The sequence below is a fragment of the Nocardia africana NBRC 100379 genome, from assembly GCF_001612635.1.
GTDB classification, from domain to species: domain Bacteria; phylum Actinomycetota; class Actinomycetes; order Mycobacteriales; family Mycobacteriaceae; genus Nocardia; species Nocardia africana.
This window is the reverse complement of the sequence record NZ_BDAV01000021.1, coordinates 57,672-115,342: the sequence shown is the minus strand read 5'-3', so window position 1 is coordinate 115,342 and position 57,671 is coordinate 57,672. Positions and strand designations below refer to the sequence as shown.

45 protein-coding genes and 1 pseudogene (1 of these 46 only partly in view) are annotated in these 57,671 nt (G+C 69.2%); 17 read left to right on the top strand and 29 right to left on the bottom strand.

The genetic code is table 11. From position 1 onward, the window contains the following. Positions 1–320 carry the 5' portion of an adenylosuccinate synthase gene (locus NA3_RS31325; protein ID WP_062967814.1) on the bottom strand. Its footprint begins 970 nt before the window's first position, so only the first 320 of its 1,290 coding nucleotides appear in the window; it begins with the start codon at positions 318–320; its stop codon lies off the left edge, out of view. Positions 321–619: 299 nt separating this feature from the next. On the opposite strand from NA3_RS31325, the gene NA3_RS31320 reads away from it, so the two are divergent. Together NA3_RS31320 and NA3_RS31315 are read left to right on the top strand one after the other, a co-directional pair. Beyond that, positions 620–1,279, top strand: a complete 660-nt coding sequence (locus NA3_RS31320; RefSeq protein WP_062967812.1) for a hypothetical protein — start codon at positions 620–622, stop codon at positions 1,277–1,279. Further along, positions 1,276–2,049 carry a site-2 protease family protein gene (locus NA3_RS31315; protein WP_062967810.1) on the top strand — a complete coding sequence of 258 codons (774 nt, stop codon included), beginning with the start codon at positions 1,276–1,278 and terminating at the stop codon, positions 2,047–2,049. Before NA3_RS31320 ends, NA3_RS31315 begins: the two co-directional genes overlap by 4 nt. Positions 2,050–2,436: 387 nt before the next feature. On the opposite strand, the gene NA3_RS31310 is transcribed toward NA3_RS31315, so the two are convergent. Both NA3_RS31310 and NA3_RS31305 read right to left on the bottom strand, forming a co-directional pair. Then, positions 2,437–3,531 (bottom strand): FUSC family protein, encoded by a 1,095-nt coding sequence (locus tag NA3_RS31310; RefSeq protein WP_062967808.1) that lies wholly within the window; start codon positions 3,529–3,531, stop codon positions 2,437–2,439. A gap of 71 nt (positions 3,532–3,602) precedes the next feature. Beyond that, positions 3,603–4,061, bottom strand: coding sequence for a DUF3151 domain-containing protein (locus NA3_RS31305; protein WP_062967805.1), 459 nt, complete (start codon positions 4,059–4,061; stop codon positions 3,603–3,605). A gap of 197 nt (positions 4,062–4,258) precedes the next feature. Between NA3_RS31305 and NA3_RS31300 the strand changes: the two genes are divergently transcribed. Then, positions 4,259–6,544, top strand: a complete 2,286-nt coding sequence (locus tag NA3_RS31300; RefSeq protein ID WP_062967803.1) for an Rv0361 family membrane protein — start codon at positions 4,259–4,261, stop codon at positions 6,542–6,544. 205 nt (positions 6,545–6,749) lie between these two features. Then, the gene (locus NA3_RS31295) at positions 6,750–7,793 is read left to right on the top strand and encodes a fused (3R)-hydroxyacyl-ACP dehydratase subunits HadA/HadB (RefSeq protein ID WP_062967801.1); all 1,044 of its coding nucleotides are present in this window, start codon (positions 6,750–6,752) and stop codon (positions 7,791–7,793) included. 26 nt (positions 7,794–7,819) lie between these two features. On the opposite strand, the gene NA3_RS31290 is transcribed toward NA3_RS31295, so the two are convergent. The 3 genes from NA3_RS31290 to fbaA form a co-directional block, all read right to left on the bottom strand. Beyond that, entirely contained in the window at positions 7,820–9,307 is a 1,488-nt protein-coding gene (locus NA3_RS31290) for a glycoside hydrolase family 183 protein (RefSeq protein WP_062967877.1), read from the bottom strand. Positions 9,308–9,463: 156 nt separating this feature from the next. Then, complete coding sequence (locus NA3_RS31285) at positions 9,464–10,621, bottom strand: BTAD domain-containing putative transcriptional regulator (RefSeq protein WP_062967799.1); 1,158 nt, start codon at positions 10,619–10,621, stop codon at positions 9,464–9,466. A gap of 174 nt (positions 10,622–10,795) precedes the next feature. After that, complete coding sequence (fbaA, locus tag NA3_RS31280) at positions 10,796–11,833, bottom strand: class II fructose-bisphosphate aldolase (protein WP_030516652.1); 1,038 nt, start codon at positions 11,831–11,833, stop codon at positions 10,796–10,798. A 249-nt stretch (positions 11,834–12,082) separates the two neighbouring features. Between fbaA and NA3_RS31275 the strand changes: the two genes are divergently transcribed. Together NA3_RS31275 and NA3_RS31270 are read left to right on the top strand one after the other, a co-directional pair. Continuing rightward, positions 12,083–12,796 carry a DedA family protein gene (locus tag NA3_RS31275; protein ID WP_062967875.1) on the top strand — a complete coding sequence of 238 codons (714 nt, stop codon included), beginning with the start codon at positions 12,083–12,085 and terminating at the stop codon, positions 12,794–12,796. Positions 12,797–12,801: 5 nt separating this feature from the next. Then, positions 12,802–13,464: pseudogene (locus NA3_RS31270) on the top strand (DedA family protein); the annotation flags it as partial. 216 nt (positions 13,465–13,680) lie between these two features. Here NA3_RS31270 and NA3_RS31265 read toward each other — a convergent pair. Beyond that, on the bottom strand, positions 13,681–14,877 hold the full coding sequence (locus NA3_RS31265) for a glycoside hydrolase family 76 protein (protein WP_084492028.1): 1,197 nt from the start codon (positions 14,875–14,877) through the stop codon (positions 13,681–13,683). 100 nt (positions 14,878–14,977) lie between these two features. After that, complete coding sequence (locus tag NA3_RS31260) at positions 14,978–15,985, bottom strand: helix-turn-helix transcriptional regulator (RefSeq protein WP_062967797.1); 1,008 nt, start codon at positions 15,983–15,985, stop codon at positions 14,978–14,980. Between the two features lie 60 nt (positions 15,986–16,045). Here NA3_RS31260 and NA3_RS31255 point away from each other — a divergent pair, with 60 nt between their 5' ends. After that, positions 16,046–18,274: an ATP-binding cassette domain-containing protein gene (locus NA3_RS31255; RefSeq protein ID WP_062967794.1), complete on the top strand. Its 2,229-nt coding sequence runs from the start codon at positions 16,046–16,048 to the stop codon at positions 18,272–18,274. Here the strand turns inward: NA3_RS31255 and NA3_RS31250 are convergent, their stop codons facing one another. Further along, entirely contained in the window at positions 18,275–18,979 is a 705-nt protein-coding gene (locus NA3_RS31250; protein WP_062967792.1) for a TrmH family RNA methyltransferase, read from the bottom strand. Positions 18,980–19,086: 107 nt separating this feature from the next. Between NA3_RS31250 and NA3_RS31245 the strand changes: the two genes are divergently transcribed. The 3 genes from NA3_RS31245 to NA3_RS31235 all read left to right on the top strand — a co-directional run bounded on the left by NA3_RS31245 (position 19,087) and on the right by NA3_RS31235 (position 21,816). Further along, positions 19,087–20,490 (top strand): sensor histidine kinase, encoded by a 1,404-nt coding sequence (locus NA3_RS31245; RefSeq protein WP_227995588.1) that lies wholly within the window; start codon positions 19,087–19,089, stop codon positions 20,488–20,490. Further along, positions 20,487–21,170 (top strand): LuxR C-terminal-related transcriptional regulator, encoded by a 684-nt coding sequence (locus tag NA3_RS31240; RefSeq protein WP_174561127.1) that lies wholly within the window; start codon positions 20,487–20,489, stop codon positions 21,168–21,170. Before NA3_RS31245 ends, NA3_RS31240 begins: the two co-directional genes overlap by 4 nt. A 199-nt stretch (positions 21,171–21,369) precedes the next feature. After that, positions 21,370–21,816 carry a hypothetical protein gene (locus tag NA3_RS31235; RefSeq protein WP_062967790.1) on the top strand — a complete coding sequence of 149 codons (447 nt, stop codon included), beginning with the start codon at positions 21,370–21,372 and terminating at the stop codon, positions 21,814–21,816. A gap of 36 nt (positions 21,817–21,852) precedes the next feature. On the opposite strand, the gene NA3_RS31230 is transcribed toward NA3_RS31235, so the two are convergent. The 7 genes from NA3_RS31230 to clpB form a co-directional block, all read right to left on the bottom strand. Then, positions 21,853–22,554 (bottom strand): lysoplasmalogenase family protein, encoded by a 702-nt coding sequence (locus NA3_RS31230; RefSeq protein WP_062967788.1) that lies wholly within the window; start codon positions 22,552–22,554, stop codon positions 21,853–21,855. Between the two features lie 58 nt (positions 22,555–22,612). Next, positions 22,613–23,671 (bottom strand): beta-ketoacyl-ACP synthase III, encoded by a 1,059-nt coding sequence (locus tag NA3_RS31225; protein ID WP_062967786.1) that lies wholly within the window; start codon positions 23,669–23,671, stop codon positions 22,613–22,615. Between the two features lie 69 nt (positions 23,672–23,740). After that, on the bottom strand, positions 23,741–24,286 hold the full coding sequence (pyrE, locus tag NA3_RS31220) for an orotate phosphoribosyltransferase (protein ID WP_062967784.1): 546 nt from the start codon (positions 24,284–24,286) through the stop codon (positions 23,741–23,743). Positions 24,287–24,292: 6 nt separating this feature from the next. Continuing rightward, positions 24,293–25,114 carry an SDR family NAD(P)-dependent oxidoreductase gene (locus NA3_RS31215; RefSeq protein WP_062967782.1) on the bottom strand — a complete coding sequence of 274 codons (822 nt, stop codon included), beginning with the start codon at positions 25,112–25,114 and terminating at the stop codon, positions 24,293–24,295. Between the two features lie 69 nt (positions 25,115–25,183). Further along, entirely contained in the window at positions 25,184–26,545 is a 1,362-nt protein-coding gene (locus NA3_RS38905; protein WP_062967780.1) for a TtfA family protein, read from the bottom strand. A gap of 67 nt (positions 26,546–26,612) precedes the next feature. Next, positions 26,613–27,497: a DUF5666 domain-containing protein gene (locus NA3_RS31205; RefSeq protein WP_062967870.1), complete on the bottom strand. Its 885-nt coding sequence runs from the start codon at positions 27,495–27,497 to the stop codon at positions 26,613–26,615. A 163-nt stretch (positions 27,498–27,660) separates the two neighbouring features. After that, positions 27,661–30,228 (bottom strand): ATP-dependent chaperone ClpB, encoded by a 2,568-nt coding sequence (gene clpB, locus NA3_RS31200; RefSeq protein WP_062967868.1) that lies wholly within the window; start codon positions 30,226–30,228, stop codon positions 27,661–27,663. Positions 30,229–30,502: 274 nt separating this feature from the next. Here clpB and NA3_RS31195 point away from each other — a divergent pair, with 274 nt between their 5' ends. After that, the gene (locus NA3_RS31195) at positions 30,503–31,660 is read left to right on the top strand and encodes an FAD-binding oxidoreductase (RefSeq protein WP_062967778.1); all 1,158 of its coding nucleotides are present in this window, start codon (positions 30,503–30,505) and stop codon (positions 31,658–31,660) included. A 125-nt stretch (positions 31,661–31,785) separates the two neighbouring features. Beyond that, the gene (locus NA3_RS31190) at positions 31,786–32,571 is read left to right on the top strand and encodes an FAD-binding oxidoreductase (RefSeq protein ID WP_084492027.1); all 786 of its coding nucleotides are present in this window, start codon (positions 31,786–31,788) and stop codon (positions 32,569–32,571) included. Between the two features lie 16 nt (positions 32,572–32,587). Here NA3_RS31190 and NA3_RS31185 read toward each other — a convergent pair whose 3' ends face one another. From NA3_RS31185 to NA3_RS31150, 8 genes are all read right to left on the bottom strand, one after another. Beyond that, positions 32,588–33,757 (bottom strand): globin domain-containing protein, encoded by a 1,170-nt coding sequence (locus tag NA3_RS31185; RefSeq protein ID WP_062967776.1) that lies wholly within the window; start codon positions 33,755–33,757, stop codon positions 32,588–32,590. A gap of 382 nt (positions 33,758–34,139) precedes the next feature. Continuing rightward, positions 34,140–34,535: a heat shock protein transcriptional repressor HspR gene (locus tag NA3_RS31180; RefSeq protein WP_062967774.1), complete on the bottom strand. Its 396-nt coding sequence runs from the start codon at positions 34,533–34,535 to the stop codon at positions 34,140–34,142. After that, positions 34,535–35,707: a molecular chaperone DnaJ gene (gene dnaJ, locus NA3_RS31175; RefSeq protein ID WP_062967772.1), complete on the bottom strand. Its 1,173-nt coding sequence runs from the start codon at positions 35,705–35,707 to the stop codon at positions 34,535–34,537. The genes NA3_RS31180 and dnaJ overlap by 1 nt, the downstream gene beginning before the upstream one ends. 39 nt (positions 35,708–35,746) lie before the next feature. Further along, complete coding sequence (grpE, locus tag NA3_RS31170; protein ID WP_062967770.1) at positions 35,747–36,403, bottom strand: nucleotide exchange factor GrpE; 657 nt, start codon at positions 36,401–36,403, stop codon at positions 35,747–35,749. Continuing rightward, on the bottom strand, positions 36,400–38,241 hold the full coding sequence (gene dnaK / locus NA3_RS31165) for a molecular chaperone DnaK (RefSeq protein ID WP_062967768.1): 1,842 nt from the start codon (positions 38,239–38,241) through the stop codon (positions 36,400–36,402). The genes grpE and dnaK overlap by 4 nt, the downstream gene beginning before the upstream one ends. A 338-nt stretch (positions 38,242–38,579) precedes the next feature. Further along, complete coding sequence (locus tag NA3_RS31160) at positions 38,580–39,230, bottom strand: HhH-GDP family DNA glycosylase (protein WP_062967766.1); 651 nt, start codon at positions 39,228–39,230, stop codon at positions 38,580–38,582. 99 nt (positions 39,231–39,329) lie between these two features. Then, positions 39,330–40,151 (bottom strand): DUF1707 domain-containing protein, encoded by an 822-nt coding sequence (locus NA3_RS31155; protein WP_063917838.1) that lies wholly within the window; start codon positions 40,149–40,151, stop codon positions 39,330–39,332. Positions 40,152–40,160: 9 nt separating this feature from the next. Then, positions 40,161–41,234 carry a DUF1707 SHOCT-like domain-containing protein gene (locus NA3_RS31150; RefSeq protein WP_167355067.1) on the bottom strand — a complete coding sequence of 358 codons (1,074 nt, stop codon included), beginning with the start codon at positions 41,232–41,234 and terminating at the stop codon, positions 40,161–40,163. A gap of 149 nt (positions 41,235–41,383) precedes the next feature. Between NA3_RS31150 and NA3_RS31145 the strand changes: the two genes are divergently transcribed. Continuing rightward, entirely contained in the window at positions 41,384–41,617 is a 234-nt protein-coding gene (locus tag NA3_RS31145) for a hypothetical protein (protein WP_128145614.1), read from the top strand. 31 nt (positions 41,618–41,648) lie between these two features. Further along, the gene (locus NA3_RS31140; RefSeq protein ID WP_062967864.1) at positions 41,649–42,809 is read left to right on the top strand and encodes a zinc-binding dehydrogenase; all 1,161 of its coding nucleotides are present in this window, start codon (positions 41,649–41,651) and stop codon (positions 42,807–42,809) included. A 4-nt stretch (positions 42,810–42,813) separates the two neighbouring features. On the opposite strand, the gene NA3_RS31135 is transcribed toward NA3_RS31140, so the two are convergent. From NA3_RS31135 to NA3_RS31115, 5 genes are all read right to left on the bottom strand, one after another. Then, entirely contained in the window at positions 42,814–43,671 is an 858-nt protein-coding gene (locus NA3_RS31135; protein ID WP_062967862.1) for an RNA polymerase sigma factor, read from the bottom strand. Positions 43,672–43,715: 44 nt separating this feature from the next. Beyond that, the gene (locus NA3_RS31130) at positions 43,716–44,603 is read right to left on the bottom strand and encodes a haloalkane dehalogenase (RefSeq protein ID WP_062967758.1); all 888 of its coding nucleotides are present in this window, start codon (positions 44,601–44,603) and stop codon (positions 43,716–43,718) included. 117 nt (positions 44,604–44,720) lie between these two features. Beyond that, complete coding sequence (locus NA3_RS31125) at positions 44,721–46,316, bottom strand: dynamin family protein (RefSeq protein ID WP_227995589.1); 1,596 nt, start codon at positions 46,314–46,316, stop codon at positions 44,721–44,723. Positions 46,317–46,360: 44 nt separating this feature from the next. After that, positions 46,361–48,229 carry a dynamin family protein gene (locus NA3_RS31120; RefSeq protein ID WP_062967757.1) on the bottom strand — a complete coding sequence of 623 codons (1,869 nt, stop codon included), beginning with the start codon at positions 48,227–48,229 and terminating at the stop codon, positions 46,361–46,363. 54 nt (positions 48,230–48,283) lie between these two features. Then, positions 48,284–51,874, bottom strand: a complete 3,591-nt coding sequence (locus NA3_RS31115; RefSeq protein WP_062967756.1) for an IniB N-terminal domain-containing protein — start codon at positions 51,872–51,874, stop codon at positions 48,284–48,286. A gap of 431 nt (positions 51,875–52,305) precedes the next feature. Here NA3_RS31115 and NA3_RS31110 point away from each other — a divergent pair, with 431 nt between their 5' ends. The 3 genes from NA3_RS31110 to NA3_RS31100 are packed head-to-tail and all read left to right on the top strand — an operon-like array spanning position 52,306 to position 57,608. Continuing rightward, positions 52,306–53,910 carry an Hsp70 family protein gene (locus NA3_RS31110; RefSeq protein WP_167355066.1) on the top strand — a complete coding sequence of 535 codons (1,605 nt, stop codon included), beginning with the start codon at positions 52,306–52,308 and terminating at the stop codon, positions 53,908–53,910. A 6-nt stretch (positions 53,911–53,916) separates the two neighbouring features. After that, positions 53,917–56,430: a LuxR C-terminal-related transcriptional regulator gene (locus NA3_RS31105; protein ID WP_233427344.1), complete on the top strand. Its 2,514-nt coding sequence runs from the start codon at positions 53,917–53,919 to the stop codon at positions 56,428–56,430. Between the two features lie 35 nt (positions 56,431–56,465). Further along, positions 56,466–57,608 carry a hypothetical protein gene (locus NA3_RS31100; RefSeq protein WP_227995590.1) on the top strand — a complete coding sequence of 381 codons (1,143 nt, stop codon included), beginning with the start codon at positions 56,466–56,468 and terminating at the stop codon, positions 57,606–57,608. The last annotated feature ends 63 nt before the right edge of the window (positions 57,609–57,671 follow it).

Below are 57,671 nucleotides of genomic sequence, written 5' to 3'. Positions count from 1 at the left end.
ATGATCAGATGCGCGTCCGCCGACAGCAGCAGCCGGGAGGTGTCCACGGAGCGCTGTTCCAGTCCGGCGAGTTCGTCGAGCAGCACACCCGGATCGATGACGACACCGTTGCCGATGACGTTGGTGACGCCCGGCGTCAGGATGCCGGACGGGATCAGGTGCAGTGCGAAATTGTCGCCGTTCGGCAGGACCACGGTGTGACCTGCGTTGTTGCCACCCTGGTAGCGGACCACCCACTGGACGCGGCCACCGAGCAGATCGGTAGCTTTGCCCTTACCCTCGTCGCCCCACTGGGCGCCGATCAGCACGATTGCCGGCATGGGAGTCTCCTACGGTTTCGACACGCAGCATCGGCGACGCTGCAGCTACCTGCCGTTGCAGAGCCCGATGACGGCGCTCCCGAGGCCCGTCGCTCGCGCCAAGTGGCGGTGGCCGGAGGGACAGTCTAGTGGACCCGATTCGTGCCGTAGCCGGCCACCTGCTCCCCCGCGTGGCGCAGCGGAGAGCGCGCCGACCGCCCGAGCCGATTACAGTGGCCTGCGGAGGCGTCCCGGCAGGGGTGCGCCCGGTAGGCAGCGAGGGCGATGGCGTTGGCAGGTCCGAGGAGGGTGTTCGGCAGTTGAGTACTCATGTTCTCCGCTGCAACGGCGCTCCCGTGCCCATCGCGCTCGCGTCGCTGCCCACCACCCAGACCACGGCGATTCCCGACACCGCCGAACTGGACGAACTGCTTCCGGTCCTGGCTGCCGACAACCAGCCACGGCTGATCGTGCTGGGTGAGGACGCCGGTCTGGCCGCGGTGCTCACCCATCTGCTGCGCACCGAACGGCTGACCGTCGAAATCGGCTACGTGCCGGTGGATCGCACCTACGGTTCCCGGGCGTATCAGACCGGGACGGGCTCGCACGCGGCCAAACGCGCGCTGGAGGGCCGCCCCGAACCGACCCCCCTGATCCGCGACGAGACCGGCACCGTCCTGGTCGGCCGGGCCACGGTCACCGGCCGCGACGGCGGCAAACTCGAGGGCGAGGCCTACGTCGACGAAGTCCGGTTGTTCACCGGAAAGGTTGCGGCGCTGCATGTTTCGCCGACTCTGGAGATGCCGGGCGTCCGCGCCACAGTGCAGCGCGGCTGGGGTAAGAAGCGCTGGGTGGCCGGGCGCGCCGTACAGCTGGGTTCACCGGGGGCCGCGGTGACTCGCGATGGCATCGCCGCCGATCGCACGGTGCCGCGGTCGAGTTTCTACCGTCATCACGAGCCGTGGCTGCTGGTGCGATGACCTATTCCTTCCCGGCTCGGCGGGTGGTGCGCCCGAGCCCCATCTTCTTGCTGATCGTCGTGATCACGGCTCTGGGCGGAGCGCTGGCCTGGGATGCCGATCCGCTGTCCACCCGGGCCAAGGCCGGCGTGTTCGTCTTCGTGGTGGCGGGCTGGATTCTCAGCGTGTGCCTGCACGAATTCGGCCATGCCTACACGGCGTATCGAGCCGGGGACCGCGAAGTGCAGATGCGCGGTTACCTCACGCTGAATCCGGTGAAGTACAGCCATCCGCTGCTGTCGATCGCGCTGCCGATCTTCTTCATCGCGCTGGGCGGGTTCGCACTGCCCGGTGGCGCGGTGTATCTGAATACGCGGAACTTCTCGACGCGCACCCAGCGCGCGATCAGCGCGGCCGGCCCGGCGGTCAACGCGTTGTGCGCGGTGGTGCTGCTGGTGATCGTCCGCTTCGCCGGCTCCACCCACGACCACGCCGCCTTCTGGTTCGGCCTGAGTTTCCTGGCGTTCCTGCAGATCACCGCGACGATTCTGAATCTGCTGCCGATTCCGGGAACCGACGGCTACGCGATCGTGGAGCCGTCGCTGAGTTATCAGACGCGGCGGTCGCTGGATCAGGTGAAGCCGTTCGGACTGCTGCTGTTGCTGGCGATCCTGTGGGTGCCGGAGCTCAATCGCGTGTTCTTCGATGCCGTCTACTGGGTGTTCGAGCTGTCCGGCGTGCCGTCGGAATGGGCGGCCATCGGTAGTTATCTGACCCGCTTCTGGACCTGACGCGCGCTGTCGGCGGGCGCGCCCGATTCCGGTTCGATTCGCCGGCGAACAGGAACCGGGCGGCCCTCTTCGCGACGGAGCGCCCGCCCCCTACGCGGTCGGCCGCACACCATCGGCCGCACGTCGCATCCGTCGCGAAGTTTTCCGACCGCGCCACCCCTCGTCGACGCGGTCGAGACAAACGTACGATCCACGCCGGTACGCGACACGAGTAGTCGACTACCCGATTCGTCGGCGGTGGCCGTGCGCAGCCGGACCCGGTGACCTCGCGGACCGCTCGATGACTACTGGTACCGGCCCGGGCGCACACCCGGGAATCCTCGGGTCCCGGAGACGCTACCGAACACACCCTGGCGCAAGGCTTCCCACGGGTGGCGGCACGTCCGGTCAATCCTCGGGCGCCACATAGGGGTTCTGCACGGTGGGCGGCAGCAGCGCGATCGCCGACAGGCGTTTGATCCCGCACACCTGCATCAGATCGACCACGATGGAACGCAATTGGGCGAAGACCACGTGGGAGGACAGACCGGCGCCCTCGACCAGATCCTTGGTCGCGCCCTTCGCCACCCGCCGCAGGACGCGCGTCGCCTCGGCGGCATCGGGCTGTTCGCCGGGTTCGGCAACCATGTAGCGGCGCACCACTTCCACCGCCTGCCCCAGCTCTTCGACCTCGGCGATCATTCGGGGATCGAGGATTTCGTCGTCGCGCACCAGAGTCAGGGCGCGCCGCAACAGCACTCGGGTGTTGCGCACGGCATTGTCGAGCGGGTCGACCGCCGCGCGGATCGCCTCGAGACGCGGCCGGGAATTCCAGTACAGCGGCGAGATCCGGCTGACCTCGCGGCCGCCTTCGACCGCATTGCGCAGACCGTCGATCTGCGGTTGCGTGCCGCGCACGGAATGCAATGCGGCGCGGACCTTCTCCGCATCCTGCTCGTGCAGGCCGTCGGCGCATTCGGTCAGCGCCGCGCCCAGGACGGCGAGGATGTCGGCGGCCTGCTGCCGCGCCCGGCGCACAGGATGCAGCGGAATCGCTGCCACCACCACGACGCCGACCAACCCACCGACCAGCGCGTCGACCATGCGATTGAGACCCCCGCCGGTATGCGGCGGCATCAGTGTGGCGACCAGGACCGCCGAACTGGCGGCCTGCATCGGGATGACCGCACCCCGGTCGAGAAATACCGCGATCGCCATCGCCACCCCGACGACGAGCGCGATCTGCCACGCGCCGGTTCCGACCTGTCCGATGAAGAAGTCGCCGATCCCGATCCCGACGGCCACACCGCCGACGAGTTCCACCGATCGGCGCAGCCGCGCACCGAACGAGACCCCGATCGAGATGACCGCGGCCATCGGCGCGAAGAAGGGTTGTGGATGCCCCACCAACCGGTGGGCGACGAACCAGGACAGGGCCGCGCCCACCGCACACTGGAAGATCGGAAGCGCGGATCGGCGCAGGCGCACCCACCCGTTACGCATGCGTTGCTTACCGCTGTCGCGAACCGCATCGACGGTGATGGTGGTCGCGAACCGTTCCGTGCCGGCCAGTCTCAGTCCAATCCGAGTTCGGCGGCGGCGCGGGGATCGCAATCCTCGAGCAGATCCAGGCAGCGGGCATATTCGTCGCTCTCGCCGATGGCCTGGGCGGCGCGGGCGAGGGCGCCGACCGCACGGAGGAAGCCCTGGTTGGGCTCGTGGCTCCACGGCACCGGGCCGAAGCCCTTCCACCCGTTGCGACGCAACAGGTCCAGGCCGCGGTGGTAACCCGTGCGGGCGAAGGCGTAGGCCGCCACCACATCGAGGCTCACCTCGGCCCGGCCCTCGGGTGCGCCCACGACGCCGGCGCGCTCGAGCGCGTCCTCGGCCAGCTGCGCCCAGGCCACGGAGGCCGTCGGATGCGCGGCGGCGACCTGGACCGGGTCCTGGTTGTCCAGCAGAGCCTGTTCGGCTTCCGTGTTTTCGGGAAGCAATACCGGCTGCGGTCCGAGCAGATCACCGAAGGAGGTCATGGGCTTCATTGTGCACCGCCACCGCACCGGCTCGCCGGGCAGCGGGTGCGTGGGTCCCGATGCCGAGGCCCCCTCCTGATGGCGAGGCCTTATATGGTTGCGCGTCTGCCGCGTCCTACGCGCCCCGACCCCATTAGGCTGGCCGTCTGAGACCGACAGTCGACGACCGACAGCCGATATCGAGCAAGGGGTAGCGCGTGTCCGACCCGAACGACGACCAGAAGCCGCACCAGGGCGCCTCCGGCGACCGCCCGCGTCAGGCTGCATCCGGTGCGGGTCCGGACGGACCGGCGAAATCCGGTGCCCAGGGCGGGCCCACCTCCGGTCGCGAACCGGACACCGGCGCCCCGGACCGCACCCAGCGCATCTCCCGGGATCAACTTCCCGGCGCCGACCCGACCGCTCCCATGCCGTCACCCTCGGCGCAAACCCAGGTCATTCGCACCCCGGGCGCGAAAGGGGCATCGGCACAGGCGAACTCCGGTGCGGGCGGCAAGTCCGGCGGCTCCGGCGCTACCGGCTCCGGCGCGTCGCCCGCCGGAGCGCCCGGCTCGAAGCCGAGCGGCGGTGGCGCGGCGGCCGGCGAACCCGCCGCGGCGGCCGGCGCCGAGAAGGGCGCCACCGAAAAGGAGGGCACCGCACCCGGCGGCGGGGCGGCGGGGGAAGCGGAGACCGTCGCCATCCCCAGACGCGAGGAATCCGGCAAGCAGCCCTCGGCTCCCGGCAAGGCTGCCACCTCCCAGAATTCCGGCGAATCCGACGCCGCGGGCGGCGCTGCCGGATCCGCCGCCGCGAGCGGCCCGGCGAAGACGAACGGCCCCGACGCCGACGGCGCGCAGGCCGTGAAGGGTGCGAAGGCCGCCGGCGCCGGGAATGCCGCGGCCGCTCAGGGCTCCGCCGATTCCGCACCTGCCGCCGCGCCGGACTCGAAGGGACCGGGCTCGAATGCGCAGGGTGCCGCCGACGCGAAGGAGAACGGGACCGTCGGCGGCTCCGACGAAACGAAAACCGTTGCCCTCCCCAAGGTCTCGTCCGGAAAGGGCGGCGAGAAGACCGCGAAGTCCGGTCCGGCGCGGCAGTCCGGCGGCGCGGAGGCCGGAAGAGGCGCCACGCCGCCGGACGCGAAAGACACAGCGGCGCAAGATGTTCCCGCGGTGTCGAACCCGTCGGATGATGCCACGACGATCCTGCCGATCCAGAAACCCGATCCGGCCGCCACCGAGAAACTTCGGGCCACGCCGCCCGGAGCCGGACAGGGCGGCCCGAAACGCCCTGGGACACAAGGCGCCCCGGGTGGCGAGCAGGGACAAGGCACGCCCGGCGCTCCGGGATCGCGTGGGCCCGGCGGCCCCGCGGCCGGCGGACCGGGACCGAAGGGCCGCATCGGTGGCCCGGCCGCGGCCGCCGGTGCCGCGGGGCTCGGCGCGGCCGCCGCCGGTTCCCAGCGCGGCCCGGCGGGCGGCACACCGGGACAGGGCCCGGCGGGAGGGCCCGGGGGGCCAGGGCAGCAGGGTCCTGGCACGCAGGGTCGGGGACAGAATCCCCCACGTCTCGGTGGGCAGAGCCCCCAGGGACCGGGTACGCAGGGACCGGGTACGCAGGGACCCGGACGCCCCGGTCCGCAAGGCCCGGGCTCGCAGGGTCCGAAGGGTCCGGGTACACAGGGTCCGCAAGGCCCGGGTGGACCGGGGCGGGGGGCGCAAGGCCCGGGTGGACAGGGGCCGAATGCTCCGGGTGCACAAGGCCAGGGCCCGCACGGACCGCAGGGGCAGGGTGCACCCGGACGTCCGGGTGGGCCCGGGCTGCCCGCAGCAGCCGCAGCGCTCGGCGCCCAGGGACCGAAAGGCCCTGGCGCGCAAGGTGATCAAGGCCCGCGCCCCGGTGGCGCGCCGTCGCCGGCCGATACCAAGATGACCGCGCCGACGCTGTCCGCACAACCGAACGGGCCGGGTGGACCGAACCAGCCGGGCGGCCCGCGCCCGGTGGCACAGCCGCAGCGGGTACCAGCGGCGGAACCGGATGGGGCGCCGGGGCAGCCCGCGCGCAGTAAGCGCTGGCTGCTGCTGGCCGGCGGGGCGGTCGTGGTGGTGATCGTCGCGATCGTGGCGGTGGTCGCGCTGGCCACCGGCAGTTCCGACAATTCGCCGGAGGCGAAGGTCAAGGGCGCGGTCAACACCTACACCAATGCGCTCGCGTCCGGGAATCTCAGCCAGCTGCAATCCGCGACGTGCGGCAAACTGCACGACTTCTACCAGAACATCGCGCCCGATCAGTACGCCGGCGTGCACAAGCTCGCGGTGGATCAGAAGAAGATCCCGAAGGTCGCGGGTGTGGACGGCGTGCAGATCACCGGGGACAAGGCCGTCGCTCAGGTCGACATCTACACCGATGCCGATCCGAGCCGCTCGACCTCCCGCACCTTCGATCTGCAGCAGACCGACGGCGGCTGGAAGGTGTGCGATCCCGCCGGCGCCGCGCAGTAGCCGCGCCGGAGTCGATGACGTGCGTCACCTTGGTGTCACATCGCGCCGCTTCCCGGCGATGCACGTCACAGACACCTGGTCAGCGGTCCGGTACGCCGATAGCATGGCTCGGATTGTCACGCCGCCGACCCTCCGCTGATCCGTTCCGAAGCGGTCGGCCGGTGCTGTCGTTTACGCAGTAAGAATCGAGCAGGGAGCAAGGGACATGCCGGAGCTGGCACCCGACGCGCCGGCATCCACGGCACTAGCCGGTCGGCACTACCGGATTCGGGACCGCTACGAGGTGGGCAGGGAGAAGGTCCGCGAATTCGCGCGGGCCGTGCAGAACCATCACCCCGCCCACCACTTCGAGGCCGATGCCGCCAAGCTCGGATGGGATGCCGTCGTGGCGCCACCGACCTTCGCCTCGGTGCTCGGCATGGCGACCACGCAAGCCCTGCTCGACAGCGTGCTCAGCGAATACGACCTGTCCCAGGTTCTGCAGACCGACCAGGTTTTCCGCATCCACCGCCCGATCCTGGCCGGCGACGTCCTGCGCAGCGAGGCGGAGATCGAATCGATTCGCCACCTGCGCGGAAACGATTTCATCACCGTGAAGGCCACCGTCCTCGACGCCGAGGACACCGTCGTCCAGGTGGGCATCACCACCATCGTGGCGCGGCTGGGCGCCGAGGTCGACGCCGATATCGTGCGACTGGTGGAAGGTGTGGTCATGCATCGCCGGGAGGTCGGCGCGACCACCCCCGAGGTGCTGATCCCGATCGACGCCGAGGAGGCCACCCCCGAACCCTCGCGGGCCGAATCGCGCAAGGACGTCACCGTCGAGACCCAGCCGATTTTCGATGATCTCGCGGTGGGTGACCAACTGACCCCGGCCACGATGCGGCTCACCCGCGGCGATCTGGTCAACTACGCCGGTGTGGCGGGCGACCCCAACCCCATCCACTTCAGCGACCGCGCCGCCGAACTGGCCGGCCTGCCCACCGTGGTCGCGCACGGCATGCTCACCATGGGTCTGGGTGCGCAGTATCTGACCTCGTGGCTCGGGGATCCGGGCGCGATCGAAAGCTACAGCGTGCGCTTCTCGGGATACGTTCCGGTGGAACGCTGTGCGCCGGCGCAGATCGAATTCTCCGCCAGGATCAAGTCGCTGGACCCGGAGCGCCGGGTCGCGACGATTCTGCTGAGCGCCACCTCCGCGGGGAAGAAGCTGTTCGGCCGCGCGCTGGCCGAGGTCCAGTTGTCCTGAGCCTGTCCTGAGCCGACGGAGCGGGCTCAATCCAGCCGGGCGTGCATCAGGTAGACGTTGTAGTCGCTCCAGGTGCTGATGGTGAAGTAGAGATCCGAGGACGTCGACCACGGGTGGATGAATCCGCCGTACAGTTCCGGATAGTCGGCCGAGACGTGCACCAGCGGCGAACTCGGCGACCATCCACCCTGCGGCGCATTCGATTCGCGCACCACGACCGCCGCCTTCGCGGTGTCGAGATAACTCATCTGCCAGACACCGCGGGCGCTGTCGTAGCGCACCGACAGTTCGCCGGCCGGTCCGTCGACGATCGGTGTGGCGGAAGCGGCTCCGCCGACCGGAGTCCAGGTGCCGTCGCGCCAGTACTGGTAGGCGGAGGTGTCGAGTACCTGCTCCTTGGGCACCCGGGCGAGGCCGACCGAGCCGAGCCGCGTATTCGGTGTCCCGAACAGGTAGACGTAGTCGCCCTGCGGAACCATCGCCGACACTTGGAAATTCGCGAGGCCGAAGATGTTGTCCCAGTGCGCGTGCGGGTCCTTGGTCCAGGTCTGTCCGTGGTCGTCGGAGTACGCGATACCGCCGTAGTTGGTGTAGAAGGTGCCCGGCAGGCTGTTCCAGGTCCGAACCGACATGTAGCTCATGAACTGCCGGATGCCGTCGGCCGAACCCTGGTGCGGCAGAGCGAAACCGGAGGTCGGGATCGTGGTGATCTCGATATTGTCCTTCTTGCGACTGGCGAGCACCTCGGCGGCGTGACAGCGATCGTCGGTGACCATGCGGTCGATGATCATGCCCTTGCCGAGGTCGCGATTCGTGCTGAAGGCGAGCAGATTGCTGCGCCAATCCTCGCCCATCCCGCCCGGTGGGTGGAAGCCGTGCCCGACGGTGTCGCCGAAGGCCGTCGCGATCTCCCCCGGCGCGCTCTCCCACATGATGCCCAGGTCGGTCCCCTCGACCTGCCAGCGCTTGTCGGTGCGGTTCACCGAATTCGCGCCGGTCTCCTTGGCCACCTCGCGGACCTGACTCACTGCCGGCGCCGGCCGCGCGGCCACCGCCGGCCCCGGTTCGGTCGGCGGTTGGGCTCGCGGCGGCGGAGGCGGATCGGGTTCGGGCGAGGGCCCGGGCGGCAGCGCGAAGAAGAACGGCTTCGGCTTCAGCAGCAGCTCCGGCACGCCGAGCCGGTTCAGCAGGCCGGGCGGGGGCGGCGGACCGTCGGTGAGATCCGGGCACGGGCTGACGCACGGATCGGCCGGCAGGGGCACGCTCGTGCGCTGCGGCATCGCGGGCGGCGGTGGTTGATCGACGGTCACCACCGGATAAGGAATCGGCACCTCGAGCGTCTTCGGCACCACCGGCTCGTGCACGGGAACGGGGTCGGTGGCGCACGGCCCCGCGCCGGGAACCGTTGCCGCCGAACCTGTCCCGGGTTCGGCGACGGCAGATCCGGGCAGCCCGACCAGCAGTCCGGCGCCCAGCAGCACCACTGCGGCCGAAGCCGGTACGCGCACACGCATCAGCAACCCCTCGGAAAACCCTCGGAAAACCCTCGGACCGATCGAATTCCCTTACCCGCGTGATCCTCACGCGGACAGAACCCGCGCCGACCGACCCTACCGGGCGACGCCGCGCAGCGGCGGTTATCGCGCAGACACGGGTGTGTCCGGTGCGGCCTACTCGCTGTCCGCCTCGAAACTCAGCACCGTCGAGCCGATCCGGATGAGTTCCCCGCCGAGCAACATGGTGCCGCTGTCGACGACCTCGTCGTCGACGTAGATGCCGTTGGCGGAGGCCAGATCCTTGATCAGCATCCCGGCCCGGCTGGGCAGGACGTGCGCGTGATAGCGGCTGACCTTCGGATCGTCGAGGATCAGGTCGTTGTCGGTCATGCGGCCGATCTTCAAGCCGCCCTTGGCGATCGGTATCACCCGGCCGTCCGCCAACCGCAGCCGTCCGGCGCGGGCGCTGCGCGGGGTTTCGGTGACGGTTTCGGTCATCGCCTTGGCCATTCGCTCGACCTGGGCGATGGCCATCGTATTGAGCGGTTCCTGCCGCAGGACGCGCTTCTCCAGTTCGGCCAGCGCCGGCCCGGGATCGATGCCGAGTTCGTCGGCGAGGACCGCTCGGACCCGGCGGCATGCCTCCAGCGCATCGGCCTGGCGGCCGGACAGGTACAGCGCGGTGATGAGCTGCACCCACAGCGGCTCCCGCATCGGATGCTCGTTCGTCATCGCCATCAGTTCACCGACCACCGAAGAGGCACGGCCGCAGGCGATTTCGGCGTCGATGCGGGCGGAGGCGACGAGCAGGCGTTCCTCGTCCATCGCGGTGGCGAAGGTGTCGGCGAAGCGAGTGCCGGACAGATCGTCGAGGGCTTTACCGCTCCACTGTTCCAATGCCGCACCGTACAACCGCGACGCGCTCTCGTGGTCGCCCGCCGCGGCGGCCTCGATCGCGGCCTTGTGGGTGGCCTCGAAGCGGCCCAGATCGCATTCGTCGTCGGTGATTTCGAGCCGATAGCCCGAGGACTCGGTCCGCAGTACCGCGGCCGGATCGACGCCCGAATTGCGCAGCGCCTTACGAATATTGGAGACGAACACCTGCAGGCTCGCCTGATAGGAATCCGGCGGCTCCTCGTTCCAGACGATATCGGCCAGTGCCTGCGACGAGACGGCCCGCCGACGGTTGACCGCCAGCGCGGCCAGCAGCGTCCGCGGCTTGGGTCCGCCCACGGGAACAACCGTGCCGCCGACCGAGAGTTGCACGGGCCCGAGCACGCGGACGTCGAGGCCGGTGGGCGGAATGGATTGGGGGCCGGTCGGATTGCTCACCGGTCTCGCGCCTCGTGTCGTCCGGATTCTCGGCACAGTGTCCCTCTGCTCACGCTGATGATCATCTCGTGCCCTTCCGGCTGGGACAACCCACCGTCACGATGGCGGCCGCGAACGCCGAGGGTGCGCCACCCACGGGCGACGCACCCTCGATTCGTTCCGCTGCGGGAACTACTACTTCGCGCTGACCGACTTACCGGCCGAACGCAGGTCGTTGCAGGCCTCGATGACCCGCTCGGCCATGGAGGTCTCGGCCTTCTTGAGGTAGCTGCGCGGGTCGTAGGTCTTCTTGTTGCCGACCTCGCCGTCGATCTTCAGCACACCGTCGTAGTTGGTGAACATGTGCGCCGCGATCGGACGGGTGAAGGCGTACTGGGTGTCGGTGTCGACGTTCATCTTCACCACGCCGTACTTCAGCGAGTCGTCGATCTCCGACTTCAGCGAGCCGGAGCCGCCGTGGAAGACGAAGTCGAACGGCTTGGCGCCGTCGCCCAGGCCGAGCTTGGCCGCGGCCACGCGCTGCCCCTCGGCCAGCACCTCGGGCTTGAGGACCACGTTGCCCGGCTTGTAGACGCCGTGCACGTTGCCGAAGGTGGCGGCGAGCAGATACTTGCCGTTCTCACCGGCGCCGAGGGCGTCGATGGTCTTGGCGAAGTCCTCGGACGAGGTGTAGAGCTTCTCGTTGATCTCGGCCTCGACGCCGTCCTCTTCACCGCCGACGACGCCGATCTCGACCTCGAGAATGATGTTCGCCGCCGCGGCCTGCTTCAGCAGTTCCTTGGCGATCTCGAGGTTCTCGTCGATCGGGATGGCCGAGCCGTCCCACATGTGGGACTGGAACAGCGGGTTCTGTCCGGCCTTGACCCGCTCCTGCGAGATGGCCAGCAGCGGCCGGACGAATCCGTCCAGCTTGTCCTTGGGGCAGTGGTCGGTGTGCAGCGCGATCGTCACGTCGTACTTGGCTGCCACCACATGAGCGAACTCCGCCAGCGCGACCGCACCGGTGACCATGTCCTTCACACCCTGGCCGGAACCGAATTCGGCGCCGCCGGTGGAGAACTGGATGATGCCGTCACTGCCGGCCTCGGCGAACCCGCGGATGGCCGCGTTGATGGTCTCCGAGGAGGTGCAGTTGATCGCGGGGAAGGCGAAGGAGTTCTCTTTGGCCCGACCGAGCATCTCGGCGTAGACCTCCGGAGTCGCGATGGGCACTGAGTGACCTCCGTATGTGTGCTGCGAACAACAATTCTGTCAGCCCATACCCTAAGTTCATCGCCCGTTGTCGCGAAAGGCGGGCCGGGATCGGAACAGCTTGCGGCGGACTTGCCGGGCCGGGCGCGCACCCGCGTCGACCGCCGGGAGCGGTCCGAAACTCGGTTGACCGAAATTCGCCAACGCCTGAGAGGTTCCCGTGAGGTTCGGTGAGATCGCACGGTGACCGGTACTGTGGGGCCCGTGACCATGCTGGCCATCACGAACACCCTCGCCGACGGATTCTCCGTCCACAAGCTGCTCGACCCCATGTATCTGCTGACCGATACGTGGATGTCGAATGCGGTGCTGCCGGCCATTCTGGTCATCGTCTTCATCGAGACAGGGTTGTTGTTCCCGATCCTGCCGGGCGATTCGCTGCTGTTCACGGGCGGTCTGCTCGCGGCGGTCGAACATCCCCCGGTGTCCATCTGGGTGCTCGTCCCGGCGGTGGCGGTGACCGCGATCGCCGGCGATCAATGCGCCTATTGGATCGGCCGGGCCATCGGGCCCGCGCTGTTCCACAAGGAGGACGGGCGCTTCTTCAAACAGCGCTACATCACCGAGACACACGCCTTCTTCGAGAAGTACGGCCCGAAGACCATCATCCTGGCGCGATTCGTGCCGGTGGTGCGGACCTTCATGCCGGTGCTCGCGGGCGTGTCGAAAATGGATTACCGCAAATTCCTCACGTTCGACATCATCGGTGGCATTCTGTGGGCCGGCGGCATCACGGTCCTCGGGTACTTCCTGGGGAACGTCGGGTTCATTCGCGATCACGTCGAGGCCATCTTCCTGCTGATCGTGTTCGTCTCGATCCTGCCCGCCATCATCTCCGTGGCGAAGAAGCTGCGTAACCACGAGCCGGTGCTCGAGATCGAGGAGCCCACGATGTCCGTATCGACGAACGAACCCACGCACTGACACCATTGCCTGCTACGCCGTTACCCCTTGCACTGGGCGGATTCGATCCGCTGCAGTCCGCCGGGCCGGCACTCGTCTGGACCGTCGTCCTGGTCTTCGTCTTCCTCGAGTGCGCGGTGATCATCGGTCTGTTCCTGCCCGGCGATTCGATGCTGCTGACCGCCGGCATCATCTTCGCCTCGCACGAGACCGGGCACACGCAGGTGTGGGCGCTGGTGGTGGCGACCATGGTGGCGGCGATCGCCGGTAACCAGGTGGGGTATGTGATCGGCACGCGCACCGGCCATCGCCTGATCGCCCGCAAGAACGGTAAATACGTCAACGCCGAGAATCTGGCCCGGGTATCGGATCTGCTGCACCGGCACGGGTTCGCGGCGGTCCTTATCGCGCGCTGGATTCCGTGGGTGCGCACGCTGTGCCCGCTGGTCGCCGGGGCGGCCGGGATGAACCATCGCCGCTACACCGTCGCCAGTTCGATCGGCGCGGTGATCTGGGCGCCGATTCTGCTGCTGCTCGGCTACTACACCGGCGGATATCTGAACAAGGTGTCCTGGCTGATGCCGGCGGTGAGCGGCTCGCTGGTCGTGGTGCTGATCATCGGCACGATCATCGGTCTGCGGCAGTATCGCGCGGAGATGTCACGTCCGGCCGAGGACTTCGATGTCGAACTCGAGTCCGACGGCCACACCTTCGACTCCCCGGGCTTCGACCGGCAGGCTTTCGATTCGGAGGCCCTCGACACGCTGCCCCTCGAGATCCGGACCGCCGACTATCCGGACACCGTGCCGCTGCGCACCGTCCGCCCAGAGCGCACGGCCGCCGCAGGGCCCGCGCGCATCGTCTGGACCGATCCCCGGCACTGATCGGCCGGTTGCCGGCGCAGGCTAGAGTCCGGCCGCGGTCACCATCTGGGCAGCCTCCATCAACATCCAGCCCGACAGCTGCACCGACAGATCTCGTTCCGGAGTCCGGGACGAGATGACCGAACCACCCGAGGTCGCCCGTCCGGCCCCGGCGGTGCCGCCCGGCAGCCGTGCCGGTTCGTTCCAGTCGTGGCCGAACAACGGGTCGCCCTCGACCTCGAGCCGGTGGTCCCAGGCAGCCCGGGCCGAGGCCTTCACGATCGCGGCGGCCGAGCGGCGGGCCGCCCGGTGCGCTACCTCGTCTCCGGGCAGCATGATCGCCACCAGCGCGAGATAGCGGGCCAGGATCCCGTTGAACAGACCACCGTCCCCGCCGCCCCCGCCGGTGACGACGTTGCGTTCCGTCATATGGTCCTCGACCGCCCGGAGCAATCGCTGGACGCGGTCGAGGTGACGATCGTCTCCGGTCCGGACGGCCAGTTCGGTTTCCAGACTCAGGACCACACCCTGGCAGTAGCTGAACGTCGGCCGCTCGATCCGGCCGGAGGGCAGATGGATGCCGTCGAGGATCAGACCCGTTTCCGGATCGCGCAGGGTGGCATCGATCCAGTCGGCGATCTGCGCGGCGCGCTCGTGATGCCCCAGGCGCGCGAGTGCGATGGCGACCGGGCCGTTGGCGGGAGCGTTGAAGTAGTCGGAGCCCTTACGCCACGGCACCGCGCCGATCTCCGGCTGCCATCCCGCCATGAGCTGCTGCTCCAGCGCGATCAGGCCGCCGCGCACCTCCGTGATCCCCCGAGTGCGCTCGGCCCGTTCCAGAGCGATGGCGAGCCACGCCATGTCGTCGTAGTAGTTGTTGGTCCAGCCGGTGATGTTGCGCAGGCGGTGACCACGCGCGAGGGCGGCGATGCGTCCGGTCCGGGCCGGAGTGGCCTCCCGGTTGGCGGCATCGATCGCGCAGTCGACGAGATGGGCCTGCCACCAGTAGTTCCAGCTGAAGAACAACCGCTCCGCCCGGGTAGCGGGCCAGCCCACCACACCCAGCTCGGCCCCCGGCAGCAGCCACAGCCGCCGCAGATGCCGGGACACGATGGCCGATTCGGCCGCGTCGGCTCGCTGTGCCCAGATATCGGCGCCCGGCTCGGCAGCGGATTCGACTCGTGCGCGCCCCCGCCGCAGATGCGGACGCGGTTGCACGTCGTCGCTCCGCGAGTTCATGGGTACATCGTGCCAGTCCCAGCCCCGATTTCGCGCCCGATTTGTTACGCGATCGACTCGTGTCCGCGACGTGCCGAACCGGCCCGGCGCGCGCGGCGCGTCAGCCCGGTTCCGCGGTAGCGGCCGCGCGGTCCAGACGTGCTGCGAGAGCGCGGCAGCGGTCGCGGAACTCGGCCGGCTCCTCGATTACGAAATCGGCATCGAGGAGGGCGAGATTGAGCACCAGCCATTCGAACGAATCCACCCATGTGGTGATCCGGCAGCGCCGCGGTCCGCGCGACTCGATATCGCAGTCCTGGAATTTCAGGATGTCGGCGACCGCGGTGGCCGCGGCGGCGACGGTGACGACCGCGCGATGCCGGCCGGCGGTGAGTTCCCGCCGGAGGTAGCCCGCCGCCGTCTCGGCGGGTAGCGGACGCGGCTCGAAAAATGTTCCGGTGGCGGCGATCTCGGCGATGCGATCCAGGCGGAAGGTGCGCCAATCTCCTCGATCGCGGTCCCAGGCGAGCAGATACCAGCGCAGATGCTGATACACCTGCCGGTACGGTTCGACGCGGCGCCGCGCAAGCACGCCGGCGCGGATGCGGTAGTCGAAGTCGAGATGTTCGTGCCCGGCCGCGGCCCTGGCCACCAGCGCCAGCACCGCCGCGTCCACCGCGGGCGCCGCCACCGCCGCCGTCTCCACCGTCGCCCGCACCGCGTTCGCCCGGCCCCGCAACCGCTTCGGCAGCAACTGGTCGATCTTGCCGAAGGCCCGCAGGGCGGCGGCGCCGATATCCGACGAGCGCTGGGTTTCCGACGACCGCTGGGCTTCCTCTCCGCCTCGAGGTTCCGACGTCGCCGCGAGCATGCCCAGGGCGACGACGGTGGCGACGGCCTCGTCGTCGTCGAAGACCAGCGGCGGCAGGATGCGGCCGGCCGTGAGTTGGTAGAAGCCGCCCGGGCCGGGCTGGGTCGCGACCGGATAGCCGTACTCGCGCAGCCGCTCCACATCGCGGCGGACCGTGCGCGGGCTGGTCTCCAGGCGGGCGGCCAGTTCGGCGCCGGTATAGCGGCGACCGGTCTGCAGATAGGCGAGCAGATCGAGCAGGCGGCGAGTGGCGCTCATGACTCCATCCTCCGCGAATTGCGGTCACAATATGTCCACATCTGTCCCTAGCGTCGAGAGATGACTTCGATCCACATTCGCGCAGCGCGTACCAACAACCTGAAAAGTGTGGATATCGATGTGCCGCGGGGCCGGCTGGTGGTGTTCGCCGGGGTCTCCGGCTCGGGCAAATCGTCGCTGGTGTTCGACACCATCGCGGCCGAGGCGGGATATCAGGTCAACGAGACCTATCCGCCGTTCGTGCGCAATCGGCTGCCGCGGTGGACACGGCCGGACGTGGACCTGATCGACGGGCTCTCGCCGGTGGTGGTGATCGATCAGAAGCGGCTCGGCGGCAACGCCCGTTCGACGGTCGGCACCATCACCGATGCGTACACCTATCTGCGCCTGTTGTTCTCGCGCATCGGGCAGCCGTACGTCGGGGAATCCAATCACTTCTCGTTCAACGATCCGGCCGGAATGTGCCCGGCCTGTTCCGGTCTCGGCGAAACCCTCGTTCCCGATATGGAACAGGTGCTCGACCCGGATCTCTCGCTGGAACAGGGCGCGATCCGGTTGCCCGGCTTCGCCGCCGGCCAGTACTGGTACCGCCGCTACGCCGAACTCGCGGCCTTCGATCCCACCGTGCCGCTGCGGGAATGGTCGCCCGCCGAACGCGACGCACTCCTGCACGGCGGGCCCGCCGCCGCTGCCCTGCGCCCGCGCCCGCCGAAGGATTACGAAGGCGTGATCGAGTTGTTCGAGCGGGTGTATCTGCACACCTCCGACCACCTGTCCGAACGCAAACAGGCTGTGCTGCAGCGGTTCACTCGCTCGGGACCGTGTCCGGAATGTGACGGGCAACGGTTGAATCCGGCGGCTCGCTCGGCGCGGGTACTCGACCGCACCATCGTCGAGATGAGCCGGATGGAGATCGGCGAACTCGCCGAGCTGATCACCGAGGTGCGCGCTCCCGAGATGGCGTCGGTGGTGTCCGCGCTGCACGAGCGGCTCCGGGCCCTGACGCACATCGGCCTCGGCTACCTCTCGCTGTCGCGTCCGACGACGACGCTGTCCGGCGGAGAATCACAGCGCATCAAGACCGTTCGCCATCTCGGCAGCAGCCTGACCGAAATGCTGTACGTCTTCGACGAACCCACCGTCGGATTACATCCGCACGATGTGCGGCCGATGACCGAATTGCTGAAATCGTTGCGGGACAAGGGCAACAGCGTTCTGGTGGTCGAACACGATCCGGATGTGATGCGGGTCGCCGACCATATCGTCGAGGTCGGCCCGGGAGCCGGGGCGGAGGGCGGGCGGATCGTGTTCACCGGCGGCTTCGAGCGGTTGACGACGGCGGACACCCCTACCGGTCAGGCATTGCGCATCCGGCGGACCGGCCGCACCCCGCGGGTGCCGACCGGAAAACTGCGCATCGACAACGCGACTCGCAACAATCTGCGCGATATCTCGGTCGACATCGCGACCGGTGTGCTGACCGTCCTCACCGGCGTCGCCGGTTCGGGCAAGTCGAGTCTGGCCGCGGAACTGGTGCAGCGGCATCCGGCCACCGTGGTCGATCAGCGCGCGGTCGGCACCAACCGGCGGTCCACGCCGCTCACCTACGCCGGGATCGCCGGCGCGGTACGCACCATGTTCGCCGAGCGCAACGGGGTCGGTGCCGCCCTGTTCAGCGCGAACTCCGAGGGCGCCTGCCCGGTGTGCGAGGGCGCCGGCGTGATCTACACCGACCTCGCGTTCATGGACGGTCAGGAAACGGTGTGTTCGGCATGCGACGGACGCCGGTTCGCCGATCGGGTGCTCGGTTACACCGTCGACGGGCTGAGCATCGCCGATATCGACGATCTCACCGTCGCCGAGGCCATCCGGCGACTGCCCGCGCTCGCTCGCGGCCTCCGGCGTCTCGACGAGGTCGGACTCGGTTATCTGCGGCTCGGACAGTCGCTGACCACGCTGTCCGGCGGGGAATGTCAGCGGCTGAAGATCGCCAAGGAACTCGCGCGCGGTGACCGGCACACCCTCTACGTCCTGGACGAGCCGACGACCGGACTGCATCTGCGCGATATCGATACGCTGATCCAGCTGTTCGACCATCTGATCGACCGGGGCAACACCGTGGTGGTCATCGAACACAATCTCGATGTGATCCGCGCGGCCGACCGGGTGATCGACCTCGGGCCGGGGCCCGGCCGGCACGGCGGCCGGATCGTCTTCGAGGGAACTCCGGGGGAACTGCTGCGCTGCCGCGAATCCGCGACGGCCGCGGCACTGCGTGATGCGCGGTGATCACCAGGAACGTTCGAGGTCGGCGTGCTGGGTTATCCACGCGTGCATGGCGATTCCGGCGGCGACACCGGCGTTGATACTGCGGGTGGAGCCGAACTGCGCGATCGACACCGTCATGACCGCGGCCCGTTTGGCGGCCTCGGTGACACCCGGACCCTCCTGACCGAACAGCAGCAGGCAGTCACGCGGCAGCGCAGCGGTTTCCAGCGGCACCGATCCCGGCACGTTGTCGACGGCCACCACGGTCAGATGCTCGCGCTCGGCGAACTCCAGCAGTTCGGCGATATCGCTGTGGTGCACGATGTGCTGATAGCGGTCGGTCACCATGGCGCCGCGGCGATTCCAGCGCCGCCGTCCGACGATGTGGACCGCCGCGGCGGCGAAGGCATTCGCGGTGCGCACCACCGTGCCGATATTGGCGTCGTGCCCGAAATTCTCGATCGCGATGTGGAACGGATGCCGACGGGCATCGATATCGGCGACGATCGCCGCGCGCGACCAGTACCGGTAGGCGTCGACCACGTTGCGGCGGTCGCCGTGGGCGAGCAGTTCCGGATCGAGGCGCGGGTCGTCGGGCGGTTCGGTGCCGAATTCGTCGCGCCAGGGGCCGACGCCGTGCGGATGCTCACCCCATTCGGTCGGACCCGGCACATCGCCGTCCGATGGGTCGGGCAGCGGCTGGAGCGGGTGATTCACGCCGGTCATCGTAGCCGCGCCCGGTACCGTCGAATCCGATGGTGGTGCTGTCCACACCGTCGATCCGCCGGTCTGCTCCCTCGTTCCGCGGATCGGCTCCGACCAGCATGGAAGCTATGACCGAGACACTCGCCGAACCGACGCTCGCACTCGACCGTCCCTACTCGCGCCCGACCGCCGGGGCGGTGCTGCGGGCGATCCTGCGCGCCCCGTTCCAGGCACGCACCTGGAAAGAGCTGGCCTACCTGGTCGTCGCCGCGATTCTGGGCTGTCTGGTGCTGGCCTATCTGTTCGTCGGCTACGGCGTCGGGCTCTACAGTTCGATCCTGATCATCGGCGCTCCGCTGCTGGCCGGGGTTCTGCTGGGCGGCCGGATCTGGGGACGGGTCTACCGGGCGGTGGGTGCGGCGCTGCTGTCCGCCGATCTGCCGGCGCCGCCGGACTTCGCCGCCCGGCCGGGACTGGTGGGCTGGTTCCGCAGCGTGTTCACCGATCGCACCGCCTGGCGGGCCTTGGCCTTCCTGGTCGCCGAGGCGGTCCTCGGTGTGTTCGTCGGATACGTGGTGCTGACCGTGATCGCGGTGACGGTCTTCACCGCGATCTCCCCCGTCCCATGGGCGGTTTTCCATCCCGTCAACGTGGATCAACAAGGGCGCGAACATCATTCGCTGGCGCAATTCGGCGACTACTACATCGACACCTGGCCGCGGGTGCTCGGTCTGGCGGCACTGGGCGTCATCGGCTGCTTCCTGCTGCCGTGGCTCGTGCGCGCGGTGTGCTGGGCGCATCGCGGACTGATGCTGGTGCTGCTGACACCGACCGCACGCGATCGGCGGATGGTCGAGTTGCAGGAGAGCCGGCGGGTCGCGGTCGAGGATTCCGCGGCGACGCTGCGGCGGCTGGAACGCGATCTGCACGACGGCACCCAGGCCCGGCTGGTGAGTATCGCGATGACGCTGGGGCGTGCCGAGGAACGACTCGCCGCGGGCGCCGACCCGGCCGCGCTCATCGCCGACGCCCGGGCGAGCTCGAAGGATGCCATCGCCGAGCTGCGGGAACTGGTGCGCGGCATCCATCCGCCCGCACTCGAACTGGGGCTGGAACCGGCGCTGGAGACGCTGACCGCGCGCTGTGCGATACCGGTCGAACTGCGTGTCCACCTGCCGCAGCGGCCCAGTCCGGCGATCGAGGCGATCGCGTACTTCTCGGTCGCGGAACTGCTCACCAACGTGGTGAAACATTCGGGGGCGACCGCGGCGTGGGTGTCGGTCGCGCCGGCGGGCGCCGCGACGATGATGGTGAGCGTGCGCGACAACGGTCACGGTGGGGTGCGACAGCCCGGTCCGGTCGACGGCGCAGCCGAGGCCGGAGCCGATGCGCCGACCGAGCGCCTGGTCGGCGGGGGTCTGGCCGGTCTCGCCGCACGGGCGCGCTCGGTCGACGGCAACCTGACCGTCGACAGCCCGGCCGGCGGACCCACCAACATCACCGTCACCCTGCCGATCGCGGGGCCCCGATGAGCTCGGCCGAGGCCGCGACCGGCCGCAACGCCGACTCCCTGCGCATCGTGATCGCCGAGGACAGCGCGATCCTGCGCGACGGTCTGGCCGGACTGCTCACCGATCGCGGGCACGAGATCGTGGCCATGGTCGGCGATGCGATCCGGCTGAGCGAGATCGTGGCCGAGACCCGTCCCGATGTCGCCGTGGTCGACGTGCGGATGCCGCCCTCGTTCACCGACGAAGGTCTGCTCGCCGCCATCGAGCTGCGCCGGAAATTCCCCGGGACCGGAGTCCTGGTGTTCTCGCAATGGGTCGAAACCCGGTATGCCACCGAACTTCTCGCCGGTGGCGCGGGTGGTGTCGGCTACCTCCTCAAGGACCGGGTAGCCGACGTCCGCGAATTCGTCGACGCCCTGCAGCGCGTCGCCACCGGCGGCACCGCCCTCGACCCCGAGGTGGTGAGCCAGCTGTTCGGCGCTGCCCGGCAACAGGATTCGCTCGCCCGCCTCACCCCGCGCGAACGCGAAGTCCTGGAGCTGATGGCCCAGGGCCTCACCAACGCCTCCATCGCCACCACCCTCACCGTGACCGAACGCGCGGTGGAAAAACACATCGGCAACATCTTCCTGAAGTTGGATCTGCCCCCGTCGGACACCCACCACCGCCGGGTCATGGCCGTGCTGCGCCTGCGGGGATAGCGTGGCGGCCGAGGCTCGCCGCTGGACGAATAGACAAGATCGGCGAGGGACCGGGCGGCTGCCGTACGCGGCGAGCGCGCACGGCTGGGGACCGTCTCGGCCGGTCGGCCGAAACGTATCTGTCCGTTATGCGCTATCCGGGCGGGGTGGGAGTGGTGGGGCTTATTCTTGAGGTATCCGCGGGGTGGTGGAGGCGGTTATGGACCACGTACGCATTCTTCGGACCGTGCTCGGGGTCACGGTCGGGTATGTGATTGTGCTCGGGGTCTGGTTGGGGTGGGTGCATCAGCACACGCCGCCGGGGACCGAGCCGTATCAGATCATGGCGATGGTCGGGGCGTTCGGGTCGTGTGTGGGGATCGGGATGTTGCTGGCGCAGCGGCCGTCGCGGTCGGATCGGCGGCTGTTGCGGCACGGGCTGGAGGGGTGGGCGACCATCGAGCGGGTGCATCCGCTGCAGTACACCGATCACCACACGGAACTGACCGAGCTCGATCTGGAGCTGACCGTACCCGGATCGGAAACCTATCGGGGCACGGTCGTTTTCGACGTCGCACCGATCGACCGGCCGAGAATGCATGTGGGTGAGACGATTTCGATCCGGGTGGATCCGGCCGACCGCGATCGGATCATGCTCTGCCTCTGAGCCGCCGCCCGCTCGGCCGCGCAATGGCGATAAGACTCAGTCGAAGTGGGTCGGCGCGGTCAGCAGGTATTGGGCACCGGCATAGGTCGCGAGGATGACGGCCTCGCTCGCGCGGCGGGAGCGGGGCGTCCGCGCGAACAGGCGACGCAGCACGATCAGGCCGTCGGAGAGCGTGAACAGCAGGGCGCCCAGGGCCAGGCGGCTGCGTGGGTCGCGTCCCGGAACCACGGTTCCGGCAACCACTTTCGCGCCGGGCGCCAGAGCCGGGTCGGACGCGAGGGTCGCGGCCGTGCCCAGCGTCGCGCCGTAGGCGGTCAGCGGCGCGGCAATACGAGGCGCGCGCGCCCGCAACAGCGTGGCCGCGCCGAGCCACGCGACCACCCGGGGCGCCGCGACCGCCGGCCGCGGCCGCGCACCGCGCCGCCACCAGAGCGCCGAATATCCGCACTGCATCACCGCGAAGGCGGACGCGCCCGCGACCAGCCGGCGGTCGTCGTCGGGGTCGATCAGAAGGATGTCGCCGACGGTGGCCGCCGCCAGCGACCCGAGCAGCAGAGCCCGGTCGGACTGCGACCGCCCCCGCTCACCCGTCGCGCGGCCGGCCTGCACAGCATCGGCCGCCAAAAGGGGCATGAGCAGCGGTTTCGTCGCCCACTGCCACCGATCCCGCCCGGTTGCCGCACCGAGCACGGTGATCACCGCGGCACCGGCATACGCCGCGCGGAACGGTCGCGCCATTCGGAATCCATCCTTCTCATTCGTCGCGACCACTGGGAACCGGGTCGCGACGGCCTGCTCAGAAACTGGGTTCGATCGGCTTGGGCGGGAGGGTGACCACCTGCCCGGCGTAGCTGAGTCCGGCGCCGAAGCCGAGCAGCAGGGCCAGCTGTCCGCCCTTGGCCTTACCGGTCACCAGCATCTCCTCCATGGCCAGGGGGATGGACGCGGCGGACGTGTTGCCGGTGTTCTCGATGTCGTTGGCCATCGGGATGTCGTCGGCGAGGCCGAGGTTCTTCTTCATCAGCTCGTTGATGCGCGCGTTGGCCTGATGCGGGACGAAGACCTCGATATCCTCCTTGGCCACGCCCGACACCTCCAGCGCGGTGGACAGGGCGCGGGGCAGAGTGACCGCGGCCCAACGGAATACCCGCGGTCCCTCCATCCGCAGCGCCATCCGGCCGACCGGCTCCACCTCGGGATCGGTGCCCTGCAGTCGCTCCGCCCGGTCCATGTAGTCGAAGAAGTTGACGTCCTGGGAGATCGCCTCGGCGCTCTCCCCGTCGCTGCCCCACACCGTCGGCGAGATGCCGTTGACGTCGCTGGGACCGACCACGACCGCGCCGGCGCCGTCGCCGAAGATCATGGCGGTGCCGCGGTCGGTCGGGTCGAGGCCGACCGTCATGGTTTCCGCGCCGATCACCAGCACGTATTCGGCGGAACCGGCCCGGATCAGATCGGCCGCCACACCGAGGGCGTAGCCGAATCCGCCGCAACCGGAGGTGAGGTCGAAGGCCGGGATGCCGTTCATCCCGAGATCGAAGGCCACCGACGGTGCGCCGTGCGGGGTGAGCTTGAGCCAGCTGGAGGTAGCCAGAATCAGCGCGCTGATCTTGCCGCGATCGATACCGCTGTTGACGATCGCCCGCTCCCCGGCGGCCGCCGACATGGTGCGCAGCGTCTCGTCACCGCTGATCCAGCGACGATTGCGGATGCCGGTGCGCTCGAAGATCCACTCCGGGGTGGAATCGAGAACCTCGCAGACGTCGGCGTTGCTGACTATTCGCTTCGGCCGGTATGCCCCGATGCCGAGCATCGCAACATTCTTGCGACCCTCGTTGACTGCAATGCTCACCACAGGAGACTCACTCGACCCTTCACGCTGTCGTACATAAGACCAGCGTCCAGGCTAACCCAGGCCCAAATGTCACCCCAGAGCCAGATCCTTCAGGCCCAGAATGGAGCGGTACTCCAGTCCCTCCTCGGCAATCACCTGGTCGGCGCCGGTCTCACGATCGACCACGGTGGCGACGCCGACCACGGTCGCACCGGCCTCGCGCAGCGCCCGGACCGCGGTCAGCGGCGAATTGCCGGTGGTCGTGGTGTCCTCGACGACCAGCACGCGCTTGCCGGAGATCTCCGGTCCCTCGATCTGCCGCTGCATGCCGTGCGTCTTGGCGGCCTTGCGCACCACGAACGCGTCCAGCGGGCGTCCGGGGGCGTGCAGCATGGCCAGCGCCACCGGATCCGCGCCCATGGTGAGCCCGCCGACGGCGTCGAATTCCCAGTCCGACACCAACTCTCGCAGCAGGGTGCCGATCAGCGGCGCCGCCTGATGATGCAGGGTCGCCCGGCGCAGATCGACGTAGTAGTCGGCCTCCTTACCGGAGGACAGGGTCACCCGGCCGTGCACGACGGCGAGCTCCCGGACCAGCTCGGCCAATCTGTCGCGGTCGGTGGTGGATTCGATCATGTGGGTTTATGTCCTTCCACGTGCGTTGAACATGCCTCGGTTGAGCCGGGTCACCAGATTCCGCGGGATCAGCCCGGCGACGGTGGTGAGCGCCTTGTACTGCACCCCGGGCACGCTGATCACCCGGTCCTTCTCCAAATCCTGCAGCGAACCGGACACCACCTGTTCGACGTCGAGCCACAGGGGTTTCGGTAGCGACGACATCTCGATTCCGGCGCGCTCGTGAAATTCCGTGTGCACGAATCCCGGGCACAGCGCCTGCACCCGGACCCCGGTCCCGGCCAGTCCGCCGGCCAGACCCTCGGTCAAGGATATGACGTAGGCCTTGGAGGCCGAATAGGTCGAGCCGCGGCCCGGTACCAGCCCGGCCACACTGGCGACATTGACCACCGAACCCTTGGCGGCGGCGATCATCGGCGGCAGTGCGGCACGTGTCAATTGCAGCACCGCGGTGACATTGACATCCAGTTGGGCCTGCAATTGCTGCGGTTCCACGGTCCAGAACTCACCCGAGATACCGAATCCGGCGTTGTTGACCAGGAAGTCCACGCCCTCGCCGAGCCGGTCGGCGACGGTGGCGCGGTCCTCGGCGCGCGCCAGATCCGCGGCCAGGATCTCGCTGCGGGTAGCGAAGCGGCGCTGCAATTCCTCGGCGAGTGCGGTCAGGCGTTGCTCGTCGCGCGCCACCAGCACCAGGTCGTAGCCGAGGGAGGCCAGCCGGGTGGCGTAACCCTGGCCGATACCGGAGGTCGGTCCGGTCACCAGGGCGACCGGACGGATGGCGCCGGGGAGGCGGGCGGCCCCCGAGTCTGCGGGGCTATCGGTCATGGGTCGTCAACCACCTAGTGTCGGGCGGATAATCCCGGTGCCCGGACACCGGTTCGCGAACCGGACCGGTCACCGCGGTGCGGGGCCCTGATAGGGACGGAACCCCGGATGGAACGGGCCGCCCGGCCGCTGCGGCAGCTCGTCCTCGGCCTGCGGTTCGTCGAAATCCTCTGCGGCGGAATCGTTTTCCTCGCCCTCGAGGAATTCCTCGGCGGGCGGCCAGTTGCGGCGGACCCGGTTGCGGGGATCGGGCACCACCGCGAGCGCCGGGCGGCGCGGCGGCTGCTGCTCGGCCTCGCCCGCGAGATCGCCGACCGGCGGGGCGATCACGCCGCCCTCGCTGTCCACCGCGTCGGACGCCGGACGCTCACCGGAGTCACGAGTCTCGCCGGGCCGGGGGCCGGCCGGCGCGTCGGTGCCGCCGCGCCGGGTGTCCGCGTGGTCGATGCCGTCCACCTCGTCGTGCGCGAATCGGCCCTGGCCGCCGCGTCCTTCGCCGTCCCGGGGCCGGGGTGCGCGGTCGTCGCGGAAATCACGGTCGTCGTATCGGTCGTCACCGAACCGGTCTTCTCGGCCGTGCTCGTCCTCGAACTCTTCCTCGAATTCGTCGTCGAAGCGCTCGAACCGGTCACCGCGCGGATCGTCGTAGTCGTCGACGGGTTCGCCGCGGGCCGGGACCATCGCCTCGTCGCGGTAGCGGGCCTCGTCGCGGTAGCGGTCGCTGTAACCCCGATCGGCGTCACCGGGTTCGTCGGCGGCATTCGGGCGGGGACGGCCGGGATCGTACTGATCGGATTCCAGGCGGCCGCGGTCGCCACCGGCCACCGGCGGCAGCACATGCAACAGACCCGAGAGCCGCAGCACGGCATCGATCGCGGCCTCCCAATCCTTGGCCGCGGTGCCGACCGGCAACATGCCCAGCGTCCAGTTGCCCTCACTCCACAACTGCTGCACGGTGTGCGGCAGCGTTTCGATGAAGTGGACCATCCGCTGGTCGACGGCGTGGCGAGCGACATCCGGATTGGTCGCGAAGACCACGCGGTCGCCGATCGCGCCGAGCAGTTCCAGATCGGCGTCCTTGGGCGGGGAAGCGGTTTTGAGGCGCAGGTCGATATCGATGTCCGAGCCGATCTGGCGGCGCACGGCGACCAGTGTCGCGGCATCCTCCAGATCGAACAGAACGAACTTCTCGCCCTTGCGATTACCGGAAACCACATCGATCGCGGACAGATACCCCAGTTTGGCCATCGCGCCCCGCCGCCATGTCGATGCCAGCGACGGTTCGACCGAAACGTAGGTGTATCCCTGGGATTTGGCCCAGACCTGCCGTACGTGTCCGGTCCGCTGTCGCTGCACGCGATCGAAATACAGCAATACGATCGCACCCACCAGTGCGATCGCCGCGAGGCCGAACCAGATTGCTGCTGTCATCGCACCCGAGTCTAGTGGGTACGGGCTGTAACATGGCCTCCGCTTCGCTCCGGCGGGTTTTCGGCCCCTATCGCGGCAGTTGCGTGCTGATGATGATCTTCGCCTTGATGGATCCGTCCGGGTTCTTGTCCCCCTGCACGACCACCATGTCGCCCTGTTTCAGATCGGAGACCTTCCCGGATCCCATCGAGATCACCTGGGTCTGCGCATCCGTGTGCACGGTGACCGAGTTGCCCAGCAGCGATTGCAGCATGATGGTCGTTCCGTCGTTGCTGTTCACGGTGCCCATGGTCGCCCCGAGGCCGTCGATGTCGCCGAGGCCCGGGAGCTGCGGGAGGCTGGGTTGCGCGCCGCCGGACGGGTTGGGCGGGACGACCGGTACGCGCGTCGGCGCGGGCCGGCCGGTCGCGGCCGCATCGGAGGACGAGGAGTCGTTGCCGGCGAGCAGCAGGCCCGCGGCGATGCCGCCGAGCACGACCAGGACGAACACGGCCGCGGTCAGCGCGATCCACAGGCCGGTGCGGCGGCGGTGTGGCGGTTCGACGGGCAGTCCGGTTGGCCCGACCGCTCCCTGCGGGCTGTTGGAACCGGGTGCGCCGGAACCGTAAGGGGGGTATTCACCGGGTTCGCTGTACCCGGACTCGTAGGCGCCCCATTGGCCGTCGTAGGGCGGAAGTTCGCGGGTCGCGTTCGGCCCGGGTGATTGTTCGAAGTACTGGCCCTGATATTCCGGGTGGGACGGGAATTCGTAGGGCGCAGTGTGTTCGTAGGGCCCGGGATGTCCGTACGGGCGAGTGCTCTCGTACGGCTCGGGACCCCGACCGTAGGCTTCCGAGTATTCCGTCGTGTGGCTCGCGCCGTCGTCCGGATGCCGGTCCGATGCGCCGAGCTTCTCGGTCGGCGTATCGGGTGAATCCGGACGCTGCGCCCACGGGTCGCTCGGATTCGTCATGTTCACCAGGGTAGGTGCAGATCGGCGTTGCTTCAGCGAAGTGCGGCAACCCGGGAATCGGGGCGGGCGTAATCCGGCCGATACGCCGGGGCGCGGTGTGCGATTCATTCACACACCGCGCCCCGGAACCGAGCCCGATCATCGGATCCGGACGGCTCGGTCGTCACCGTCCGACGATCAGCCCGTCGCCGTCGGGTGCGACGTTGACCTTCACCAGGTCGCCGTCGGTGACCTCACCGGCCAGCAGTTCCTTGGCCAGCGAATCGCCGATGGCCTGCTGGATCAGCCGCCGCAGCGGCCGGGCGCCGTAGACCGGGTCGTAGCCGCGCACGGCCAGCCAGAACCGCGCCGAATCGCTGACGTCCAGCTTCAGCCGCCGCTGCGAGAGCCGCTTCTGCAGCTGCGCGAGCTGGATGTCGACGATGTTCTCGAGCTGCTCCTCGTTCAGAGTGGAGAACATCACCACGTCGTCGAGGCGGTTGAGGAATTCCGGTTTGAACGCCGAGCGCACGGCGTTCATCACGAATTCCTTCTCGCCACCGGCACCCAGGTTGGAGGTGAGGATGAGGATGGTGTTGCGGAAGTCCACCGTGCGACCTTGGCCGTCGGTGAGCCGCCCCTCGTCCAGTACCTGCAGCAGGATGTCGAAGACGTCGGGGTGCGCCTTCTCGATCTCGTCGAACAGCACCACCGTGTACGGCCGTCGCCGGACCGCCTCGGTGAGCTGGCCGCCCTGGTCGTAGCCGACGTATCCGGGCGGGGCGCCGACGAGGCGAGCCACCGCGTGCTTCTCGGAGTACTCGCTCATATCGATGCGGGTCATCGCCCGTTCGTCGTCGAACAGGAAGTCCGCCAGGGCCTTCGCCAGCTCGGTCTTACCGACACCGGTGGGTCCGACGAACATGAACGAGCCGGTGGGCCGGTTGGGGTCGGCGACCCCGGCCCGGGCGCGGCGCACGGCGTCGGAGACCGCGGTGACGGCCTCGGCCTGTCCGACCACTCGATGCCCGAGTTCCTCCTCCATCCGCAGCAGCTTCTGAGTCTCGCCCTCGAGCATGCGGCCGACCGGGATGCCGGTCCACGAGGAGACCACTTCGGCGATATCGTCCGGACCGACCTCCTCCTTGAGCATCACCTCGTCCTCGATGCTGCCGCTGCCCGCCTTGCCGGCGTTCTTCTCGGCCTCCGCGAGCTGCTTCTCCAGCTGCGGGATGCGGCCGTAGCGCAGTTCGGCGGCCTTGCCGAGATCGCCGTCGCGTTCGGCGCGCTCGGATGCGCCGCGCAGCGACTCCAACTCCTCTTTGATGGTGCGGACCGAGTCGATGGCCTGCTTCTCGTTCTGCCAGCGCGCCATCAGCTGGTTCAGCTTCTCGCGGTCGTCGGCCAGTTCCTGGCGCAACTTCTCGAGCCGCTGCTTGGACGCCTCGTCGGTTTCCTTGGCGAGGGCGACCTCCTCGATCTCGAGGCGGCGCACCGCCCGTTCGACCTCGTCGATCTCGACCGGCCGCGAGTCGATCTCCATGCGCAGCCGCGAGGCCGACTCGTCGACCAGGTCGATCGCCTTGTCGGGCAGGAACCGCGAGGTGATGTAGCGATCGCTGAGGGTCGCGGCCGCCACCAGCGCGGAGTCGGTGATCCGCACACCGTGGTGCACCTCGTAGCGCTCCTTGAGCCCGCGCAGGATGCCGATGGTGTCCTCCACCGACGGCTCGCCGACCAGCACCTGCTGGAACCGCCGCTCCAGGGCGGCGTCCTTCTCGATGTGCTGGCGGTATTCGTCGAGCGTGGTCGCACCGACCAGGCGCAGTTCACCGCGCGCCAGCATCGGCTTGATCATGTTGCCGGCGTCCATCGCCGATTCGCCGGTCGCGCCGGCGCCGACGATGGTGTGCAGCTCGTCGATGAACGTAATGATCTGCCCGGCACTGGATTTGATCTCCTCCAGCACCGCCTTGAGCCGTTCTTCGAACTCACCGCGGTACTTCGCGCCGGCCACCATCGCGCCGAGGTCGAGGGCTACCAGCGTCTTCCCGCGCAGCGATTCCGGAACGTCCCCGGCGACGATGCGCTGGGCCAGCCCCTCGACGATGGCGGTCTTGCCGACACCGGGTTCGCCGATGAGCACCGGATTGTTCTTGGTGCGCCGGCTCAGCACCTGCACCACACGCCGGATCTCGGTGTCGCGGCCGATGACCGGATCGAGCTTGCCCTCGCGCGCGGCGGCGGTCAGATCCGTGGAGTACTTCTCCAGCGCCTGATAGGTGCCCTCGGGGTCCGGGCTGGTCACGCGGGTGTTGCCGCGGACGGTGGTGAACGCCTCGCGCAGCGCGTCGGCGGTGGCCCCGTATTTGAGCAACAGCTGGGAGACGTCGGAGTCACCGTCGGCGAGCCCCACCACGACATGCTCGGTGGAGACGTACTCGTCGCCGAGTTCGGTGGCGAGTCGCTGTCCGGCGGTGAGCGCGGCGAGCGCTTCCCGGCCGAGCTGCGGCTGGGTGGTCGCGCCGGTCGCGCGGGGCAGCCGGTCGACGATGTCCTGGGCCTCGCGTCGCACCGTGGCCGGGTCGACCGCGACGGCTTTGAGCAGGGGGGCGGCGATGCCGTCGGTTTGATCCAGCAGCGCCACCAGCAAGTGAGCCGGACGAATCTCCGGATTTCCGGCGGCCGAGGCCGCCTGCAGGGCAGCCGTCAGGGCAGCCTGAGTCTTGGTGGTGGGGTTGAACGAGTCCACGATCACCTTCCTACGGTCGTCTCGCGTTGTAGTCGGTCGGGCACCGGGCGGTCCGACTCTTCTGGACATTTCAACGCGGTAGGAGTTGAGTCTGTTCCGCTCAAGTTTGACATATTTTCGGAACCTTCGGCCAATCGTTTCACCCTTGGCGGATCTGGGTAAAGTGATCCGCTCATCACCGCACGACCACGGTTTTTTCGGGGATACTGGTCCGCGGGGGCCGACGACACGGCAGCTGTGGTCGGACACATTGAAGGAAAGGAAGCTCGACGTCGTGGATGCGCGTTCGGCAGCGCTGGTCCGCGCCAACTTCCGGTCGATCGTCGAGGCGCCGCAAGGGCCCGAGCGATTGATCGGCGCGTTTTACAGGCATCTGTTCGCGGAGACTCCCGGCCTGCGCGAACTGTTCCCGCACACGATGGATATGCAGCCCAAGCGGGTGTGTACCGCCATCCAGTTCGTGCTGGATCATCTGGAGAACTGGGATCGCGCGCAGCGGTTCCTGGAACAGTTGGCCATCGACCACCGCAAATACGGTGTCGAGGCGGCACATTACGATGCCGCCGGACGCGCGTTGCTCGCCGCCTTCGTCACCTACAACGGTCCGCTCTGGACACCCGATCTGGAGGACGGCTGGCGCGATATCGCCATCCTGATCTCGGCCTCGATGGCGATCGGCGCCAATTCCGACACCTCGCGACCGTATTGGGAAGCGACGGTGGTCGGCCATCGGCGCGTCCTCGACGACCTGGCGATCGTGCGCCTGCAGTCCGACGAGCCGATCCCCTATCAGGCGGGGCAGTACGTACCGGTCTCGATCCCGCAGCGGCCGAAGATGTGGCGGTATCTGTCACCGGCCATTCCCACGAACCCGTACGGCGAGATCGAATTCCACGTCCGCAAGATTCGCACCGGCTGGGTCAGTCCCGCGATCGTCGGAGAAACCGAGGTCGGCGACACCTGGATGATCGCCGGGCCGCTGGGCGGCCTGCACATCGACACCGAATCCCAGCGCGACGTGCTGATGATCGGCTCCGGTACCGGAATCGCGCCGCTGCGCGCCCAATTGATCGAAATGGGCCGGCGCGGCGTCAATCCGCGCGTGCACTTCTTCATCGGCGGCCGCTATCCGTGCGATCTGTACGACGTGGAGAACATGTGGCAGCTGTCGCTGAGCAATCCGTGGCTGACGGTCGTGCCGGTCTGCGAGAGCGACTCGAATCCGTGGTGGCATCCGCATCCGCCCGCGGACCCGCCGTACGGCATGCATCGGCGGCTGATCGGGAATCTGGGTGCGGTCGTGGCCAGCTTCGGCTCCTGGTCGGATCGGCAGATCCAGATCGCAGGATCGGCGCGGATGATCGCCGACACCAAGCGCGCGCTGCTGGCGGTCGGCACCCCCGAACACATCATCAGCGCCGACCCGGTGTGAGCGGCAATCGGTAGGCAACCGGGCGTGCACGGCGTACCTTGGTGGGCGGACGCGAGCGCACGGGACCGCGCCCGGCACAAGACTTTTCGGGGGCGGCAGGTATCCCCCGGAGCACAGGAGGAACGGTGACGTTGGGTCCGGATGAGACCGGGGAGATTCGGCTGGATGCGCCGACGGAATGGTCGTCGACCGTCGTCGGACATCATCGGCTGCGCCACGATCTCGCGGTGGTCCGGTTGATCGGCGAATTCGTCCCGTTCGAACCGGGTCAATCGGTCGAGGTCCAGATTCCGCAGCATCCCGGCATGCGAAGGCGGTTGTCGCCCGCGCTGCCGCCCTCGCTGGACGGCAAGCTCGAATTCCACGTCCGCACCGTCCCGGGCGGATGGTGCAGCGGATCGATCGTCACCGAAACGGCCCCCGGCGACGAATGGCGGATCAGCGCCCCCGCGGGATGGCTCAGCGTCGACCCCGGCACCACGGATCTCGTGATGATCGCCGGCGGAACGGGTCTGGCGCCGATGCGCTCGCTACTGCTGGATCTGTCCCGTCGCCCGGAGCCGCCGCGCACCCATCTGTTCATCGGCGGACGCAGCCCGCGCGACCTCTACGCCTCCGATATGCTCTACCTGCTCGCCGGCGAAATGCCTTGGCTCACGGTGATTCCCGTGGTCGAGAAGGCGGAGGACCCGAACTGGGTCGACCAGTGGTACGAGAGCTGCCGCGTGGACGTCGGATTCGATGTCGACGAGATGCTGGAGGGCACGCTCGCCGATGTGGTGGGCGATATGGGCCCGCTGCTGCACCACCAGGTCCTGGTGTGCGGCTCGCCCGGAATGACCCAGGCCACGCTGGAAGTGCTGGTCAATACGGGTACGCCGCCGGAGGCGATCCGGTTCGACGGGCTGTGATCCGCGTCGGCGCTGTCTAGAACAGCGGATCGTGGCGGATGTTCTCGGTGGGCGTGCCCGCCGCCATCAACCGGAATTTGGTGGTCTGCACGGTACTCGGTGATCCGGCGATCTGGACATCGCAGTCCGACCAGTCGCCGCTGCGGGCGACGACGGCTCCGATCGGTCCCGTTTCGCGCGGCGCTATGCCCGGAAGATCGGGCTCGACCCGTTCCGGATGGTAATACCACCAGGGGTTTTCGTCGCTTTCGGTGACCGGAACGACGGTGAGCCAGCTGTTCGCGACGGCCAGTTCACTCAGCGTCGCCAGATCGTAGAGATCGCACGGATGGTGTCCGCCGACGAACAGGTGGACCTTCGGATTGGACCGGCGTTGCGACATCGCCAGCACTTGCGCCCGCAGCGGCGCGATTCCGGTGCCGCAGCCGACCATCAGCATGGTGCGACGGGTGTTGCGCGGCACCCCGAGTCCGCCCAGCGGCGCCCCCAGCAGCCACTGGTCGCCGATCGCGGTGTGGCCGACCATGGCCGGACTGACCCAGCCGCCACTGACGCTGCGGATATGGAATTCGATCTCGCCCTGGGGATTCGCCGGAATCGCCGGGGACAGATACCGCCACATCCGCGGGCGGGCCGGGATCTGCACGCTCACATATTGTCCGGCCGCATAGGTCATGGGCTGGTCGAGCTGCAGCCGGACGACGACCAGATTGCACAGCACCTCGCGGTGTTCGACAACGGTTCCGGTCCAGACCGGCGGTGTCGTCTCCTGTTCGGCGGCGCCGATCATCGTCTCGGTGATCAGTGCGAGGCCGGTGTCCCAGGCCTGTTCCACCTCATCGGTCCACAGTTCGGTTCCGGCATGTGCGCGCAGGGCGCTCTTCAGCGAATTGCCCACGGCCGCATAATGTTCGGCCACTACGCCGTATTTGCGATGGTCGCGGCCGAGCTGGGCCAGGAAGGGCAGCAGCTGTTCGGGCTCCTCCAGCCGGTCCACGGCATATCCGATGGCCTTGACCAGCCGGTCGCGCTGCACCTCGAGCGCGGCGGGGAAGAAGTCCCGGAGCTGCGGATATTCGGTGAACAGCAGGGCGTAGAAGGAGCGGGCGAGTTGTTCGGGGCCACCCTCCTCCGCGGCAACCGCCTTGAACGTCGTTCTGATCAACGCGACGGTCCGCGAATCCATCTGTCCACAACCCCATTTCGCACGTCGAACACGGGCCGGTCCGGTGAGCGCGGTGCCGCCGGACACGCGGCGCAGCCGATGGAAATCGAGTGTAGGTGAGGTTTGCCGGGCGCGGGCCGCACTGATGGAACAACAGGGAGGTAATTCGGCCGAAGCGAGGCCCCGGAGTGTGTAGCCCCGTGGAAACCGACCCAAAGACCGTGACACGCCATGAATTTCGGCGTGTACAGGAGTGGTTGTACACGACTCGATATGCGATTTTCAGATTTGCCGGGCGCACGCTGAAGGTCGGCGCGAGTCCCCGATACGCGAACAGCGCCCCATGTCGGGGGCGCTGTCGCACGGTGTGTTCGGTCGCGGAACGGCGCCGCGCCGGACCCGCCTACCGCCGTTTGTTGCGCGGCTGCCACACCACCAGTGCGGTACTGCGTTGCGGCGGAGCCATATCGGGCCGGTGCCCGGCCCGCAGGCGTTCGACCTCGGCGGTCAATTCACCCACCCGCTGCTGCAGTGCCTCGACCTGATTGGTGAGTTCGATGATCCGCTTGATCCCGGCCAGGTTGACGCCCTCGTCCTGGGACAGGCGCTGCACCTCGCGGAGCAGTTCCACGTCCCGGGACGAATACCGTCGTCCGCCGCCGGAAGTGCGTTGCGGCGTAACCAATCCCAGCCTGTCGTAGGTCCGCAGCGTCTGCGCGTGCATTCCCGCCAGCTGAGCCGCCACCGAGATCATGAAGTACTCGGTGCCGGTTGCCCGATTCTTCGGATCACCGTCCATTAAGCACCTGCCCAACCTGCGCGCGGGTCGAACCCGCCGGCCTTCTCCGCCTCCGCGTAGCGCCGCAGCGCCTCGGTGGCTTCGTCGTCCAGCTTCTGGGGTACGGCGACCTTCACCGTGACCAGCAGGTCACCGGCACCGCCGCCGCGCTTGGGCACACCGCGCCCGCGCACCCGCAGCGTCCGGCCGTCGGCGGTGCCGGGTGGCACCTTCACCCCGACTCTGCCTTCCAGTGTAGGCACGGAAACCGTTGTGCCGAGCACCAATTCGCTGTAGCTGACCGGCAGCACCAGGGTCAGATCGTCGCCGTTGCGGCCGAAGACCTTGTCCTGGCTGACGTGCACGGTGACGTACAGGTCACCCGCGGGCGCGCCACGCAGGCCCGCCTCGCCCTGACCGGCCAGCCGGATCCGCTGCCCGTCGCGCACCCCGGGCGGGATGCGCACGGTGATGGTGCGGGTCCGGTTCTGGATACCGGTGCCGTGGCAATCGGTGCAGGGGTCGTCGATGATCGAGCCGGTGCCACGGCAGTCGTCGCAGGGTTCGCTGAACCCGAACGCACCCTGGTTGCGGCTGATCACGCCGGTTCCGTTGCAGTGCGGGCACACTCGCGGGCTGGTGCCCGGCTTGGCGCCGCTGCCGTGACAGGTCGTACACGGCGACGGACTGGTCATCCGCAGCGGAACGGTCACGCCCTGGGCCGCCTCGCGGAACCCGAGAGTCGTCTCGGTCTCCACGTCGCTGCCCCGTCGCGGGCGCGACGTGGTCCGTGTGCCACCACGGTTGAACAGGCCGCCGAGGATATCTCCCAGACCGCCGTCACCCGCGCCGGCGGCCGCCCCGCCGAAGATGTCACCCAGGTTGAATTCGTTGGAGAAGCCGCCACCGCCGGTGTAGCCGCCACCCGGGGCGTAGCCGCCGCGGCCGAAACCGCCGCTGGCGAACAACCGCCGGGCCTCGTCGTACTCCTTGCGCTTCTCCGGATCGGACAGCACGGCGTGCGCCTCGCTGACCGCTTTGAAGCGCTCCTCGGCCTTGGTATCTCCCGGATTCTTGTCCGGATGCAGATCCCGGGCCAGTTTCCGGTAGGCCTTCTTGATCTCGTCCTGGGTCGCGCTGGAGGAAATACCCAGCTCTTTGTAGAAGTCCTTTTCCAGCCACTCCCGATTCACCGGGCATCTCCTCCTTCCGTCACGTTGCGCGACTGTGTGTTACTCGGCACCGTCGGCATCTCGGCCGGCATTCGCAGTGTCCGACGAGTCGGACAGATCCGCTACTCCATCGGTGACTCCGACCAGCGCATGGCGCAGGACGCGATCACCGAAGCGGTAACCCTTACGCATGACCACCCCGATCACCGGGTTGTGTCCCTCACCCTCGTGCTGCACGGCCTCGTGCAGGGTCGGGTCGAAAGGTTCACCCTCGACACCGAATTCCTCGAGGCCCTGCTTCTGCAGCGCGTCGGCGAGCTTGTCCGCGACCGACTTCAGCGGTCCGGATTCGAGATCGCCGTGGGCACGGGCACGATCCAGATCATCGAGCACACCGAGCAATTCGGTGACCACCGCGGCCTTGGCCGAATCGATGGCGGCCTTGCGGTCGCGATCGACGCGGCGGCGATAGTTCGCGTACTCCGCGGTCAGCCGCTGCAGATCGGCAGTGCGCTCCGACAATTCGGCGCTGATGCTGTCGGCGAGGGCGTCACCCTCGGCGGCGGGGGCCGCGGCGGAATTCGCCGCGGCCTCGCTCACATCACCCTGCGGAGCGGACGGTTTCCCGTCCTGGTCGATCTTGCGGTTGTCGACGATGGTGACCGGCTCCTCTTTCGGGCCGTGGTTATCGAGCGGCCCGCCGCTGTGTTCCGTCACTTCTTCTCCGGCTCTTCCACGACCTCTGCGTCGACTACGGTGTCGTCACCGGCGGACGCGTTGCCCGCACCGTCGGTGGCGGCGCCACCCTCTGCGGCCGAAGCCTCGTAGATCGCCTGGCCCAGCGCCTGCGATTCGGTGGCCAGCTTCTCCACCGCGGACTTCACCGCGGCGATGTCGCTGCCCTGCAGGGCCTGCTTGGCCTCGGCGATGGCCGCTTCGACCTTCTCCTTCGTCTCGGCCGGCACCTTGTCGGAGTTGTCCGCGATGAACTTCTCGGTCTGGTGGACCAGCGACTCCGCCTGGTTGCGGGTCTCCGCCTCCTCGCGACGCGCCTTGTCCTCGGCCGCGTGCGCTTCGGCGTCCTTGATCATCCGGTCGATCTCCTCCTTGGACAGGCCGGAGCCGTCCTGGATCTTGATCGTGTTCTCCTTACCGGTGCCCTTGTCCTTCGCGGTGACGTGGACGATGCCGTTGGCGTCGATGTCGAAGGTGACCTCGATCTGCGGCACGCCACGCGGGGCCGGCGGGATGCCGGTCAGCTCGAAGGAACCGAGCAGCTTGTTGTGCGAGGCGATTTCGCGCTCACCCTGGAAGACCTGGATCTGCACGGACGGCTGGTTGTCGTCGGCCGTGGTGAAGGTCTCCGACCGCTTGGTCGGGATGGTGGTGTTGCGCTCGATGAGCTTGGTCATCACGCCACCCTTGGTCTCGATACCCAGCGACAGCGGGGTGACATCGAGCAGCAGGACGTCCTTGACCTCACCCTTGAGCACACCGGCCTGCAGGGCGGCGCCGACGGCGACGACCTCGTCCGGGTTCACACCCTTGTTGGGCTCCTTGCCGCCGGTCAGTTCCTTGACCAGCTCGGAGACCGCGGGCATACGGGTGGAGCCACCGACGAGCACGACGTGGTCGATGTCCTTGACCGAGATACCGGCGTCCTTGATCACCGACTGGAACGGCGCGCGGGTGCGGTCCAGCAGATCGGAAGTGATCTTCTGGAACTCGGCGCGAGTCAGCTGCTCGTCGAGGAACAGCGGGTTCTTCTCCGCGTCCACGGTGATGTAGGGCAGGTTGATCGAGGTGCTCTGCGAGGAGCTCAGCTCGATCTTGGCCTTCTCCGCGGCCTCGCGCAGACGCTGCAGGGCCATCTTGTCCTTGGTCAGGTCGATGCCCGAGCTGGCCTTGAACTTGTCGACCAGCCAGGTGACGATCCGGTTGTCCCAGTCGTCGCCACCGAGGTGGTTGTCACCGGAGGTGGCGCGAACCTCGACGACGCCCTCGCCGATTTCCAGCAGCGAGACGTCGAAGGTGCCGCCACCGAGGTCGAAGACCAGGATGGTCTGCTCTTTGTCGCCCTTGTCCAGGCCGTACGCCAGCGCGGCGGCGGTCGGCTCGTTGACGATGCGCAGGACGTTCAGACCCGCGATCTGGCCGGCCTCCTTGGTGGCCTGGCGCTGCGCGTCCTCGAAGTAGGCGGGCACGGTGATCACCGCGTCGGTGATCTCCTCGCCCAGGTAGGCCTCGGCGTCGCGCTTGAGCTTCATGAGAGTACGGGCGCTGATCTCCTGCGCCGTGTACTTCTTGTCGTCGATCTCCACGGTCCAGTCCTCGCCCATGTGGCGCTTGACGGACTTGATGGTGCGATCGACGTTGGTCACCGCCTGGTTCTTCGCCGGCTGCCCGACGAGAACCTCTCCGTTCTTGGCGAACGCGACGACCGACGGGGTGGTGCGCGAACCTTCCGAGTTGGCGACGACGACCGGCTCACCGCCTTCGAGAACAGCGATGACCGAGTTCGTGGTCCCGAGGTCGATACCGACCGCACGAGCCATAGTGGTTCCTCCTAGGTGATGTAACTGTGTGTGGTGCAGGAGCGACCCTGCGCGCGGCACTGTTCGTGCCGGTCGGACCTCGCCCCTGACACCGCACGGAGCACGGTCCTCAGCAACACTGAGCGTGGTCGGCTCAATCCTGCCCCCCGATCCCGTCGGAGTCAACCAGAGACTTGAGTCGCTTTCACTCAACCTTGCATCGATCAGCTCAACGAGCGGGGCGGACGGTTCATTCCCGGCCGGACGAAAAATTTCTCCGGCCTCGCGACGGGCACGCGGCGCTCACCGGGCCGCGTCCCGGAGTACGCGGATGACCAGGCGTTTCGACCTTTCCAGGCTCAGCCCGCGGCCGCGAGTACCCGGTCGGCGAGATCCTTGTCGAGGCTCACCCGGACCAGCGCGGCGGCCAATTCCGCATCGTGACCGGAACGGCCGAGGCGGTCGAGGCGCTTCGGATCGGTCGACAGATGCAGCAGATCGGCACCCTTGCGGGCCCGGTCGTCGAAATGCGGGCGCACCCAGGTCCAGACATCCTGCACTTCACGCAGGAAGATCTCGGCGCCGGTCGGGCCGATGCCGTTGAACTGCTGCAGCAATTCGGCCAGCCGATCCGGATCCCCATCGGCTTCGGCGGCCAGTTTCCGCAGATCACCGTGGTAGCGATCGAGCAGGATGGTGGCGTTCTCACCGAGCCGGGTGGCGGTGGATTCGTCGTAGCGGCGGTAGTGCCCGCGGCCCAGCGCGTCGACGAGGTCCTGCCAGTCGGCCTCGGCGACGCGCTGCGGGGTGCGGTAGCCGCTCGATCTCAGTTCGCGCGCGGCGGCGACCGCGATATCGGCGGTGATCCGGGCGCTCATGAGCTGGGCCAGCACCAGAAGCTGGAACAGCGGAGCGGGCTTGTCGGCGAGGGTGATTCCCGCCTCGGCCGCATAGGTGGTCCCCGCTCGGTCGAGCAGTTCCCGGGCGATCCGATCCTCGTTCGCGCTCATCTGCGACACCCCACTTTCGTCGGCCCGGCGATTCACTACCCGGCTAACCCGAGACGCGCAGGTGAAACCCGCGGAGGCGGACGGACGACGTCTCCTGCCTCACGGCTGGGATTTGTAGACCACCAGCGGTTCACCGGACGGCGCAACCACCAGATGCCCGCTGCGAGCGCCCTCGGTGAAGATCGTGACCGTCGGCGGGTGGTCGGGTGCGGAGCTATCGCGGCCGATGATCAGATGGCTGACCTTCGTCTGCGGTGACCCGACGGTTCGCGGCGCCCCGGCCAGCAGAGCCGCCAATTTCGGCACATCGATCGTGCCGAGGTCGATCGGCTCGAGTTTCGGATCCCGGCTGCTGGTCGTCCGGGTATCGAATTCGCCCTTGTAGGAAGCTCTTTCGGAGGTCGACCGGTCCCCCGGCCGGGGCCGCTCGATCGAGGCGTTCTCCGGCATCAGTGTCACGCCGTCGGCAAGCAGATCGCCGTAGTGCTGACGGTAATCGGAGAGAAACGCCGCGATACCGGCGGCGGTCGTCATATCCGGCGGCGCATGATCGGCGAGCGGACCGTCCTCGCTGCTCACCCAGCCGCAGAACATGCCGATCAGTGCCGCGGCGGCCACCGCGCCGCCCGCCGCCACCCATCGACCGGCACGCCGGCGTCGCGCCGGGCGCACGACGGGGGCATCGACGAGATTGGCCGGAATCTGCAGATCGCCGATGACCTTCTCCACGTCGGCGAAGGTGCGCGCCCGCATCGCCGCGGCGGTGCGCCGCCCATGCTCGGAAACGGAGAGCTGACCGTCGTCGCGGGCGGCGTCCAAGAGGGCGCAGGCGTCGACGCGATCCGAATCGCGCACGCGCAGACCACTGTTCGCGGAACCGGGCGAGGCGCCGGTGTTGCGGGATGTGGCGAAGGTTCCCATCGGCTGCACCTAGGTGTGGAACGGGTAGACGCGGATCGGATCGCCCGCGGGCGTGGCTTCCAGGTATGCGTTCTCGTTGAACGAATTCCCGACGTAGATGCTGATCGTGGGCACCTTGGTGATCGTGTCGATACCCATGCCGATATGACTCACCGCGCCGCCGGGGACCTTCAGCAGTGGTACCGCCCGCGCGATCAGATCGCCCAGCGCGGAGGTGTTCACCGCGGCGAGGTCGAAGATCGGTTTGTCGGCCGAACGGGACGTGACCGCGGTCGAGGCCATGAACCCGCCGCGATACAGATAGTCGGCCACTCGATTCGGCTGGCCCGCCGAGGTGCGGTCGACCGAAGCATGATCCGGGAAGAGCGACAGGTTATCGACGGTGGTGTCCCCGAATTTCGCCTGGTAGTCGCTGCGGAACTTTTCGAACCCGGCCACCGTGGTCAGGTCGGGCGTCTCGATCACCATGGGCCGCACCACCTGTGGCGCCGCGGCCACCACCGGGTCAGGCGCGGGGGCGACCCGATGGGTCAGCAGATATCCCCCCACCGCCGCGGCCGTCACGGCCACCGCCACCGCGCCCGCGAACCAGGCCGTCCGGCTCCGCCTCCCCGCCCGCGGATCGATCGGCGCCTCGGCCGGGCGCTGCAGGTCCGCGGTCAATTCGGCCAGATCGCCCAGAGTTTCGGCGGCCGTGGTCAGGTCGGTGAGGGTCTGATGTTCCTCCGCCGAGAGCTGACCGTCGGCCAAGGCGGTGTCGAGGGCGCGGCAGGTTTCGGCCCGGTCGGCGTCGCGGGCACGGATATGCGCCGGATACCGCCCCACTCGCCGGGGCGGGCCCGGCGGCGGCTTCCACTGCGCACCACCGGCGGGCGGTTGCAGGTCGTCGACGAGATTCCGCAGTTCGCCGACGGTCTTCGCGGTGGCCGCACGGTCGGACCGGTCGTGATATTCGTGCGCGCCCAGTTGGCCCTCGTCGAATGCCGCATCGAGCAGGGTGCGCGCTTGAACTCGGTCCATATCGCGGGCCCGCATGCTGCCGGGTGCGGGCATACCCGGCATTCCGGACCCAGAAGAGCTCACCCCTGGATGGTAGCGACTCGGCATCCGCATCTCGGCGTGTCGGAACGGGTTAGCGTCGACCCCCGACCTCTGGGGTCTTTCCGGCAGGTGGCGGCCGCCCATACAGTCGCGACGATGTGGTCGGGGACCGAGCGACTCTGGAGGAATCGATGAAACGCAGTCTCACCGCCGGTATCGCCGCCGTGCTCATGACGGGTGGACTGTTCGCCGCCGGGAACGCGGCCGCCGCGCAACCGGCCTTCACCGACGGCCCGATGCTGGGCTCCTCGGATGTGGGCTGCACCGCACAGGGCTGCACCTCGCCGCTGGTGAAATTCCTCCTGGTCGACCTGCTGGGAAATCTGGACAGTTTGTCCGCGGGTGTTCCTCCGCAATCCCGCTGATTCGGCCCATCCCGCGCGGTACCGTGCGGATATGAAGGCCGTGGTGTGTTCGGAAGGCAAGCTGGAAATCGCTGATATCCCGGCGCCGAAACCCGGGCCCGGCCAGTTGGTGATCGCGGTGTCGCGATGCGGGATCTGCGGCTCCGATCTGCATGCCCGCCTGCATTGTGACGAACTGGCCGAGCTGGCGGCCGCGACCGGTTACCGGAATTTCATGCGCTCCCATCAGCGTGTGGTGCTCGGCCACGAATTCGTCGGAGAGATAGTCGAATACGGTCCCGGCTGCCGCAAACGCTGGCAGCCGGGCACCCGCGTGGTGGCTCTGCCGATCGTGCGCAACGGGCGCGAACCGGAGCTGACCGGATTGTCGGAGCAGGCGCCCGGCGGCTACGCCGAACAGGTCGTGGTGCAGGAATCCATGACGTTCCCGGTGCCCAACGGGCTGGCCACCGACCACGCGGCGCTGACCGAGCCGATGGCCGTCGCCTGGCATGCGGTGCGCAAGGGGCGGGTGGGTCGCAACCAGCCCGCGTTCGTGGTGGGGTGCGGGCCGATCGGCCTGGCGGTCATCAGCATGCTGCGTGCCGCCGGTGTGAAAAACATTGTCGCCAGCGACTTCTCATCGCGACGCCGCGATCTGGCGCGCAGGTGCGGCGCGAATGTGGTGGTGGATCCGAATCTGGAATCACCGTGGACGGCCAACCCCGCCAAGGGCCGCATCTCCGGCGTCACCGATATCCTCAATCTGGGTTTCGACACCATGACGCGACTGCGCAGCATCCCGAAACTGCCCTGGTGGTATCTGTTTCGTCTCGCGCACAGCCTGGACGCGGCGCCGGGCGGGCCGGTGGTGTTCGAATGTGTGGGCGTACCGGGCATCATCGACCAATTGCTCACCGAGGCACCGCCTCTGACCCGCATCGTGGTGGTCGGGGTGTGCATGGAGACCGATCGTTTCCGGCCCGCGATGGCGATCAACAAGGAGATCGAACTGCGCTTCGCCTTCGGCTACGACCCGGGCGAATTCCGCGACACCCTGCACATGATCGCCGACGGCAAGGTGGACCCGGCCCCGCTGATCACCGGAACCGTGGGGTTGGCGGGTGTCGACAACGCCTTCTCCGCCCTGAGCAGTCCCGAACACCACGCGAAAATCCTTGTGGACCCGTCCAGTTCACTGGTCCAGGTGTGATCGTTCAGCGGTCGAGCAGCGGGAAGCGTCCGGAATCCAGCAGTTTCGCGATCGCGTCCAGCCGCGCCGGGGGCATCGCGTAGTCCGGGTGGGCCCGCAGGATCGACGCGGCGTCGTGCAGGCCGATCATCTGCTCCTCGGCAGCGGCCGCGCTGCGGCCACCGGGTGACACCGGATGACCGCCCAGGCCGGGTTCACCGGGCCGCACCCGGCCCTGCTCGACGGCGGTCCGCACGCGGCGCGAGCATCGGCACGGCGCCGCCGGATTCGCCACCCCGCAGGTGTCGTTCAGGAAGTTGCCGAGCCGAACTCTCGCCCGTTCCAGCCGCTTTCGATAGGCCGGCGCGCCGATGCCGAGAATCCACGCGGCCTCGGCCGAGCTCAGTTCGAACACATCGGCGAGCACGAACGCGACCCGCTCGTCACGGGCGAGGCATTGCAGCATCGCCTGGCTGCAGACGAGCCGGACCTCCCGGGTGAGCACCGTCGCCTCGGGGCCCCGGTACTCCTGTTCGGCCAGCCCGTCGAGCAGATTGGCGCCGAAGCCGTCCAGGTTTAGCCGCGCCGCTTCCTGCGGGCTGCGGCGGCGCTGGTTCAGCAGGTAGTTGACGCCGATGCGGTAGGCCCAGGTCGTCAGCTTCGCCTCGCCACGCCAGCTCGCGAGATTGCCGACGGCGCGCAGCAGGATCTCCTGCACCGCGTCCTCGGCATCGGGCGGATTACCGGTCATCCGTAACGCCAAGCGGTACAACGGATCCTGCAGCATGCGCACCACGTCGGCGATGGCCGTCCGGTCACCGGCCACGGCGCGATCGACCAGGGCGGTCTCGGCCGCCCGCTCGTCGGGCCCGTCATCGCTCATCGACCTATCGTGCGGTGCCGCGGGCGGCACCGCAACGGCGCAGGTCACCGGGACGTGGTGTCGACCGCGGTCCGGGGTTGCGTGAGCCGCGAGTCGCGCAGCCAGGTCGCGACCGCCGCTCCGATCGCGTCGGGGCGATCCTCGGGCGCGTGATGGCCGGCCGCGCCGATCCCGACGACCTCGACCGCGGCGAAGGTCCGTCGCGCCCACTCCACCGCATCCGACGATCCGAGGCCGACACCGGCATCCACAGCCATCACCAGCTTGGGGATATCCGGTGTGGACGCCATCCAGCGGCCGTAGTTCTCCATGACCGCGGCGACATCGGCGGGCTCGCCGTCGAACGGAATCTCCCTCGGCCACACCAACATCGGCCGCCGCGACTCCGGCGTCGGATACGGCGCCCGGTACACGTCCAGATCGGCCGGAGTCAGGCTGCGAGCGCCGAACGGGAGATTGAATTCGATGAACATGTTGTCGTGCAGGATCATCTGCTCGCCCTCCGGTGAGCGGAACCGCCGGAACAGCTCCGCCCCCTGCTCGGGCATCTCGGACCAGCGCGGCGGCCGCAGGAATGTCTCCAGCACCGCGACGCCGCGAACCCGGTCGGCATGACGCGCGGCCCAGTCCATGCCCAGCGCACCGCCCCAGTCGTGCCCCACGAGCACGACCTCGTCCAGTTCCAGGGCGTCGAACCAGGCGTCGAGGTAGCGGGCGTGATCGGCGAATCGATAGGCGATATCGGGCTTGCCCGAATCCCCCATTCCGATCAGATCCGGTGCGAGCACCCGGGTCAGCGGATCGACGTGCGGAATCACGTTGCGCCACAGATACGACGAGGTCGGGTTGCCGTGCAGGAAGACCACCGGCACCAGTCCGGTGCCGCTTTCGCGGTAGTTGACGAAGGAATCGAGAGTCACGACGGTCGGCATGATGTGTCCTCGGATCGGTGCCCGGCCGAGTTTTCGGCCCTTACATCCGGTTTCGACACAGGCCGGACGAGGTTGTGACCGGGCGTCGCTATGATCTAGGACACATCACTGTGAGGTTCAGCGGGCGCGAGGCGGACGCACGCGGCTCATCGGCGTGGTTTCCGGTTCCCGCAACTGGTCGACGATTCCCTCCGCGCTCCGCGCCGCGGTCAGACAGGCCTCGGTGGTGAATCGGTCGGCCAGCGGATGGCGCGCGCGACCGCGCCACTTCCGCACCGCCGCCACCGCGTGTGCCTGCAGTTCGCCACCCGGAGCGTCGGGCGGCAGTCCCAGGCGCAGGTGCGGCGCCACACCGGAACCGCCGATCAGCCGATACAACTCGGTGACATCGTCGGCGGGCAACGGCAATTCGTCGGTGCGCAACCGCCCGAGCAGACGCAGCTCGGCGAATCCGTGCACATCCGCCAACAGGCTGTTGATATGCGGCAGCAGGTCGTCGGCGCGCGTACCCGGATGGGCGGCCACGATCCGCGCCACCGCCGTCAACGCCGAATGCGCCTTCAGCTGATCGGCTCGCTGGGCGAACTGCACGTCGAGCACCGTGCGCAGTTCCTCCACACCGCTGCGCTCGGCGAGTTCGCGTGCCAGCGTGGCGGAATCGCGCACACCCAGGCGGATCAGCGTCACCGCCATGCGAATGCCGAACAGGCCGAACCGGGCCGCGAGATGCGCCCGCAGATCCGCCGGCACGGGCAGGGGCAACTCCGGATGGGCGAATCGGTCCGCGGACAGCAGCGCGACGCTCAGGTCGTCCACCGACATCCGCGCCAGCGCCTCGAAGGCATCGAATTCACGCTGTCGCAGCGTCGCACCGGCGAAGGCGAGCAGCCCGGCGACCGGAATGACCGCCTGGCACAACCCGGTTCGCTCCAATTCGGTGGCGAACCGGGCCGACACCTCGCGGGCCGAATGCAGGGCATCGATGCGGCCCGCGCCGATCTCGTCGGCGCGGGAGGCGACCCCGATCACGCCGAGCGGACCCGAAACACCCTGCCGGCCACCACCTCCGGCGCCGATGCGTTCCAGGAAGCCGATATCGGAGGCGTCCAGCCGGCGCAGCAGATAGACGACCGCGTCGGCCTCCGGCACGGTCACCGCCGCATTCTCGTCGGGTGTGAGCAGACGTGAGGTGCGCAGCGACACCTCCCGCGACAGCGACGAGGTGCCCGGGGTGTCGATGATGGTGGTGCGAGCCAGAGTGGCGGCCGGCCACTGCACATCCAGATGGTCGACCTCGTGCTCGCCGTCGGCGTTCCAGCGCAGCGCCGACAGGTCGAAGCTCAGTCCGTGCGCCCCGGGCAGGCCGTCGGCGCCGGGGGTGCGCCGCACCACCACATCGGCGCTCGCGCCGTCGGTGGCCAGGGCACTCACGCGCGGTGCCGGGCCGTGGCGGTACCAGGTCACCATCCGGGTGCATTCGGTGGCATCGGTCGGTGCGATGTCCTGCCCGACCAGCGCGTTGAGCAGTGTGGATTTACCAGCCTTGAGCTGGCCGGCCAGCGCGACCCGCAGCGGTTGGTCGAGCCGGCGCGCACAGTCACCGAGCATCGCGGCGGGGCGCGAACGCGGCGCATAGGCCTGGCGGGCCGCCGAAACCAACCGGCGCGCCTCCCCCACGATCCCCGGCGTCTGGTCGCTGACCTGGTAACTCACGCGTAGACCGTACCCGAGTAACCTGGGAATCCCGGTGCCGTGGGTTACGACTGTGCCCCGCGCGCATGACGTCCGGACGGACCCGCCGGCGGCAGCATCACGTCGGCATGACGTCGTAGCTCGGCCACCACTCGCAATTGCCGCTCCAACTCCGCGCACCGCTGCGTGCGCTGGGCGTCGGCCACTCCGGCGGCATCCTGTGCGGCCTGCAGCGAATCGTTGATCGAACGCAGACTGCGGTCGGCGATGCCGGTGAAGTGATCGCGCAGAATGCGATGGATGCGATGCAGCCGGTCGCGCGACTCCTTGCCCGCCTCGAAACTCACATCGTCGAGGTAGCGGCGCACCGCCATCTTCGCCTCGCTGCGCTTGCGCGCCAGCCGTTCTCGTTTGTCGTCGCGAAACGCCTTGCCGCCCAACAGCACACCGGCGCCCAGCGACACCGGATTGATCAGAGCCAGACCCGCGACGGTACTGGCCAGGCCGATCATCACCATACCGCCGTAGGAGCCACGCATACCGACGAGCAGTTTGTGACCGATACCGAGATCCGGCTCGAGATCGGCCAGCGTCACCGCCGCCACGCGCGATTCCTCCAACTCCGAACCCGACCGCACCGCGGGCAGATCCACCGCGCCGAATTCGAGAAAGTGCTCGGCCACCCGCTCGGCCAAGTGGATGGCGCGATGATGCGTCCACAGCAGATTGTCGCCGATGGCGGTATCGGTCGTGTGCATCAGCCACTGTTCCAGCTGATCCCACAACCGGCCGGGATCGTTCTCGTCGATCCATTCCTCGGCGGTTCGGCCGATGGCCCGCAACCGATCTCGCAGGTCGTGGTCGATATCGCCGGCCAGATCGGTGATGCCGTCGCCCAGCGTCTGCTGCCAGGCCGCCGTCCGGCGATGCAGCTCCTCGGCCTGCGCCTTGGCGGTGCGCAGTTCGCGGATGGCCGCCGCGCCACGTTCGGGGTCGCGCAGGGCGACCAGTTCACTGCTCAGCGCCAGCGCGAGATGTTCTGCGGCAGAGGAGATATCGAGCGCCACCGCGCGTTGCGCCGCGGCCTTGTCCCGGGCGACCACCTGCTCGCGCAGAAAGTCGAACAGGACACCGAAACCCGATTCCCGGCCCAGCTGCTGATCCTGCAGCCGCATGGCGTGGCTGCGCAGCAGCGCCGAGACCGGAATGATCGGCAGTGCCAGGCTATTGCGCTCCAGATGCGCCTGGTCGGCCTGCAGAACCTGACGCCAATGCGGGTACAGATCGATCTTGCTGAGTATCAGCGCCACGGCCGGGCACAGTTCGCGCACCTGCCGCAGGAAGTCGACCTCCGGTTCGGTCAGTTCGGTGGAGGCGTCCGAGAGCACCAGCACCGCATCGGCGGCCGGGGCCAGGGCGAGAACCGCGGCGGCCGTGGCGGTGGCGTGGCCCCCGACCGGCGGGGTGTCGATGACGACGATCCCGTCGGCCAGTAGCGGATTCGGCAGCTCGATCTCCACCCGCGCCACGCGGCCGTGCGGGGACTGCGGCGTGACGGTGTGAATATCGCCGAGCGGCAGCGGAATCCGCCGGTTGTCCCGCTCGTCACCGGACGGTGTGGTGACCACGGTCTCGGCCCGCGCCTGCGAGCCGTGGGAGAGCACGATCGGCACCCCGGTGGTCGCATCGTCACCGACCGGGCTGATGTCGAGATTCAGCAGCGCGTTGACGAATTGACTCTTGCCCTGGTTGCCCAGGCCCACCACCACGATGCGGCGGCGGGGGTCGCGGATCCGGTCGGCCAGCACCTCCAGCCGGCCGACCAGATCGTCGCGATCGGCGGTGCGCGCGGCGGTGATGGTTTCGGCGAGAATCCGCGACAGCGGTGAGGCAGGCGCCTCCGGGGCGGTATTCGCCACGACCACACTGCTCATTTTCGTTGCACCCCAACCTGTTTCGTTACTCGGTCCGATTCCGCGCCGCTACCCTCAGTGCAGCAGCCCGCCGGTGATGTCACCGGAGGCGTGCGTATCGGTCACGGTCGAAGCGTGGCCGGAGGTGTCACCGAACAGGCTCGAATCCGTGTGCGCGCCGCTATCGAGCCCGCCGGACAGCGAGCTGTGGCCGCCCGCCGCCAGGGTGCTGTCGATCCCGCTGTGCGCGCCGAGGGCGCTGTCCACGCCACCGCCGATGCCCGAGGTGCCGACGCCGGAGATATCGGTGCCGACGCCGCTGCCGAACGCGTGCGACACATCGACACCGGACCACGTGCCGGCGGCCGTACCCGAGAGCGACGAGGACGCATCCGTGCCCGCGTGCAGCCCCGAGTCGACCGAACCGGCCAGACCCGAGCTCGCCTCGGCGCCCGTGTGCAACCCCGAATCCGCCGCGCCCGACAGCGAGGTCGACAGGCCGCCCGCACCGTGCAGACCGGACTCCGCGGTGCCGGACAACGAGGTTCCGAGGTCGCCCGCGCCGTGCGCACCCGACGCGGCGGTGCCGGACAACGATGTGCCCAGGTCACCGGCACTGTGGACACCCGACGCGGCGGTCCCGGACAACGAGGTCCCCAGGTCACCCGCGCTGTGGACGGCCCCGGCGCCCGCGCCGGACAACGATGTGCCCAGGTCACCGGCACTGTGGACACCCGACGCGGCGGTCCCGGACAACGAGGTCCCCAAGTCGCCCGCACTGTGCACGGCCCCGGCGCCGGCCCCCGAGAGCGAGGTCGCCAGGTCGCCGGCCGCGTGGACGCCCGCATCGGCGGATCCGGACAGGGAGGTTCCCAGGCCCGTCGCGCTGTTCACACCGGACGTCGCCGCACCCGACAGCGAGGACGACAGATCCCCGGCCGCGTGCACACCCGAGGCCGCGGCCCCGGACAGATCCGCGCCGGTGTGCACTCCGCTGCCGAGACCACCGGACAACCCGGTCTCCAACCCGGTCGCACCCTGCGCCCCCGAAGCCACGGCCCCGCCGAGCCCCGCTCCGATACTCGTGGCACCCCCGAGCCCCGCGGCCGCATTCGCCGCACCACCCAGCGCCCCACCGAGACCGGCACCAGCGCTCGCGGCACCACCCAGCGCACCACCGAGCCCGGCACCAGCATTCGCCGCACCACCCAGCGCGCCCCCCAGTCCTGCACCAGCATTGGCCGCACCGTTCAGGGCACCACCCAGTCCGGCACCAGCATTCGCCGCACCGTTCACGGCACCACCCAATCCGCCACCGGCATTCGCCGCACCGTCCAGAGCACCACCCAGTCCGGCACCGGCATTCGCCGCACCGTTGAGAGCACCACCCAGACCCGCACCGGCATTCGCCGCACCGTTCACGGCACCACCCAGTCCGGCACCGGCATTCGCCGCACCACCGAGACCAGCCTGCGCAGCACCGCTCATCGCGCCTCCCACATCCCCGGCCGCATGTGTCGCATCCGAGAGATCGCCTCCGATCCCGGCACCGGCGTCGGACACACCGCTCAGCGAACCACCAAGGCCCGCAGCCGCATTCGTCGCTCCGCCGAGCGCGCCACCGAGTCCAGCGCCGGCATCCCCGGCCCCCGCGAGTTCTCCACCGAGCCCGGCACCCGCCTGGGCCGCACCCCCGAGACCGGCACCGGCCTGCGTCGCACCACCGAACGCACCACCCAGGTCTCCACCCGCGTGGACCGCATTTCCGAGCGAACCCTCCAGTCCCGCACCGGCATTGGCGGCACCGCCGAGCGCACCACCCAGCCCGGCGCCCGCCTCGGCAGCACCACCCAGCGCGCCACCGAGACCCGCACCCGCCTGCGCGCCTGTGTCGAGAGCGCCCCCGAGATGACCGCCGAGACCCGCACCCGCATCAGCAGCGCCTCCCAAGGCACCGCCCAGTCCCGCGCCGGCATTGGCGACACCTCCGAGCGCACCGCCGAGTTCAGAGCCCGCCCCGGTCGCGGCACCCGCGGCACCGGACAGACCCGCACCCAGATCACCCGCCGTATTCAGCGCACCACCAAGTCCGGCACCCGCGTCGGCGGCACCACTCAGTGCACCTCCGAGCCCCGCCCCAGCATTGGCCGCGCCCCCCAACGCGCCACCGAGTTCGGAACCCACTCCGGTCGCCGCACCCGCCGCACCGGACAGACCCGCACCCAGATCACCGGCCGCGTTCAGCGCACCACCGAGACCGCCTCCCGCATCGGCGACCCCGCCCAGCGCACCACCAAGCCCCGCCCCGGCCTCCGCCGCACCACCCAGCGCACCACCCAGGTCTCCACCCGCGTGGACCGCGTTGCCGAGCGAACCCTCCAGTCCCGCACCGGCATTGGCGGTACCGCCAAGCGCACCACCGAGTCCGGCGCCGGCGTTGGCCGCACCACCCAGCGCACCACCGAGCCCGGCGCCGGCGTTGGCCGCCGCACCCGCAGCACCGGACAGACCCGCACCCAGATCACCGGCCGCATCCAGCGCGCCACCGAGGCCGGCACCCGCTTCGGCCGCACCACTCAGCGCACCACCGAGCCCGGCCCCAGCGTTGGCAACACCGCCGAGCGCACCACCCAGGCCGGCCCCAGCGTTGGCGGCGCCGCCCAAGGCACCACCCAGCTCGGAACCCACGCCGGTCGCGGCACCCGCAGCGCCGGACAGACCGGCACCCAGATCACCGGCCGCGTTCAGGGCGCCACCCAGCGCACCGCCGAGACCGGCGCCCGCTGCTGCCGCACCGCCCAGGGCGGCCCCGAGGCCCGCACCGGCTGCTGCCGCGCCACCCAGGGCACCGCCGAGGCCCGCGCCGAGGCCGGTTTCGAGTCCGGCGCCGAGTTCACCTCCGGCGTTCAGGGCGCCGCCGAGCGCTCCGTTGAGTTCGGTGCCCAAGCCCGCTCCGGCTTCGGCCGCGCCGCTCAGCGCTCCGCCGAGCCCGGCGCCGAGCCCTGCGGTGGCTTCGGTCAAACCGGTTGCCGCAGAGGAGATTCCGGCCTGAATACCGGTTCCGATTTCGGTGGAGAGGTCGGCGCCCGCGTGCGCGATGGTGTCGGCGGCGCCTTCGATTCCGGCGGAGAGGCCGAGGTCGGTGCCGGCGGTACCGGTGCCCGAGAGCGCGCCGCCGAGGCCGACCGCGACCCCGGTCAAGGCACCCAGTCCGGCGGTGAGCCCGGCCGCGGCGCCCGCGCCGACCGATGCGGCGGCGCCCAGACCGGCGGACAGCCCCGCCCCCAGATCGCCGCCGAGGCCCGCACCGGCCTCGATTCCGGTTTCACCGCCGAGCGCGGCCCCGGCCCCCAGGTTGGCCTCGCTGATCGCACCCGCTTCGCCGGCCAGGCCGCCGGCGAGCCCACCGCTGCCGCCCGCCGCCGCGCCCAGACCACCGTTGGCCGCCGCGCCGCCCCCGGCCGCCACGATGGCGGCGAGCTGCGAGCCGCCCGTGACCAGGGCGGATTCGGCGACCATCGGCGCCACGGCGGCGATATCCTCCGGCGTCACCGCCTCCAGTCCGGCCGCGCACAGCGATTCGGTCGGGTTGGTGCAGTAGCCGACGGCGGCCTCGTGGTCGCGCAGCAGGTTGAGGATGAATTCGAGAATGGCGTTGGGGGTCATCGCAGATCGTCTCCTGGATCGGCGGACCATCGTCGATCCGCTGCAGTCGAATTGCCTTTCACGCTAAGAAGCCCCGGCGTTACGCGAAACGGGGCGAATCCCCTGATTTCCGTATCGGCCCCGATAGGGGAATCGGACGCATTAGGGGACTTTCCCCGAACCTTCCGGATCAGGGGTAACGACGGCCCCCCGGCAACCGACAGTGGGATAGATCGTGACGACCGCACATATTCGTGACGACCGCAAATACCAACGACAGGGGTTCTCGAATGACTCAGGGCCTGACGCTCGGCATCACGGTCGGGTCGTCGCGCACAGTCGCCGCGACCGGCTCCACTTCCGCGAGCGCCGACCCGGAAAATGTCTCTGTTCACATTCGTCGCCACCGTTTCGGATCGGCGCCCGAATTGTCGGAGAATCTATTGTCCCGCGTGGGCGATCCGGTCGACATTCTCCTGCCCGACGGATCCTCGGTCGCCGCCGCCGATCTGGTCGCCGAAACGATCTCCCAGGTCGTCGCGGATTTCGATCCGGATTCCGTGGTCGCGACCGTACCGGCGTGGTGGCCGGCACACATCGTCGAGGCACAGCGCCGCGCGCTCGACCGGGCCGGCGCCGAGGCGGTGGTACTGGTCGCGGAACCGCTCGCCGCGCTGCGCCGGCTCGAGGCGAGCACTCCCTTCCCACCCGACACCCCCGTCGTGGTCTACGACTCCGGCGCCACCGGTACCACGGTGTCGGTCGTGGGTTCGGGCCCGCACTCGGGACTGCTGGGCGAACCGGTTCGCTCCACCGAGGTCTCCGGCGCGGAATTCGATCTGCTGACGATGCGCTACGTGCTGGCAAATGCATTGGGAGAAACGGATTTCGACCCGTTCGACCCGGTTGTCGAACGCGAATTGTCGATACTGCGAAACCGTTGCGCCGACGCGAAACACCGGCTTTCGACCGATACCGCCACGATGGTCCCGGTCCGGCTGGCCGGTATCGCGCGCGATGTGCGCCTGGTCCGTGATGATCTGGAGGATCTGTTCCGCGGACCGCTCACGGATTCGCTGAACCTCGTGCACGAGGCGGTGCGGCGCGCGGGAGTGGACATCGACCGGGTGGGCCGGATCCTGCTCACCGGTGGCGGCGCGTCGATCGGCCTGCTCACCGAGCTGATCTCGGGCGAGTTCGCGATCCCGATCGCTCCCGTCGCCGATCCCGGTTCGCTCAGCGCCCGGGGAGCGGCGCTGCTCGCCGCCGACCTCTACACCGAAGCGCAGCAGCACGCCGCGGCCCTGGCCGTACCCGATTTCGAGCTCGATACCGAGCCGCACGCTGTTTCCGACGACGCGACGACCACGGCCCTGCCGGCGATCGGCGACCGGACCGTTGTCGAACCGCCGCCCTCCGATACCGCGCCGCCGGCCGGCACCAGCCGGTGGCGTCGCGTCGCCTTCATCGCCGGCGCCGCGATCGCCGTGGGCGCGGTGGCCACCGGCACCCTGGCCCTGGGCACCGCGGGAAGTCCGTCGAATTCGTCGCCCTCCCCCGCGGCGGCGACGTCCGCGGCGCACGCGGCGGCGACCTCGGCCGGGGTCGCCCCGGCCGGCGCCACCGACCCCGCGCATCCGACGGCCGGGAGCCCGGTGACGGTCGCGAACAACACCGGCACCGCACGGGCCGGCACGACCGCCGCCGAGAACTCGGCGGGTGCCCCGGCTCCCGGTACGGCCGCACCGAATTCCGCCGACCCGAACTCCCCGGCGCCGAATTCACCGGCCCCTGCCTCCGCCGCGGCCCCGAACGCACCGGCACAGAACTCCCCGGCGCCCAATTCCCCTGCCCCGCAGGCACCCCCGCAGACGCCCGTCCAGACGCCGTCCGCACCCTCGGTGCCCTCCCAGCCCACCACTCCGAGCTCCCCCGGCGGTGGTTCGCTGGGCAACACGCTGGGCAACACGCTGAACGACGGTCTCGACCAGACAGGCAACACCCTCGGCACGGTGCTGCAGGCGCCGGGCAAGGTGCTGCCCCACGAAGGCAACTGAGGATCGGTGACAGTGGTCGGCAACCTCGCGGTCGCATTCGGCGCCCTTCCGGGCGCGCGGGAGATTCTTCGGGAACTGGATTCGGACTCGCCGGATCCGCTCGTCTACCTGATCCGGGGACGGTGCGGGACCGGGAAGTCCGCGCTGCTCGCGGCCATCCGGAATCGCCTGCGCGGCAGCGGCATCGGCTGTTTCGACGATGTGAGTGCCACGACCACGCCGCCGGACACCCGCGCCGCGGTGGTCGTCGACGACGCCCACACCCTCGACCAGCTACAGCTGGAGAAGCTGTGCGCCGCCGTGGAATCGGATTCGCGCACGATCATCGTCGCGACCCGGCCGCAACCGCACGACACCGCCCTGCGCGCCCTGGCGGACGCGGTGTCGCGGCGCGGCCGGGTGATCGAACTCCGGCCGCTGGGCACCGCCGATATCGCCCCGTTCGCCCGCGAATTGGGGATGACCGTGCCGCGCCCGGTCGCCGACCATATTCACCGGCACACCGGCGGCATCCCCGGTGGCGTGGTGGCTGCCCTCACCGCGGCCTGCGCCACCCGGCTGGAGGGCGGAATCGAGGCGGTCGACAAGGCCGTAACCTCGTGGGCGCGAACGCTTCTCGACGACACCGAACCACAGTTGCTCGAGGTGCTGACGGTCGCCACCACCGGCGCCGGCCTCGATCCCGGTGAGCTGGCCGAGGTGCTCGGCACCGACGAGACGACGGCGGTCGGACTCGTCGACCGGGCCCGCGCCGGGGCCCTGATCACCGACGCCGACCTGGTGCTGAGTTCGGCCATCGAGCCGCTGCGCACCCTGGTCGGCGAACGCCGGTTCGTTTCGATTCAGCGCCGCCTGCTCACCGCCCGCCTCGACGCCGGGCTCCTGCGCGACCACACGGCCTTGCAGCTCGCGGAATCCGGAGTCCGTGACGAGCGGCTGGCCGAATTCCTCTGCGCGGCAGCCACACACGCGGGCACCGAGGCCGGTCGCTACTACACCGCCGCCGTGGCCAGCGGTTACGAGGCGCAGCGGATCGCCGTCCCGCGGGCCACCGCGGCCGCACTCGCCGGTGACGACGAATCCGCCTTGCGCCTGGCCGAACCCGTACTCGCGCGCACCGATGCCGAACCCGCGGAGCTTGCCGCCGCCGTCCGGATCTGCGCGAGTGTCCAAGCCCGCCGGGGGCTGATCGGCCGGGCGGTGCAGCTGTACGCCTGGCTCGGCACCGCCCGCACCGGCGCCGACTGGGCGACCGCCGCGGCGGTCTTCCATCTCGCCGGAGCGGTCGGCGACGCGCAGGCGGTGTCGGGTTCGGCGGCACAGTGGCCGCCCACGGAATCCAATGCCCGCACCGGACGCTTCGCCACCGCACTGGCGCAGAGCATCACCGGCGAATCCCGCAGTGCCGCAACGTCGGCCGCGGCCGCGCTGATCCAGCTGACCCGCACCGCGGCACCGGAGGATCGCATGCTGCCGTGCGCGCCGGTCGCGCTCGCGACCCTGCTGTGCCTGAGCATGGGCGAACCCCGCCGCGCCGCCGACGCCCTGCGCGGCACCGATCCCCACGATCCGCAGATCCGGGTGCTGACGGCATGGACGGCGATGCTCGGCGGCGACGAACAGACCGCCGCCAAAACGGTCGCGTCCGTCGACACCACCGCCCTGCCCCCGCGGGATCGCCTGCTCGCGCACGGTGTCCTGGTCGGCCTGGCCCGCCGCGCGGGTGACCACGGCGTCCTGTTGCGCGCCTGGGAGGCCGCGTACCCGACGTTCGACGAGGTCGACGCCGATCTGCCCGCGCTGCTGCCGATCGGTGAGCTGTGGCTGGCCGCCATCCGCCTCGGCGAGCAGGAACGGATAACCCGCTTGGTCGAAGCGGCACGAGATGTGTTGCGCAGTGCGGGAAATCCCCCCGCCTGGGCGAATGTGTTCCACTGGTACGAGATTCAGGCCGCGATCGCGCACGAGCGCCCCGACGAACTGATGCCGCCCGCACGACTGCTGAAAACCGCCGCGCAGGCGGGTGATCCGCATGCCGCGATTCTCGCCGACGCGGGACGCACCTGGGTGCTGGTGCTGCGCGGCGAGGTCGCCGAGGATCAGGTGACGGCCGCGGTGCGACGGCTGGCCGCGATCGGCATGGTCTGGGACGCCGCCCGGCTGGCCAGTGAGGCGGCGTTGAGCGCCGGCGATCCCGCCACCGCGACGGCCCTGCTGAAACTGGCCCGTACGGTCCGCACCGGCTCCCGGCCCTCGGCCGCGCCCGAGCGGACGCCGGCCGCCCCGCGCACCGCGACCCCCGAACCCGCGGCCGCCTCGGTGCTCAGTGAACGCGAGCGCGAGGTGGCCGAACTGGTGCTGCTGGGCCTGACCTATCGTGAAATCGGCGCTCGGCTGTACATCTCCGCGAAGACGGTGGAGCATCATGTCGCGCGGATCCGGCGTCGAATCGGAGCCGGATCGCGCTCGGAGTTATTGTCGATGCTCCGCGCAATGGGACACGGTTCGCTACTCGTGTGATCGGCGCGCTCGAGACACCGAAGCGAGGTATGGGAATGGCCACAGGGGTGGGCCTGCGGATCGCCGAGGACGAATGCATCGCGGCGATCGTCACCAGCGGTGGCGAAGCCGACGAGACGCCCGAACCCCTGTACATCACGCGCGAGTCGGTGCTGCACATGTCCGACGAGGGTGATACCGCGCTCGGTGGTGAGGCGCCACCCGGACATACCCACTCGATCACCGCGTTCGTCCGCGCGGTCGGCGATCCCGCCGGCATCACCGTCGACGACGGGGAGGCCTACCGCGCCGAGGATCTGGTGGCGACCGCGATCTTCTGCCTGATCAACCTGGCCGCCGAACATCTGAGCGGCCCGGCCGAGTTCTACGCCACCCATCCCGGCGACTGGCCGGCCGACTATGTGCGCGGTTTGCGCGAGGCCCTCGACTACCTGGGCCTGCGCTCGGTGGTCCTGGTCAGCGAGGCGGACCTGCCCGCGTCCGACGACAACCGCGGTCATGCTCGCGATGCGGCCCGCGCGGCCCTGGCAGCTGTGCTCGCCACCCCGGCCGGGACCACCCCGCCCGATCCGGCCGGCGCCGAGAACGCGCTGGTGGTCACCGACGTGCTGCCCGCGGTCCAGGCCTCCGACAGTACGGTCCAGGCCTATTCGGCGGCGATGCCCACCGCCGAATCCGCGCCCGAGCCGGAGCCCGCCGCCATGACCGTCGCGGCCACCGTCGCCGCCCCCGCGGAAACACCACCGGGCGAAACCAAGCGCAATCGACGCACCCCGCTGCTCATCGCCGCGGCCGCGGCTACCGCCGGTCTGGTCCTCGGTGGGATCGTGGCCGCGCTGCTGCTGCGCGACGACGCCGCCACTCCGGCCCCCACGACCGGGGTTTCCGGCCGGGCGGACGCCCCCACGCTGCCGGTGACGACGACGGTCGCACCACCCCCGCCGTCCGCCGTCGCGCCGGAACCCGCGCCGCGGGAGTACACCGAGACACCGACGGAGACGACCACCACCCCGCCTCCGCCACCACCGCCGCCGACCGTGACTCCGGCCCCGACCCCGACGCCGGGGACCACCACGTGGCAACGGCCCACGACCACCCCGCGCACCACCACGACCACGCCCAACGGTCTGGAACCGGTGCCGGGATTGCCGCTGCCGCCGGCCCTGCAGTTCTCCTAGTCCCCAACTCCGTGATGATTTCGTAGCGAAACTCGCGCCGTTGTGCCCTAAAGTGATGCGCTG

Coding starts and splice junctions, on each gene's coding strand:
- NA3_RS31315 (WP_062967810.1), top strand. CDS start 1,276: ATGACCTATTCCTTCCCGGCTCGGCGGGTGGTGCGCCCGAGCCCCATC.
- NA3_RS31310 (WP_062967808.1), bottom strand. CDS start 3,531: ATGCGTAACGGGTGGGTGCGCCTGCGCCGATCCGCGCTTCCGATCTTC.
- NA3_RS31305 (WP_062967805.1), bottom strand. CDS start 4,061: ATGACCTCCTTCGGTGATCTGCTCGGACCGCAGCCGGTATTGCTTCCC.
- NA3_RS31295 (WP_062967801.1), top strand. CDS start 6,750: ATGCCGGAGCTGGCACCCGACGCGCCGGCATCCACGGCACTAGCCGGT.
- NA3_RS31290 (WP_062967877.1), bottom strand. CDS start 9,307: ATGCGTGTGCGCGTACCGGCTTCGGCCGCAGTGGTGCTGCTGGGCGCC.
- NA3_RS31275 (WP_062967875.1), top strand. CDS start 12,083: ATGCTGGCCATCACGAACACCCTCGCCGACGGATTCTCCGTCCACAAG.
- NA3_RS31265 (WP_084492028.1), bottom strand. CDS start 14,877: ATGAACTCGCGGAGCGACGACGTGCAACCGCGTCCGCATCTGCGGCGG.
- NA3_RS31260 (WP_062967797.1), bottom strand. CDS start 15,985: ATGAGCGCCACTCGCCGCCTGCTCGATCTGCTCGCCTATCTGCAGACC.
- NA3_RS31255 (WP_062967794.1), top strand. CDS start 16,046: ATGACTTCGATCCACATTCGCGCAGCGCGTACCAACAACCTGAAAAGT.
- NA3_RS31250 (WP_062967792.1), bottom strand. CDS start 18,979: ATGACCGGCGTGAATCACCCGCTCCAGCCGCTGCCCGACCCATCGGAC.
- NA3_RS31245 (WP_227995588.1), top strand. CDS start 19,087: ATGACCGAGACACTCGCCGAACCGACGCTCGCACTCGACCGTCCCTAC.
- NA3_RS31240 (WP_174561127.1), top strand. CDS start 20,487: ATGAGCTCGGCCGAGGCCGCGACCGGCCGCAACGCCGACTCCCTGCGC.
- NA3_RS31235 (WP_062967790.1), top strand. CDS start 21,370: ATGGACCACGTACGCATTCTTCGGACCGTGCTCGGGGTCACGGTCGGG.
- NA3_RS31230 (WP_062967788.1), bottom strand. CDS start 22,554: ATGGCGCGACCGTTCCGCGCGGCGTATGCCGGTGCCGCGGTGATCACC.
- pyrE (WP_062967784.1), bottom strand. CDS start 24,286: ATGATCGAATCCACCACCGACCGCGACAGATTGGCCGAGCTGGTCCGG.
- NA3_RS31215 (WP_062967782.1), bottom strand. CDS start 25,114: ATGACCGATAGCCCCGCAGACTCGGGGGCCGCCCGCCTCCCCGGCGCC.
- NA3_RS38905 (WP_062967780.1), bottom strand. CDS start 26,545: ATGACAGCAGCAATCTGGTTCGGCCTCGCGGCGATCGCACTGGTGGGT.
- NA3_RS31205 (WP_062967870.1), bottom strand. CDS start 27,497: ATGACGAATCCGAGCGACCCGTGGGCGCAGCGTCCGGATTCACCCGAT.
- NA3_RS31185 (WP_062967776.1), bottom strand. CDS start 33,757: ATGGATTCGCGGACCGTCGCGTTGATCAGAACGACGTTCAAGGCGGTT.
- NA3_RS31180 (WP_062967774.1), bottom strand. CDS start 34,535: ATGGACGGTGATCCGAAGAATCGGGCAACCGGCACCGAGTACTTCATG.
- dnaK (WP_062967768.1), bottom strand. CDS start 38,241: ATGGCTCGTGCGGTCGGTATCGACCTCGGGACCACGAACTCGGTCATC.
- NA3_RS31160 (WP_062967766.1), bottom strand. CDS start 39,230: ATGAGCGCGAACGAGGATCGGATCGCCCGGGAACTGCTCGACCGAGCG.
- NA3_RS31155 (WP_063917838.1), bottom strand. CDS start 40,151: ATGGGAACCTTCGCCACATCCCGCAACACCGGCGCCTCGCCCGGTTCC.
- NA3_RS31145 (WP_128145614.1), top strand. CDS start 41,384: ATGAAACGCAGTCTCACCGCCGGTATCGCCGCCGTGCTCATGACGGGT.
- NA3_RS31140 (WP_062967864.1), top strand. CDS start 41,649: ATGAAGGCCGTGGTGTGTTCGGAAGGCAAGCTGGAAATCGCTGATATC.
- NA3_RS31135 (WP_062967862.1), bottom strand. CDS start 43,671: ATGAGCGATGACGGGCCCGACGAGCGGGCGGCCGAGACCGCCCTGGTC.
- NA3_RS31130 (WP_062967758.1), bottom strand. CDS start 44,603: ATGCCGACCGTCGTGACTCTCGATTCCTTCGTCAACTACCGCGAAAGC.
- NA3_RS31120 (WP_062967757.1), bottom strand. CDS start 48,229: ATGAGCAGTGTGGTCGTGGCGAATACCGCCCCGGAGGCGCCTGCCTCA.
- NA3_RS31115 (WP_062967756.1), bottom strand. CDS start 51,874: ATGACCCCCAACGCCATTCTCGAATTCATCCTCAACCTGCTGCGCGAC.
- NA3_RS31100 (WP_227995590.1), top strand. CDS start 56,466: ATGGCCACAGGGGTGGGCCTGCGGATCGCCGAGGACGAATGCATCGCG.